The following is a 57,671-nucleotide window of genomic DNA, read 5'->3' as shown; positions in this document are numbered from 1 at the left end:
CCCGACGTCACAGCATCACTTGCATTGATTGCAGCAGCGGATGCCGTTATTGTGGCTTCTCCAGTCTATAAGGCGTCCTATTCAGGGCTATTGAAAATATTCCTGGATTTGGTTCCGCAGGAGGGGCTAAGAGGGAAACCAGTCTTGCCTTTATTTATCGGAGGTACACTGGCTCACCTGCTGGTCATTGACTATGCCTTGAAGCCGGTTATTAATGCACTGGGCGGAAGACATATTCTTGGCGGGGTGTATGCAGTGGATCAGTGGGTCGAACGTCTGCCAGATGGAGCATACGGGTTGTCGGAAGAATTGGTTGCACGGTTGGAACGTTCTGTTAAAGAACTAAATGAGCTATTAAAATTATAGATATTTTCAATATTTCCATTGACAGGTCGTTCAGTGAGTTTTATGATACAAAAAAACCAAGTTAACTTATTGGATAAATGTATATAAAACTTACTGGGGGACTTGCGTATGAATATCGAGAATATGGAAGCCTTTGTATACGTGAATCATTATGGGAGCTTTAATAAGGCTGCAGAAGCCTTGTTCTTGTCCCAGCCCTCTGTTACAGCCCGGATTCAGACGCTAGAGCGCGAGCTAGAATGCAAGTTGTTCGACCGCCAAAGCAAGCAAACGGTTCTGACGGAGGATGGACGAAAGTTTCTTCCTTATGCGGAGCAGATGCTTCAGGTGCTGCAAAAAGGGAAACAAAAGCTCCAACAGCGTAAGAAAGCCCCTCAGCAAATTCGAATTGGTTGCACGATATCGGTGTCGAACTACATCATTCCTGAAATATTAAAGCAGCTTCGTGCCCGTTATCCAGAGGTTAACTACAAAATTGTGACGGCTACGACGGATCAACTGGTACATAAACTGTTGAACCGTGAGGTAGACATTAGTTTTGTGCGTAAAGTGATGCATCCGGCTATCCGTACGCTTGCTTTTTATGAAGATCCGATTTCCCTGTATGTATACGACGGCCATCCGTTTATGAAGACAGGAAAGGCCAGTATACAGGATATTCAACGTGAAACACTGGTGTTTTTTGAATGCGGATCATTAGATTGGATGAGAATTCATCGCGCTTTTGAATCACTGGAGCAACCACCGGACATTGCTTTTCAGGTAGACAATGTGGTCACGGCCAAAAAGCTGGTATTGGAGAAAGCGGGTATTGCCTTTTTGCCAGATGTCTGTGTGAACCGTGAAGTAAAAGATCAGAAACTGTTCCGTATCCATGTTCCAGAGGTAGCTGGGGTGTCGATGCAGATTAGCATAATAGCGACCAAAGAAGACTGTGCAGTGACCTCGGATTTTGCAGATGCACTGATAGAAGGTTTCCGGGGTGCTGTTTTGTTATAGAAAAGTTCTATGGCTTGATGGATTGACGTATAGGTTTCCAGGTGTTAAATTAATCACATCCTAAAACCGATTAAACTTATAGGAATTATTAATTATTTGGATGTTGTAGCTACCATGTATGTCGCAAACTGCTGATATACAAAGAGATGAGGGGGATTCATATGAAAAAGTGGTTTGCAATATTGTCTGTTATGGCAATCATCCTGGTGTTGGCAGGCTGCGGTTCCTCGGATAACGCGTCTAGCGCGTCAGGTTCAAGCGGAGACGTGAAGAAAATTATCGTAGGCACAGGTACTCAATTCAAAAATGTATGCTTTATTGACGAAAACGGAAATTTAACAGGTTTTGATGTGGAGCTGATTAAGGAGCTGGACAAGCGCCTGCCTCAATACGAATTTGAATTCAAAACGATGGACTTTGGAAATTTACTGCTAAGTCTCGATGCCGGCAAGATTGATCTGGTATCGCATCAAATGGAAAAAAACCCGGAGCGCGAGGCCAAGTATCTGTTCAACAAAAATCCGTATAGCATTTTTCTGAACAGAGTCGCTGTAGCGAAGGATAACAATACCATTCATTCAATTGATGATTTGAAAGGGAAAAAGGTACTCACCAGCCCAACCAGTAATGCGGCGTATGTGCTGAAAGAGTATAACAAAACCCACGGAGATGCCCTGAATATCGTTTATACGAGTGGTGCAGCCAATGATACGGTACAGCAAATTACGAGCGGCCGTATAGATGCTACCGTTACGACAGACTTTGCGAACCGTTTTAACACCGATGAAAAAGGAGAAGTAGCTCTGAAAACCGTTGGTGATCCTTTGACTCAATCGGATGTACTGTATGTACTGAACAAAAATGAGCAAGGGTTGGCGGATGACATCGACAAAGCCATTCAGGAAGTGAAGGACGACGGTACGCTGTCGAAGCTGAGCATTAAATGGCTTGGAGAGGATTTCACTAAGTCTCTGGAAGATGTGAAAAAAGAAGGTAGCAGCAGTAAGAAGTAAGGATAGACGTGGACATTTCAGCGGTCAGGGTACTCTATGTATTCTGGCCGCTGATGTATAGAAAGGAGGCAGGCATATGAGCAGAGAGTTCAATATTGACTATGTTTTTAGCTTTATCCCGAAAATGCTGTCTTACTTACACATCACCTTGTTTATTGTGGCAAGCTCGCTTGTATTGGGGCTTATCATTGGTCTGTTGGTTGCGCTGCCTCGCATGTATAACATTCCATTTCTCAAACGTGTTTCTCAAGTGTATGTTTCCTTTTTTCGCGGAACACCTATTCTAATCCAATTGTTTCTGGTGTATTACGGCCTGCCAGAGCTACTAAAGCTGGTGGATATCAATTCCTCCAGATGGGATGTGCTGTGGTTTGCCGTAGCAACCTACGCACTCAATAGTGGAGCCTTTATTTCCGAAATTATCAGGTCAGGAGTAGAGGCTGTAGATCGGGGACAAATCGAGGCTGCACAGTCCGTCGGCATGTCAGGCTATCAGACCTTTACACGTATCATTATGCCGCAAGCGCTGGCTGTCGTGGTTCCGGTATTTTCTAATCTGGTGATTGGCAATCTGAAGGATACTTCGCTGGCATTTACGATCGGAGCGATGGAGATGACAGGGAAATCACAGACATTAGGGTCGGCTACCCAACATTTTGTTGAAACCTATATCGCGTTATCCCTTATCTATCTGGTGATCAGTCTGATTTTACAAAAATTGTTCAAGGTGCTGGAAAATACGCTTCTCCGGCATGAGCATCGGGATGCAGTGCAGAAAGAACCCGAAAAACGAAAAAGCTTTGTGGTGCGTTACCTGAGAAGTCCCCGTCTTAGTAAAGGAGGTAAAGGCATATGAGTCTGGATTTTGGCTTTATATATACTGCCTTTTTAGGGTTGTTCTCCGCGTTGCCCAACACCTTAATTATTACAGTGGTTTCCGTACTGGCAGGGTTGGTCATCGGTATTATAACGGCGCTGGCGCGAATCTATAAGGTTCCTGTGTTGTCCCAGATTTCTCACGGTTACGTTACCTTTATCCGTGGCACACCGATGCTGATGCATTTGCTGCTTATTTATTTCAGTTTGCCTTTGTTGATTGATGCGGGAGCGAAGCATTTCGGCTGGCCGCTGCAAACCAAAGATGTTCCTTATATGGTATTTGCACTCATTTCGTTTTCCATTACCAGTGGCGCGTATATGTCTGAGGTCGTCCGTTCTGGAATTCAATCGGTCAACAAGGGACAAATCGAGGCGGCTTATGCCGTCGGTATGACGACGTGGCAAGTGCTGAGACGGATTGTATTTCCGCAGGCGTTCGTGGTGAGTTTGCCAAACCTGACGAATTCCGTTATTGGGATGCTTCATGGCTCTACCTTGGCCTTCACGGTTTCGGTCACAGAAATCCAGGCACAGGCTGAAATTCTGGCATCTACCAACTGGAAATATTTAGAGGTATATATTGCAGCTGCACTGCTATTTTGGGGCTTGACGGTATTGATTGAACGAATATCCGGCTTGGTGGAGAAAAAAATCAATGTGTTTAATGGAGGTCGAGCATCATGATCCGTCTGCAAAATATTACGAAGTCGTTCGGCAAACATGAAGTGCTCAAAGGCATTGATTTGACCGTGAACAAAGGCGAGGTCGTCGTTATTTTAGGCCCGAGCGGTTCAGGAAAAACGACTCTGCTACGCTGCATTAATTATCTGGAAAAGCCGAATGATGGGGAAGTCAGCATTGGCGATTTTACAGTGAACTGCAAGCGACCTGCGAAGAAGGATGTTTTGGCTCTACGTCAAAAGACAGCTATGGTTTTCCAGCAATACAATTTGTTCAAGCATAAAACAGCACTGGAAAATGTCATGGAAGGACTTGTCGTTGTCCGCAAGGTCAAGCAGGAGGAAGCGAAAAAAATCAGCATTGAGGTGCTGGAAAAGGTCGGTCTGGGTGAAAAGCTGAATCATTATCCAAGCCAGCTGTCTGGCGGGCAGCAGCAGCGTGTCGGCATAGCGCGTGCTTTGGCGCTGAACCCGGAAGTGATTTTGTTCGATGAGCCGACTTCGGCGCTGGACCCTGAATTGGTGGGTGAGGTGCTGTCGGTGATCCGCAAGATTGCAAAGGAAGGTATTACGATGATTGTCGTTACACATGAAATGGGCTTTGCGCGCGATGTTTCAAATCATGTGGTATTTATGGATGGCGGTCATATTATCGAGGAAGGCACACCGGACGACATTTTTAACCACCCCAAAGAGGAACGTACCAAACAATTTCTGAAACGGATTACACCGGAGTATAACTATTCAATTTAGACGGGAGAGGGAGACATGAGTATTAAAATCGGAGTATTGGATCAAAGCCCTATACACGAGGGGGAAACGGCAGCGCAGGCCCTTCGTAATACGATTAAGCTAGCACAGTGTGTAGAGGAATTGGGATTTACGCGTTTCTGGGTATCAGAGCATCACGATTCCCAGCAGGTTGCGGGCTCTTCACCAGAGGTACTCATTTCCCATTTGCTGGCACGCACTGAGCGTATTAAAGTCGGTTCTGGTGGAGTGATGCTTCAGCATTACAGCCCTTATAAAGTAGCTGAAAACTTTAATGTGCTGTCCTCTCTTGCACCGGGTCGCGTAGATTTGGGAATCGGACGCGCACCGGGCGGGTTGCCGAAATCCACACAGGCGTTACAACGAAACATTCATGATGCGCCTTCTCTCGAAGAAAAAATTGATGAAGTAAGTCGCTATATTCATAATATTCCGTCTGAAGAAGGACCGTTAGCCGGGTTACAGGCGAATCCGATTCCAGAAATACCAGCGGATATTTACGTTTTGGGTACAAGTACAGACAGTGCTGGAATTGCTGCGCGTTTGGGGTTGCCCTACGTTTTTTCGCAATTTATCAATAGTAATGAGCAGGTTGCATTGGAATCATTCCGTACGTATCGGACGTCTTTCGATTATAGTTATGGACGTGAGCCGAAAGCTCTTTTTGCGCTTTCAGTCATCGTAGCGGACACTTCCGAGGAAGCTGCGGAGTTAGCAGGTGAGCACAAGCTGTACAAAATTCATCTGGCCAGTGGCAAGACGGCTACGGTGGGCACGCTGGAAAGTGCAGAAGAGTTTGGCAAGCAATCGGGTGAAGAATATACAATTGAAGCTACACAAGCGCAAATTAACAAAGGGAATAAAGACGAAATCTATGCTGTGCTGACGGAAATTCAAGCGAAGTATCAGGCCGATGAGCTGATCGTTACGACAGGAATAAGAGATATACACAAGCGCGTGCGCTCGTTCGAGTTGTTGCATGAAGCTTTTGCCGGATTGTCTGTGCAGTCCTAGATGTTGTTGGTCTGAGAGAGTTGTAACTATTTTGGGTTCACGAAGGAGGAATAGGGATGAGTGGATCAACCGGGACGAAGGAGCAGGTTTTGGAGCAGAAGCTGGTGGACATTCGCCGCCATCTGCATCGAAATCCCGAGCTATCTAACGAGGAGGTTGAAACTACCGCCTTTATCCGCCGTCTGCTGGAAGAACAGAACATAACCATTCTGGATGTGCCGCTACGTACCGGATTAGTTGCGGAAATCGGCGGACAGCAGGAAGGACCAACTGTCGCGCTTCGTGCAGACATTGATGCGTTGCCCATTCAGGAGGAGACGGGATTGCCTTATGCTTCAGTACATCCCGGCAAGATGCATGCCTGTGGGCATGACTTTCATACCGCATCCCTGTTAGGAGCAGCCATACTCTTGAAGCAGCGGGAGCAGGAGCTGAAAGGCACGGTTCGGCTGGTGTTCCAGCCAGCCGAGGAAAAGGCCAAAGGCGCTGGCCAAGTGCTGGACAGCGGTGCGTTGGCAGGGGTGCAGGCCATATTTGGCCTGCATAACAAGCCGGACCTACCCGTAGGCACGGTCGGCATCAAAGAAGGTCCGCTAATGGCAGCGGCAGATGGTTTTTACATCGAGGTGGAGGGTCTGAGCACACATGCGGCAGTGCCACATGCAGGGATTGACCCCATCGTGGTATCGTCACATATCATTACGGCGCTGCAATCCATTGTGAGTCGGAGCGTTAATCCGCTGGATAGCGCGGTCATTAGCGTCACGAAGCTGCACAGTGGCAACGCCTGGAACATCATTCCAGACCGCTCCCATTTGGACGGAACCATTCGCACATTTGACGAGAATGTGCGCGCCCAGGTGACTGAGCGCTTCGAGCAGGTCGTAAAAGGCGTTGCCGATGCTTTCGGCACGAAAGCAACCATTCGCTGGATCGAGGGTCCGCCGCCTGTGCTGAACGACGGTAAGTTGGCCGCCATCGCGGAGGAGGCGGCAGAAGCGGTCGGTCTCGACGTGGTTCGTCCCATACCATCCTCGGCCAGCGAGGATTTTGGGTTTTATCAGAAGAACATCCCCGGTGTATTTGTCTTTGTCGGCACTGCGGGAAGCCAGGAATGGCATCATCCTGCCTTTGATCTGGACGAACGCGCGTTGCCCGGAACAGCGAAGCTACTGGCTTCACTGGCAGATTCGGCATTGATATCCATAGAGTAGGAGTGCGAGCCTAGTCTATGGATACTTATCCCCTCCTTGTAGAGGGGATATTTTTGTTTGAAGCTATATCATTCTAATTATAGTATAATTTTGTAATTTTATTCAAAATCAAGAGTGGGTGTAATAAGAGAGTAGGCGTTGTCCTTTTAGATGTCTCGTAAAAATAAAAGGTAGCTCAACCAACCGTAAAAATTTGATTTTTGGTCAAATCTATGCGGGAAAAGGAACGCTAAATTATGTAGTGCGTTGGCAATCCTTTAAAAATATCATTCTTCAGCAGCGTAAAGATTGGCTTCCTGCTGAGTCGGCAAATCAATAATTGGAATAAGCAGTTGAAAGGGTATGATAAGGCGGAGCCAGCGGGGATTGTGGAATTGATTTAGTGAATAAACGGTTTTTTCATTTTATAAAATACTAGTTTTGTACATGCAAAGGGTATGTGTATATTCCAAGATACGATTAAAATGACTAATTTAAATCATTAAGGAAAATATTGACGATGCAATAATCCAGTGATAATATGATTTGTGATTATTTACAAAAAACGACAAGGAGGTTTGATAGTGTACTCTTGATCTCTTAGATTTGTTCGTAAATGCGAAAAGAGAGGTGATAGAGATCATCGTTTCAAGAAAACTACAGCAATAAGACAAATGGATATGGAGGTACATACATGCTGAACAGAAAAGGAATGGTGATGGCTTCTTTTTCAGTAGTCATTGCTAGTTCACTACTGATGGGAAACGCTAGTTTTGTATCAGCGGATTCTCATCTAAACGGGGATTCTGTAATTGCGGCAACGGGTGATTCGACATTGGCTGACATGCCAGCTTATCTCAAATCATCGGTGGAATGGGTTTGGAAGAATAGAATGTTGACCGAAGGCTCGACGGCGCGTAAAAATACGATTTTCGATCAAATTTTTGCGGGAAAAGGGACTCTTAATTATGTTATACGCTGGCAATCCTCTAAGCCCGTTACACTGAAGCAACGCCAGGATATTGCTAGAATGATAGATCGGCAGATGAACCATTGGACAGATCATCTTCAAGGATATGACGGCTGGCCCTATAAGAATATTAAAGTAAAAGTGGTAGGCTGGGCTGTTGCCGATCCTTCACTGCTCCTAGACAAGCAGCCTGACGAGGTCATTTATACGGATACCATTACAGATACACTAGCTTCTGAAAAACCGGAAATTCTTGCTGCGCTTCCCGTTGCACCTAATGAAATATCGCGATTTGAGCATTTTTCGGACCCGAACTATTCGTATCCGGGTGGATTGGATAAACGCTTTGATATGTATCTCTGGGCCACAGAAAATTTTGGCGGGGGAGCCGGCGGCGACTGGGGACAGCGTATGAATGATGAATACGTTCTGAGTACGGTGAATTCGGATGAGATTGAGATTACTGAACATGAAATTGGGCATGGATTTGGATTAAACGATTTTTATGAAGAACATGAGCGTCCACCAGGTGGATTCCCAACGAACACTATTATGTGGGCCGGTAATTCCGATCATATCACCGACTGGGATATCTGGATGCTGCGTTACACCTGGAGTCAACTCAAAAAAGATACTTCTCGTTTCCCAAGCGTGACTAACGGCGATGAGGGTCCCATCGATCCATCACCTGATGAAAACGTAAACATTGCGCCAGCTGCAACGGTCAGCACTTCTTATACTTCGCCTTGGGAAAATGTGAGCGCGCTTAATGATGGATTTGACCCAACCAGCTCTAATGATCGAAGTCATGCCGTGTATGGTAACTGGCCTGAGACGGGTACACAATGGGTCCAATATGATTTTGATCAAGAATATACGTTATCCCAAACGGATGTCTATTGGTTCCAAGATGGCGCGGGCGTTGATGTTCCTAAATCTTACAAGATTAAGTATTGGAATGGTTCCAGCTGGTCCAATGTCAAGCAGGCTAATGGATTGGGTACTTCGGCAGACCAGTATAATACAACTACTTTTACGCCTGTAAAAACAACGAAATTAAGAATTGAAATGGTATCCAAAGGTTCAGCATCCACAGGAATATTAGAGTGGAAAGTAACAGCTAACAAACTTTAAACATCATATTATTTATCTAAAGGTTGTCTCCTGCGATTATTTGTGGGAGACAACCTTTTCTAATTCATAGCTGAACAGTTAGAGTCTGATGAGATCAGGCTTTTTTTGCGCCTTGATTATGGTGCTTGTTTACGTTCATATTTGTATCTGTGTTTTGCTACATTCTCGTATGAATGGATCACTAAGAATGAACGGGTGTACGATAGTATGTATAATGGACATCAGATATGAAAGAAAAGAGGACAGAAAGCGATGAGTCACGACGTGAATGCTCCTTACGATGTACATGTAGCATATGGACCGGTGTTTGAGCTGCTCAGCAGCTTACACACCTTTATTTGCCGCAAGGCTTACAAGAAGACCGATTTATCAGCCGAGTGGGCGGAGCAAGTGCGTGGAACGCTGTCTCCAGGTTTGTCCGAATTGCTGGAGTCCTTGGAAATCAATGCAGATTGGAAGGTTATTTATGGACTCGTCTGTATGCTTTCTGATCAGGGGAACGTTGAAGAGGTCGTAGACCGTCTGGAGAACCGGACTGTACAGGAATTAAACGAACAGGCATCAGCCTATGGGATACCGCTGCCTGACGACATGGAGAAGCTTCGCAAACTTGCATTGCAGCTGCTATCCGGTTGGGATAAAGAGTATTTTCGTCATGTGGATACAAGGATTCTAAGCGGGCTGAAACAGGAAGCGGAACGTAGAAACCGGGAGAAGGGCGCATATAGCTCTATGGAGTGGGTGGATCGTACAACAAATGGCTTCCGATTCGAGCCTTCCGAAGGGCTGACGCAGGTGTTGCTGGTACCGCAATATCATTTTCAGCCGATAAATATTATTTATCGATTTGGGTCGCTCCTGTTGTGCCATTACTCGGCAGGAATTTATGTTCAGGAGGACGATTTTTTATCCCTACAGGAATATCGAATGATCCGAAGCTTGGGGGAGAAGAGCAGGCTCAAGATTTTAAAATATTTGTACCAAAGCCAGTCTCCACGCACCTTTATTGAGATTGTCCGTCATCTCAAGCTGTCCAAGGGAATCACGCACGACCATATTTTTAAGCTTCGTGCCTCTGGCTTCATCCATGCACATTTTGATGGTGAAACATTGCTCGGCTATAGCGCACGGCTTTCGGCTGTGGATGAAATGCATCGGAGCATTACTGGCTATATGGAGCGAAATTAGGCTGCACGCACCAGTTAGACTTTAACACTTTAAACAAATAGACGCCGACCATTTGGAATCCAGATGAGTGGACGTCTATTTTTTTACATAAAAATGGAGTTCTCTCTTTACAGAACCGGAATAGATTCCTATAATGAGATTTATCTTATTAATTACAACTTGTTCGATCGGAATTTACTAAATTAACTTGGGGGGATTATTTTGAAAAAGAGAATCATTCTACTCAGCAGTCTACTTCTGGCAAGTTCTACCTTATTAGCAGCTTGCTCTAGTGGTGGATCAGATAGCGCTAGCGATGCTGCTTCGCAAAATAGTGATGCCGCACAGACAGCCGCTACAGCGCAGCCATTAACAAGTCTGGTACAAGCTTCTGATTTATCCAAATTGCCGGAAGTGTCCCAAAAGAGAAGCGACACGATTATTGTTGGTCTGACTGACCCAGCTGGGGTGTTTACTCCGTATTTTAACCAAAGCGGCTATGACGGCAACGTGATTTCGCAGTTGTGGACTCCGCTGGTCACGGTAGACGAGAAGGGGCTTCCGCTGCCCAATCTGGCTAAGAGCTGGGATATTTCCAAGGATAATCTAACGTATAGGTTTCATCTGGTTCCCGGTACAAAATTCAGTGATGGCTCTCCTTTGACAGCTGAGGATGTCGCTTTTACCTGGACGTTGATCTATGACAAAGCCTATCCTGGTGACAGCCAAATCCGAAAGCTGAACATTAAAGGCGGCAAAGACTATACGGAAGGCAAGGCAAAACAAATTGCAGGAATCAAGGTGATTGATGAGCAGACCATTTCTGCGACGTTGGAAAAACCAAACGCGCTGGCTTTGCCGATTCTGGGTGAGTATGTACTGTCCAAAGCCTACTACGGCAAGGATTACAAGTTCGGAGAGCTGGATTATTTTAAAAATTTACATAGTAGTCCTCTGGGAAATGGGGCTTATAAGTTAGAAAAATTCATTCCGGGGCAAGAAGTTCGTCTGGAGGCGAATGATTACTTTTTCAAAGGCAAACCGAAAACACAGCATTTCATTTACAAAACAGCAGAAGGCGACGCTTGGCAATTCATAGAAACAGGCGATACCGATTTTGCATCCTTCACCGCAACGCAGGAGAATATCGACAAACTAAAAGGGCTTGGCTTTTTAAACATTTTGCCGTATACCCCTAGCACTTACGGATATTTGCAAGTCAATCTGGAAAATGAAAAGCTGAAGGATAAAAAGGTTCGTCAAGCATTGACCTATGGACTGGATCGGAAAAGCATTTATGTCGACGCAGCTCAGGGAGCAGGGGCAGTTGCAAACATTCCAGCTTCCCCAATATTCTGGTCTTACACGACCGATGGAATCAATCCATACAACTACGACCCGGAGCAAGCGAAAAAGCTGCTGGATGAAGCGGGTTGGGTAGAAGGTAGTGACGGTATCCGTGAGAAAAACGGACAGAAGCTGACCATTCACCTGCTGACCTCTAAACGTCCAGAAACAGACACCTTTATTGCGCTTGCGGCTGAAAATTACAAAGCGATTGGTGTTGACCTTCAACCGGAAATCTTTGCAGACTTTAATGCAATGGTCGCCAAAGTAGAAGGTAAAGATTATGATCTTGCCGCCTTCTCGACAGGCATGCTGACAGATCCATCAGATGGAATCGAGCAATTCGTCAATGGAGAAGTCAAGGGATATAACAATCCAAAGGTAAAAGAGCTATATGAAAAAGGCTTGTCTACAACGAATATGGAAGAACGGAAGAAAATATATCAAGAATTATATGTGCTGCTAAACGATGAACTGCCCGTTATTTTTACCAACTATAAGAAGACGGTGTATGCCTACAATGGTCGGATGGAACATGTAAAGGTCAGTCCGTTCATTGGCTTGTCTGGTAATCTGTTCGAATGGTCCCTTAAATAAGCCACATTTGCGGGCCCCTTGTGAAGAACATCAGGTTCGGATCAAGGGGCCTCCCAATTGGGGAAAACGTAATGAGTAGCCTGACCTTGAATTGAAAGGAGTCTGTCATGAGCTCGTTTTTAACGAAAAGACTGACATATATGGTTATTATTTTGTTGGCCGCTTCGATGATGATTTTTTTCCTGTATGCCATGACACCGGGAGATTTCATTAGCGGCAATCTGAAGCTGTCGCCAGAGAGAAAGGCGGAGCTGAGGGGAATTTACGGCCTGAATAAGCCTATTCTTGAACGCTATGGAAATTGGCTGGGCAATGCGTTGCATGGAAATTTTGGTTATTCGCTTGCCCAGCAGAAGCCGGTGCTGACCTTATTTAATGAGTATATCTGGAACTCGTTTTTGTTGGCCGTTGTATCGACCTTCCTGACCTGGTTTATCGCGGTCATTATCGGTGTGGTTGCTGCTTATAAGCAGTATTCATGGTTTGATACTTTGGTAATGGTGGTGATTTTCGCTGCCATGTCTGTGCCCTCCTTTTTTATCGGGTTGTATCTGATTAAAATTGCAGCGGTTGACCTGAAGTGGTTGCCACCCGGTGGCATGCTCAATACGGGCAGTAACGCTACAGGTATGGAATATGTGAAGGAGGTTCTCCAGCATATGACCTTGCCAGTGATCGTTATGACGCTGCTGGGACTGGGGTCGTTGACCCGCTACTTCCGTAGCAATATGATCGACGTGATCCAGCAGGATTATATACGCACAGCCCGTGCAAAGGGCTTAAAGGAAAGAAAGGTACTTTTTACGCACGCATTGAGAAATGCATTGCTGCCTGCCATTACGCTCGTTGGCTTCGAATTACCTGCGCTGTTTGGCGGGTCCCTGATTATTGAAAAGATTTTTAATTGGCCAGGAATCGGTCAGTTGTACATGCAATCCTTTTCGCTCCGGGATTATCCGCTACTTATGGGCTTTACGATGCTGATTGCCATATTGAGCGTTATCGGGACACTGTTGTCCGATATTTTGTATCGCATCGCGGACCCGCGTGTGAAAGTGTAAGAAGGGGGCTAAGGAATGTCATCCGTGAGCAGTAATTTGAGCAAGAGCAACGGCAGACTGCGAACAACTGTTAAATCTTCAATGTGGCAGCAAGCGCTCCGGCAGCTGTTCAGAAACAAGCTTGCTATGGTTGGTCTGCTCGTCGTGGTATTTATGTTTTTGCTCTGTTTTATCGGTCCGTTATGTTCTCCTTATTCCGATAACAAAACAAATATATTAATGATGAACAAGGCGCCCAATATCCATCACTGGTTAGGAACTGACAAGCTGGGGCGGGATGTGATGACACGCGTGATGCAAGCAGGTCAAATTTCTCTTACCGTGGGTTTAGCCTCAATGGTATTGTCAGTCTTTTTGGGGGCTACGCTGGGGGTCATATCCGCATATTTTCGCGGGATTGCGGATCAGATTATTATGCGTGTTGCTGATTTGCTGCTGACGATTCCCAGTTTGCCCCTGCTATTTATTATGGGCGCGCTGCTATCTGACTGGAAGGTTCCACCCGATCAGCGGATGTATATTGTCATGTTGATGCTTAGTCTAGTCAACTGGCCGGGGATTGCACGGATGGTGAGGGGCCAGATGCTTAGTTTGCGGGAACGTGAATTTATGCAAGCCGCGACGGTACTGGGACTCTCGAATCGTCGAAAGCTGTTCAAACATCTGCTGCCGAATATTTTACCGTTGTTGATCGTTATCGCTACATTGAATATTGGCGGAGCTATCTTGAGTGAATCTGTACTCAGCTTCTTTGGCCTTGGCGTGCTGCCCACGACACCGACTTGGGGCAATATGATTGATGCCGCTAACAATGTGCTGGATTTTCAGCAACGACCGTGGTTGTGGATACCGCCAGGACTGTCTATTTTTGCTACAGTCATCGCTATTAATATTTTTGGTGACGGGCTGCGGGATGTACTTGACCCGAAACATAAGAGGTAGGTGATCATACACCATGGACAATTTACTTTCTATTGAACATTTAAGCACTCATTTTTATACAGAAGAAGGAACGGTTAAAGCGGTGGATGATATCAGCTTCCGTGTGAAGCCGGGGGAAACGGTATGCATTGTCGGTGAATCGGGATGCGGCAAAAGTATTACCGCGATGTCCATCATGGGTCTGATCCAGAGTCCTGGTGGTAAAGTGGCAGGCGGAAGCATCCGCTTTGAGGAAACCGATCTGCTAGAGCTTAGCAGAAATGAGATGCGCACGATTCGCGGACATGAAATATCCATGATCTTTCAGGAGCCGATGTCTTCATTGAATCCAGTCATGACCATTGGTGAACAGCTATCCGAACCACTGATTGAGCATTTGAAAATGGGCCGTAAGGAAGCTCGTAAGCGAGCACTGGAGCTGATCGAACAGGTTGGTATATCCCGGCCGGAGCAGATTTTAAAAAGCTATCCGCATGAGCTGAGCGGGGGGATGCTGCAGCGAATTATGATTGCCATTGCTGTTTCTTGTGGTCCCAAGCTGCTTATCGCGGATGAGCCAACGACGGCGCTGGATGTAACGATTCAGGCGCAAATCCTGGATATGCTGCGTGAATTTAAAGCCCAATCCAATATGTCGCTCATGCTAATCACCCATGATCTGGGTGTTGTCGCCGAAATGGCTGATTACGTCATTGTGATGTATGCAGGCAAGATCGTCGAGGAAGGCGAAGTCGTACAGCTGTTTAATCATCCCAAGCATCCTTATACACAAGGGTTACTAAAATCCAAACCGGTGCTTAATCAGCGCCAAGAGGAACTGTATTCCATTCCCGGGCAGGTCCCTAATCCGCTGGAGCTGACGACTTCCTGTTATTTTCACGACCGCTGTGGGCATTGCATGGACATTTGTCGTGTAAAGGAGCCTACATTAAAGGAAGTTTCAGCTCAGCAGAAAGCATCCTGCTGGTTATATGAGGAGGCGGTTGTTCATGGCTGAGCCGTTGTTGGAAATAGACCGCTTAAAAACGTACTTTCCGGTGAAGTCCGGGTTTATGAACCGTACTTCAGGACATGTGCGGGCAGTAGACGATATCAGCTTTACGATCCGTCAGGGTGAAACTTTCGGATTGGTAGGGGAATCGGGGAGCGGTAAAAGCACGGTGGGCCGCACGATTGTTAGATTGACGGATAAAACGGACGGTACCGTAAAATACAAAGGGGTGGATCTGCACAGCTTGTCTGCCAAAGGGATGCAGGAACTTCGTCCCAAAATTCAGCTGATCTTTCAAGACCCATATAGCTCGCTGAATCCGCGTGTACGGATTGGTGATGCCATTGGTGAGGCGCTACTGGATCACGATATAGCAACGAAGGAGGAGGTCCGGCAGATTGTGCTGGACGTGCTCAAGCTATGTGGATTGTCAGAGTATCATATCGACCGTTTTCCCCATGAATTTTCGGGAGGTCAACGCCAACGGATCGGCATTGCCCGAGCGCTGGCGCTTCAGCCGGATCTAATTATCGCTGATGAGCCGGTATCAGCGCTGGATGTGTCCATACAGGCGCAGATTATTAACCTATTCGCCAAATTGCAGGCCGAACGGGGTCTGACATATTTGTTCATCTCGCATGATTTGAGCGTGGTGGAACATTTGTGTTCCCGTATTGGCGTGATGTATTTAGGCTCCATGGTCGAAACGGCATCGCGTGACGAGCTATTCGGGAATCCGTTGCATCCGTATACGAAGGCGTTGCTGTCGGCTGTACCTATTCCGGTGCCGAAGCTGAAGAGAGAACGTATTTTGCTCAAGGGGGATATTCCTAGTCCGGTTAATCCGCCTTCGGGCTGCAAGTTCCATACTCGCTGCCCCTTTGCAATCGATCGTTGCTCCAAAGAGATTCCACTCTATCGTGAGGCTCGTCCAGATCACTGGGTAGCTTGCCATTTGCCTGAATGAACAAAGCTAGTCAACAAATTTTAAAGCCGTTGAAACGGCAGACCGTTCACCACAATGAATCGGTTCTACTGTTTCAACGGCTTTTTAATGTTGTGATTCAAACCGCTTGGGTTGACAACCTACCTGGAGCACGTTATATTAAATAGTAATCGTAATGATTACTATTTAAGGTGTAAAATCATATCCATATCCGTGTTCATCCATCCCGCGGTAGTGATGGTGAACCTTCATGATTGGCATATATCACAAGGAGGAGCTTTACATGGCCAAGAAGTCAAAAGTCGTAAAAGAGAAGAAACGCCAGGAAATTGTAGCTAAATATGCGGATCTGAGACGTGAATTGAAAGCAAAAGGGGACTACGAAGCTTTGCAAAAGCTTCCGCGTGACTCATCTCCAACCCGCATGAAAAGCCGTTGCGAGCTGACAGGCAGACCTAGAGGATATTTGCGCAAATTCAAGCTGTCTCGAATCGCGTTCCGCGAGTTGGCACATAAAGGTCAAATTCCAGGAATTACGAAATCAAGCTGGTAAATAGGCACTTATGTCAATCGTCAGCGCATGGAGATTATCTGTGTTGTTAACCTGAGGGTATGTCTGATAGAAGGTTGTAACGGGAATGCTTCATGTCGTAGGGGACATGGGGCATTCCTTTTCCATGGAAAATATTATCGTTTGTATTGATTCTCCTCAGATGGTTAGGTAGAATATGGACGGGTTAAAAATAATACATAACAAACGATGATATATCACATTATGTATACCTCAGGAGGAGCTACAAGATGGAAGTGAAACAGAAAGAGGACTCCTTTTGGAGTATGGTCAAAAAAGGAAACAAATCCTCAGGCTCGGCGGCGTTAGGGAATACCGGCATTGCCTTGATTAAGGGGATTGCTTTTGCCTTGACAGGCAGCGGTTCTATGTTTGCTACGATGATGCATTCCATTGCGGATGCAGTGAATCAAATGTTTGTATTCGCGGGCAGTGTACTGGCAGAGAAAAAACCGACAAAACGCTTTCCTACCGGCTTTGGACGAGTGATTAACCTGTTCTGTATGGTTGCCGTTATTGTCGTAACGATTATGGCCTATGAAACCGCATTGGAAGGCATTCATTTGCTGCAGCATCCGGCTGAATCTACACATGGATTTTGGATTAATGTTATAGTACTGATTTTGTCACTGGTGGTGGACGGATTTGTATGGAGCAAAGCGATGAAAGAAGTGCTGCATGAATCCAGAGTAGAAGCGAAGGGGTTAGGCATTTTCACCTCTGCGTTCCGCCATGTGGGGCGTGCTGCACCGCCAACCCGGCTGGTGTTTTATGAAGATTTGGTAGCAACAACGGGTGGAGTACTCGCTTTGCTAGCAGTGGTGGTCACATCGCTGACAGATTTTAAACTGCTGGACGGCATTTCAAGTATTCTCATCGGTTGTCTGATGGTCGGTGTTGCTTTCCGGGTCGGTTACGACAACATGGTAGGTTTGATCGGTGTATCTGCTCCTCCTGATATCGAAGAACGTGTGGCTTCCATTATTCTCGCAGATACGCATGTTACGGATATTTATCAAATGCGTATTTTACAGGAGGGACGCTATTATCACGTGGAAGGGTTGATTGAGCTTACGCCGGGCATGACGCTGGCAGATGCTGACGATATTAAATTTAGAGTCGAGGACGCTTTGCTGCGTGATCCTAATATCTCAGATGCAGCACTGGGTATTCTGGAGGATGACGGGATTAGAAAGTGGAAACAAGAGAACCCCACAGTTTAGAAAACATGATCAAAGCGAATCTGGACGGAGATTGGCACTAGTGTAAAACAAGAACTTCCATGACCACGGCAACGGGGCATAGAGGTTCTTTTATTTTTTCTCAATTGTTTTGCTACCCCTTTGAATTTACAATGATTGTTAGATACAATGAAAGCGTTAACAAAAAAGAAGGTGAAACAAATGCTTCTCATGAGGAGGAAATGCAGATGAGTCTTCTGAGGGAGGCTTGGCCTGCTTCGCGGCTCGTTAAGGCGCTGGCTGGCGGCATGCAGGATTCAGCAAGGCAACGGTTAAGGAGTAATTGGACAAAAAGGCTACGGACGACTGTCTCTGAGCCGATATACGCCGAGCTTTGGATGGATATTGAGCGTGTCTGTAAAGATAATCGGGAAGCATCATGGCATGAACTGCCGTTGTCTCTGTTTCGGCAATTTGCTAATACAGGAGAGCGCAAGCCGTATGAGGATGTGTACTTTGAACGGCGTGGACGACTGGTTGCTATAGTGCTGGAAGCTGTTGTCAAGCCGGAGCCTCGAAAGATGAAAGAGGTGGAAAGCGGTCTGCTGGACATATGCAGTGAGTACACATGGGCGCTTCCTGCACATGTCAATGAAGAGGACACCGTAACACCGCCTTGGCAGCAGGTGGATTTATTCGCGTCCGAAACAGCACAAACGCTGGTTGAAATTTTATTGCTGCTAGGAGAACAACTGGCTAGCCATGTGGTCGCTCAGGTGCACGAAGAGATCGAACGTCGTGTACTGGAACCTGTTTTTTGGAAGCCTCGTCATTTTGGATGGGAAACCGCAGATCATAACTGGTCGGCAGTATGTGCTTCCGGTTGCGGAATTGTAGCACTGCTGCTGGTAGAAGATGACTCTTCCAGAGCGGTAGCCATCGAGAGTATGCTGGGCGCGCTGGATTGTTTTTTGGCAGGCTATAGTGAGGACGGGGGATGCCCCGAAGGCGTAGGATACTGGGTGTACGGCTTTGGTTATTTCATTTATTTTGCCGATATGCTGCGTGAGTTTACCGAGGGAGCTGTGGATATTCTGAACTCGGAAAAGGTTAGGCAAATCGCAGCCTTTGCAGAGCGGGTTCATCTGTCGAATGGAATTTTCGCTAATTATTCGGACAGTAGTGAAACGGAACGATTGCCTTCCGGACTCATCTCTCAGTTGAATTCATTGCAAGAACGACCATCTACACTCCCTTTCCGCGTACCTGGTCTGTTGGAAGACCCCTGTCGCCGCTGGGCTCATGTATTGCGTAACCTGGTTTGGACGAATTCTTTGGCATTTGGGAGCGGTGAGACCGTTGCCAATTATTTGCCGCAACTCGGTTGGCTGATGTGCCGCAGCCGCAGTTCCAGCCATAGTGGACCCAGAAGCCAAAAGGGTGAACCAGGTGTCATGCTTGCTTTTTCAGCGAAGGCTGGGCATAACAATGAACCGCACAATCATAACGATCTTGGACATTTTATCCTTCATGGCGGTGGCGAAAATCTATTGTGTGATCTGGGAGCAGGCTTGTACACGAAAGCCTATTTTTCATCGGGACGAGAGTCAATTATTAATATCTCCTCTGGTGGTCATTCCGTGCCTGTCATCAATGGGACTTTACAGCAATCGGGCGCAAAGGCAAAGGCGGTTGTGCTGGATATTGCTTTGGATGAGCAGGAGGAGGTACAGACGGGCACAAGGCTTAAGCTTGACTTGACATCTGCTTATCCCGTAGAAGAATTGGCGGTCTTCACCCGCTCCTTTATATGGAATGTGCTGGAGGGAAACGAGGGGGCAAGGCTTACCGTCACCGATCATTTTGAGTTTGAAACGTCTGGCGTGAGCATGAAGTCATGGGATGTGGAGGAGTTTTTCATCAGTTGTATTCAGCCTAATCTGGGAACAGGCTTCGTAGAATGGAAGGGAGCGAACGCAGTCGTCAGGCTAGATTATGATGCCGGCGTGCTGCGGGCGGGGTTGGAGGCTGTGAAGCACATAGATCATGACGGAGCTCCCTTTGTGTTTTATAAAACATCGCTGCAACTAGACTCCAATTACTGGAGCGATTCTGCAAGCGTAGATTGCAATCTGTTTTTTACCATACATTAATTTTCATTTTGAATGGGAGGCAGACAGGATGAATAAGCTGCAGACAGGCAGCGTGTACCCTTGGCAGACGGAACTGGAGAGATTTATAGAACAGGTGGAAAGCGCGCCAAATCGAGTGAATGACGGATGGACTCACCAACGTAAGCTGGCCGTGCTGGAAAAGCTGGTTCGCGCATATGCCCTGCATCAGGATGATACCGGAGCTATCATTGACCCCCATTCTGAAAGTGAACGGTACTACTCCACCCCGTCCTATGCGTTGGCAGCGGCGGTGTTGGTTAAAGAAGGCCGGCATGATTTACTGGAATCTGCTGCTGCGGCCTTGACGCATAGCATAGCTTGTGTAGTGGAGGAAAAAGCTCCAGATCACCACCCAGACTTTTTTCCAATTATGATGATGGGCGCGTATCGGCTCCTTAAAAATTTGCTGCCAGAGCAAGCCACGGCTTGGAAACAGCAACTGAGCAGGATTCAGCCGGAGCAGACCTACATTTTTACGATGAGCAAAATGAAAAATCCGAACCGGATGATCAACTGGAATGCGATTATGATTTCCGGCGAGTTTTTGCGTGCAGCGGAAGGAATTGCAGCCGATTCGGAATGGATGGAGACGTATATCCGCAGCTACCACCTGCCTCGTTTTACCGGCTTGGGCCTGTACCAGGATGGACCGCTGGATCGGCCCAATAGTCCATTTGCCTACGATATCGTTACACGTTTTCATTTGGGCGTAATGCTGCAGAACGGATATGATGGCAGCTGCGCACTCGAACTGCGTGACCACCTTCGCAGGGGAGCGCTCAGCACATTGCTGGCGCTATCCCCGCACGGGGAAATTCCGCCGCGTGGAAGAAGCGCGCAGCATCAGTGGAACGAAGCGGCGGCGGCCTTTGTCTTTACAACACATGCTCAGCAGGCTTTTACAGCAGGAGAGCATGGGCTCGCAGGTGCGTTCCGACGGGCAGCAGATCTATGCTGGCAAGCGATTAGCCGCTGGCAGACCGATGACGGCAAGCTGCATATCGTCCGCAACCATTATTCGTCCGAGGCACGGCATGGCTTTGAGGTGTACTCGAATCATACCTGCTACAGTCTGTGGACGGCGGCTGTGCTGGCCCACACCCTTCTACATGGTGAGGAGATGGATCGCATTTCCCCAACCTTCATCCCGGCGGAGATCGGCAGCCGGGTGTTGGCAACGGACGGTTGGTTCCAGACTGTCATTGCAGCCGTAGAGGGGCAGCAAATGCTTGTGCAAACATCGGTCAACGATCCGTACAATGTTCCGGGCATCGTGCGTATTCAGCAGTCTGCGCTGCCGTCGCTGATCGGTCCGTCCTCAGCAGGTCATGCAGACCGCGGCTTTACAGGCTTCGCGGACGGAGATATTTTCCCGCTAAGCTATACCCCGGCCTGGCAAACGGAGGACGGAAAGTGGCACAGCTTGTCGGAAGGTATTCCCGGTACGCTGGAGTTCGACCGGGATGGAGGGATTGACCCGCAGGATGGTGGAGGAACCGTACAGATGGAACAAAGCTCAGCGTCTGACGGAGCAACGGATTTTACACTCCTGTGGGAAGGCCCGTTCCCGGGAGTGAGGGAAATCCGAACGCATTATCGTCAGGTACCCGGCAAAATTGAAGTGGCGTATGAGCTTCAAGGCAATATTCAGAATGTAGGGGCGCTTATTCCCTTAATGTCGTATGACGGTCGGGAGCGCAGCGTTATTCATCATGTCATGTCAGCCGGGGAAGAAACGGAAAGCATTCGAGTAGAATACGCAGGTGCAAGCCTCGAAGTCATCCCGACGACGGAAGGAACGAACGTGGTATGGCCGGAAGAATTAGCTTCCGTGGCCTGTCGGAATGGGTTACTTAAGGGAGCGCGTATGGAATGTGAAGGCAACCGCATTTCCTTTATCATTCGGTTACCTGAATAAATAGAGCTAGAGCCATAAATATGATTTAATATGTGGAAAAAGGAGAGGAAAAAGAAATGACGAAAGCAGAAGCTTGGCTGGAGCAATCGTGGGAGCTGGCTTTGGATAAGACGCTTGCCTTGGCGGCAAGACTGGGAGACGCTTTTCCACATGTTGCTGAGGGTGGACGTTATGATAATCGTGAAGAAGCGTGGTGGACAGCAGGTTTTTATCCGGGGCTGCTGTGGCTGGTCAATCGGGCGCGTCCTGACAGTGTGGCTGCCGGGATTGCACAGCGGTGCGAGGGTCGTTTGGAAAAAATACTCTATAATAGCGAAGCTGTAGACCATGATCTTGGCTTTATTTGGCTGCTCAGCGGTGTGGCCGCCCATCGGATGACCGGAGATTCAGAGTCCAGAAGACGTGGGTTGTTGGCTGCCAATCTGCTGGCTGCCCGTTTTAACGTGAATGGCCGTTTTATTCGCGCGTGGAACTTCCCCTCGAAGGACATGGATACACGGGGCGTTGCGATTATAGACAGTATGATGAATCTACCCTTGCTTTATTGGGCTTCGGAGGAAAGCGGAGATCCGCGTTTTGCCGCTCTCGCTGTGCAGCATGCAGATACCATAGCACGTGAATTTGTCCGTTCGGACGGCTCTATCGCACATGTAGTTGAATTCGATCCGGAGATTGGAAAAAAGGTCGCCGAGCATGGCGGACAGGGATTTGCTCCCGGTTCTGCCTGGGCACGCGGCACGGCTTGGGCTTTGTATGGTTTTACGCTTTCGTACGGGTACACGCGCGATTCGCGTTATTTGAAGGTGGCCGAGAACACGGCTGATTTTTTTCTATCCCAGCTGGGTGATGCTTGCCTGCCTGTGTGGGATTTTAGAGCAGAGGAAGAGCACCGCGGGGCATGGGATTCATCGGCTGCGGCAATTGCGGCCAGTGGTTTGCTGGAGCTGGCAAAATATTCGGCGCGTGCGGAACATTTTACAGAAGCAGCAGAATCTATCCTCGAGGGCTTGCATCATACGTGTACAGCGTGGGGCGAGGAGCATGAGGGATTGCTGTTGAACGGAACCGTACATTATCCTGAGCAAAAATACATCAACGTTCCCATTATCTATGGCGATTATTTCTTTGTCGAGGCATTGGCAAAGCTGCGCGGTGAAGAAGGTTTGTTTAGTGTTGAATGCAAAAAATATAGTGTATAAGCGTGCAAGAACGAACTTATTTTTAATCGTCCTATAATTTGTCAGATTTGCAGAATGAATTGTGAGACAGCGTGTGTGTAATTTCATTTACATATACGCTGTTTTTTATGCATGAAAAGGCTGGATTTATTTCGATGCCAAAGTACTACTTATGGGTAGTTAAAGATCATAGCTGCGCTTGTTTTGTACCCAATCAGAGAAAAATCATTGTATATAAGCTCTTAATTCCTATGAAAATTTTCATTTTGATGCATGGAAATAGGTCCTTTTACTTGTTTAAGAGCATTTGCTCGTAAATTGACAATATAGGTGGGTAACCGTATGATATCTTCTTGGATAAAGGGATAAACTGGATTTTAAATCTCATTTGCAAAAGGAGTCATACATATCATGACAGCAACAAGTGATAGTACAAAAAGAATATACGGAGGATTTTGGATAAGAACAGCAGCGTTTTTGATTGATCTGATCATCCTTACTGCCATAGTCCTTTTAGTAGGGGGCGCAATTTACATTATCCCAGATCTTCTGGGCATAAAGGAGACGGGTTTCATACAAGTACTGCTTATGTTGTGGCCGCTGATTCTTTGGCTCGTGCTACCATGGCTGTATTGTGGTTTATGGGAGTCATCGAAAGTTCAGGCTACACCGGGTAAGCTTGCGTTCTCTTTGGTTGTCGTGGACAAGGAAGGAAAACGCCTTGGATTTTTACACGCCTCAGGGCGTTATTGGATAAAGGCTATTTCTTTTGTAATTGCTCATATTATTTATATTGTGGTTGCTTTTACTGCTAAAAAACAGGGACTCCACGATCTTTGTACCAACACCTTTGTTGTACATAAAAAAGAATTGCAGCGATATGGGCAGCAATCGTCTTTTCTTTAAGTATTAGAGGAGATCACCAAAGCTTCTGTTTAATGCATATTCTTCAATTAACAAGAAACCAGCTAATGCTTGCAATACATTAGGTGGTTATTTGTTTTTTCATTTTGTTATGGTGTTTTACTTTTTTTGTCAGGAAAGCGAGACATTTTTCATTTATAAAATAACGATACTACGGTGGTGTGCAGCGTAGTGGAGGATTTGAATATGGAGAAGCGTAGCGTTCGCCTTTGCCATGGGATTCTTACCTTTTAAAGGTTTATGAAAATCTGAGAATCCTGGGGCAACAGCGATCGTAGGATCAAATGCTACACGTAGCGTCTCACTCAGACAAAAGTATGTCCCTTTATTTTAAAGGGATTCTTATAGCGAAATAAAAAATGTAAGCTGTTCTTACAGTTTTCATGTTCTTTTTAGCTTGTTTTGCGTTATAATGAAAGGATGCACATTATGAACGAATTGGAGGCACAGCCCGATTGACTACTTACCCTTTTGCCTTTGATCCGTCCAAGCCGTTTATTGAGCAGGCAAGTGACTGGATTGCGGATGTATTTTATGAAGTTTTGCCTGAAGTCGGCTTTGAGGTTCGGGATGAACAAATTTATATGGCATTCCAGCTAGAACGTGCCTATAAGGAAAAAAAGACCATTTTTGCAGAAGCGGGTGTGGGCACTGGTAAAACGCTCGTATACCTGCTGTACGCTATTGCATATGCTCGATACATGAGAAAACCGGCGATTATCGCCTGTGCGGACGAATCGTTAATTGAACAATTGGTAAAGCCGGAAGGGGATATTGCCAAGCTGGCACAGCATTTGAATCTGACGATTGATGCCAGATTGGGGAAGTCGCCGGATCAGTATATTTGTCTGAATAAGCTGGATGAGGTACGAGGCGGACTGGATGAGGACGCAGATGTTTTCCGTGATATTTATCTGGAACTGCCGGATTTTGTTCATTTTCCAGATACGTTACAATCCTTTACTCCTTACGGGAACCGAAAGGAATATCCCGAGCTAACAGATGGACAGTGGAGCAGACTCGGATGGGATGTATTTCAAGACTGTCTCGTTTGCCATCAGCGGCATCGTTGCGGTCAGACGTTGTCTCGTGATCATTACCGTAAAGCGGCAGATCTGGTCATCTGCTCTCATGACTTTTATATGGAGCATGTATGGACCTACGAAGCGAGAAAGCGCGAGGGTCAGCTGCCGTTGCTGCCGGAGCACAGCTCTGTTGTCTTTGACGAAGGGCATTTGCTGGAGACAGCGGCACAAAATGCGCTTACCTACAAGCTTAAGCACGCTCAGTTTGAATCTATAATTACCCGATTGCTGGAGGGAGAAGTACGGGAATCTTTGGCAATGACGATCGAAGATGCGATCTCCCAAAGTGAGGCTTTGTTCGCTGCGCTTGATAAGAACAGTCAGCCTGTACAGGGTTCTAATCGCAAGGAGTTCATTCTGAATGAGTCACTGATTAGAGAGGTAAACCGCTTTGGTGAACTGATCGGCACGATCGAAGAAGAGCTTGTATTTGAAAGCGGACTATTCTCTTTGGATGAGTATCAAGTCAAAATTGTGGAAGAACATTTGGAAATGATTCAAACCGCGTTGGCTTTGTTTAAGCGTCCTGAACTTCTCATTTCGTGGGTGATGGAGGATCAGGATGGATTAACGCTTGTGGTTATGCCGAAGATGGTAAAAGAGATTCTCAAAGAACGAGTATTTGCGCAGCATATACCGATCGTATTCTCTTCAGCTACACTTTCCGTAGAGGGCTCATTTGACTATATGGCGCAGAGCCTTGGTATTGAAAATCCGTTAACGTTTTCTGTTGCTTCACCTTATGACTACAGCGATCAGATGCAAGCTGCACTGTACCCGTTGCAAGCGGGGGATGATCCAATCCCGAGAGCACTGGCACTGCTGGAGAAATCACAGGGAAGAGCGCTTATCCTGTTTCCTTCACAGGAAGAACTGGCTGCATTCCAGACGGGTCTCGTTGCCTACCCGGAGGCGTCTACCTATCGTTTTCTGTACGAAGGTTCGGCTGAAATCAGCCATCTGATCTCAGCTTTTCAGAATGATGAGGAAAGTGTGTTGTGCGCTGTTACATTATGGGAAGGATTGGATATTCCTGGACCTTCTCTGTCGCACGTGATTATCTGGTCACTGCCATTTCCTCCGAATGATCCGGTTTTTACGGCTCTGCGCAAGGATGCAGCAGATCCGTTTATTCAGATAGATATGCCTCACATGGCACTTAGACTCAGACAAGGCATAGGGCGTTTAATTCGCTCGCGTAATGATCGGGGCTGGATATCCATCATGGGCCAGGATTTGAGTCGTCAAGAAGTACGTACACAAGTTGAACAACTACTGCCTGCGGGCGTAGAATGCACCGTAATTGAAGGAAACCTGGGGGGAATAAAAACATGTTGAACTTTACAACGTACACAGTAGATCAGATTAAAGATGCTTTTGGTATTTTGACTGGACAGCGTTATGAATTTATCATTGATGTAGAGGTGGAGGAGGACGACGAGCTATACACTGAAAACGGACTGTATATCCGTTGTCTTTATTTAGTAGACGAAGAAAAGACGGGACTGCTAAAGTATGAATTAATTGAAAAAGTAACGAATCGTTACATTGATCTTGAACTTGAAGATGATGAGTTGCAAGCTGTTGAGACCTTCTGTAAAGAACATGTACAGGATGAAACAGTGAAGTAATAGTATAGAACACTTAGCTAGCAAAGCTGGTATATAGCTAACATATAATGAAGATATCAAGGAGTCCTGACATGATCAGGCTCCTTATTTTTATGGCATTGAAGAGAACTTATTTGCTTTAGCGCAGTCTATCCCACACATTCACCATAAACAGCATAGTTCCCCCGGCGAGTAACACCCATCCTATGACGATCCAAACTCCAGCCTCTGGAACCTTGTAATTTTCACCTATAATCGCCAATATCAACACGGGCAGACCGATATTATGCATCCAAAAATGGATATGTGCCAGAATAGTAACTGAAAGTGCAGGAAAGGTCACATAGATCAGACCTATAACTCCAAGTGCAATCCAACCCAGTAAATGGGTATGAGACTGAATATTGGATAGGCTGTGATCACCCGACAAGCCAATAATTACACTAAGCAGCACACTGAGGGCAAAATATACGGCAGCTATCTTCAGAAATTGCTTTCCCATATATGAACTCCTCCTTATGTTGCACAAGGATATTTTGTGACATCTTCTCTATCATATCGAGCAAGCAGGCAGGGGGTGTGGGTATTGTGGCTGGTCCATTTGACAAAAGCTTCAAATACACATAAAATCTTATTGCATCAATACTTACCGTATTACTGTGTTTTCTCGGAGATGATAGCGAACTTCTCCGACAATAGGCGTTAATTTTTGACCATTGGTTTATTTTGGATTCGCCATTAAAAGGAGCTTGAAATTATGAATGTATATCAAAATACCCTTGAACTCATCGGACGCACGCCATTAGTGGAGCTGAACAGCTATTCTCTACCGAGAGGAATTCGCCTGTTTGCAAAGCTGGAGTTTATGAATCCCGGCGGCAGTGTTAAGGATCGGGTGGGGAAGGCTCTAATTGAAAAAGCATTAAAAACAGGTCAGCTGAAGCCAGGGGGGACATTAATTGAAGCAACAGCAGGCAACGCAGGTATTGGTCTTGCGATGGCAGCGCTTCATTATAATATCTCGGTTATTTTTGCTGTGCCTGAGAAGTTCAGCCAAGAGAAGCAGGACCTGATGAAGGCATTGGGAGCACGCATTGTTCATACCCCGACAAGTGAGGGAATGAAAGGAGCCATCGAAAAAACAAAAGAATTGGCTGCTGAAATAAAAGATGCCTACTTGCCACGGCAATTCAGTAATCCGGATAATCCCGAGGCATATTATACGACAATGGGACCTGAAATATGGAACGATCTGGACGGCAAAGTGGACGTATTTGTGGCAGGTGCAGGCTCGGGGGGAACATTTATGGGAACCTCGCGTTATCTTAAGGAACAAAATGCAGCCCTTAAAACGGTCATCGTGGAGCCGGAAGGGTCCATTTTGAATGGCGGCGAGTCAGGCCCACATAAAACAGAAGGAATTGGCATGGAATTAATCCCTGAATTTGTGGATAAAGGATATTTTAATGCCATTCACACCATTAGCGATGTCGATGCTTTTGACCGTGTCAAGGAACTGGCTGCACGTGAAGGCCTTCTTGTTGGTAGTTCTTCAGGGTCTGCTTTACATGCCGCTTTACTGGAAGCAGAAAATGCACCGGATGGCGCACATATTGTTACCATTTTCCCGGATAGCAGCGAACGTTATCTGAGCAAAAAAATATATGAAGGCGGGATATAAAATGAAACGCAAAACAAAACTGATTCACGGCGGGCTTCCTACCGATCCCCATACAGGCGCGGTTAACGTTCCTATTTATCAGGTAAGCACTTATGAGCAAGAGGAAATTGGCGTCCATAAGGGATACGAATATTCGCGTACAGGCAATCCGACCCGGTTTGCTCTGGAGGAGCTGATCAAGGATCTGGAAGAAGGAAAGCGTGGTTTTGCTTTCGGTTCGGGTATGGCAGCCATTCATGCGGTATTTTCACTGTTTAACGCAGGGGATCATATTTTGCTGACCGATGATGTATACGGAGGCACCTACCGTATTGTAAGCAAAGTGCTCAGCCGTATCGGAATTGAATCCACATTTGTGGATACGACTGACCTGGAAGCCATCTCCAAAGCAATTCGTCCGAATACGAAGGCATTGTATGTCGAAACGCCAACGAACCCGCTTTTGAAGGTTACTGATATCCGCGCTGTTTCGGAGCTTGTAAAAAAACATGATCTTTTACTGATCGTCGACAACACATTTGCTACCCCTTATTGGCAGACGCCAATTACACTTGGGGCTGATATCGTCATTCACTCTGCTACCAAGTATTTGGGCGGCCACAGCGATGTTGTAGCCGGTCTGGCTGTTGTGAACAGCGACGAGCTGGGAGAGCAACTGCATTTTCTGCAAAACGCCATTGGTGCTATTCTGGGACCGCAGGATTCTTGGTTATTGATCCGCGGTATTAAAACATTGGGTCTGCGTATGGAAGCGATTGAGAAAAATGCGAAGGAAATTGCAGCCTTTTTGGAAAAACATCCGAAGGTTAGCAAAGTGTACTACCCTGGACTGGAAAGCCATGCACAACATGAACTGTCCAAAACCCAGGCTGAAGGCTTTGGCGGCATCATTTCCTTTGATGTAGGTAGTGACGCTAACGCGGTTGCACTTCTGAAAAAGGTAAAATATTTTACACTAGCTGAAAGCTTGGGAGCGGTTGAAAGTCTGATTAGCGTTCCGGCACGTATGACGCACGCCTCTATTCCGGTAGAACGTCGTGCAGAGTTAGGCATTACCGAAGGTTTGGTGCGGATTTCGGTTGGGATTGAAGATCTGGAAGATTTGATCGAAGACTTGCAGGCAGCATTGTAAGAAAATAATCGTAATGATCAAGAGAGGCAGCTGAGGCTGCCTCTTTTTTTGTTTTTTATCATAGCTACTTTTTTGAGAAGAACAGAGGAGTACGTAGAGGTAATAACGAATAGTTTTATATAGTTCAATTGAATGTTAAACGGGATATAACCGCGACTACGTCTCTGAGGAAACAAAAACCTGGAGGGGGAATGTTATGAGGTTCACACATCTGGAAAAAGCAACAACTGTGCTGTCGGATCATCCGGTACGTCTGAGGTCTGCTTATGCAGTCGGTCCGGTCATCCTCCCGGAAAATTGCGGTGTGGGCAGGGAATGGTCCAATTATTTTGCCCATGAGGATTGGAATTTGGAAAAGGCTTGTGGTGAAGAAGGAATAGAGCTTTCAGCCGGAGGAAAGGCAGCGTGCCGATTACTGACCGAGCTAGACCCTCGGACTGCGGAACTGAATCTAGGTGTTTTTCCGCCTTTGGCCGAACAAGAAAGGCTTTTGCTGGTTTCAAATCTTCGTTGTATGGTTGCACAGGAAGTGATTTTCAGACCCTTTGAAGGAACGGGACAAATTTGGATAGATGGCACACTGGTATATGCGGAATCCGGTCCTTTTCGCTTGTATCTGGAGGAAGGCGATCACACGGTAGTTATCATTGCTGCGTTTATTCCTGAGGAGGCCCGCTCTATTCGTATCAGTGGAAATCAGGTATGCAACGAACCAGATGTGGCAGAACTGCATCGTGAATTTGTAGACCGTAATATACGTTTTCATATGGCATGGCTAGAGGTTGAGAAAAGTGCTGGCAGGGAGGGTGAAGACAGCCCGATCTTATTTTATTTACTGCGTAAGGATCGGATAGATCTTCCCTTAGATCAAACGTTATGGGTCGAGGTAACGAATGATGAAGGCATAAAGCTGGATCGCTTTCCAGCACATTGGGAGCAGGAGCAAAGCTATGACTGGGATGAGGAAAAGGCCAGGAATACGGGAATGCTGCACTTCACCGTTACATATCGGGATCATGAGGCTGTGGAGCATCATTTAGTGTATTCGGCACTTGTGCGGCCTTTGTCAGTCGTCGTGGAGGGCTTGCAGGAAGAGTATGACCGGTACATTCAAGCCCGCGCTATAGATATTCTTCCTTCTGCGCAGAAAATACAAATAGAGGGCCTGCTTGAGGAATTAAAAAGGTTAACGGATTTGCCGGAAGATCCTTTTGAAATCTGGGATTACCGGATTGTGCGTGAATATATCAAGCTATTAAAACAGATCTTCACTAATGGACATACCGAACAGTCACAGCCCCCATCCTTACTTCAAGAAGAACACATTTTTTTGTCTAATGACGGAATTGGGGAAGGATTTTTTGTCTCCCGCTTGGACAATAGTTTGCAACGCTATACCATTCAGCTTCCCAGAAGCTACTCGACTGACCGACAGTATCCTCTGATCGTCCTGATGCCAGGCAAGCGATATGAGCTGGGTTTGCCGGATTTTCAGAATCGAGGTTTTGGGCAAGGCTGGGAAGAGGAAGCTATATTTGTTACTTTTTCATGCCGTGGTGTAACGTTGGGCAGTTATATTGGAGAAGCTGCTTTTTTGGAGGCGCTGGATGTCATACTGCAAGCATACCGAGTGGACGAAGAGCGGATCTATCTGACGGGTTATTCGAACGGAGCATATGCTGCCTGGGCGATGGCACAGGCTTATCCTTCTCGGTTTGCGGCTATTGCGGTTATCTCTGGAGCGCCACATCCTAAGCATCTGATAAATCTGTTGAATATGCCAATATTGAATGTATGCGGAGATCAGGATTACTTATTTGCACAAGCATACACAGCCCCTGTAACAGAGCTTCTATCTGATCATTTTAGAGGTGTTGTAGAGCGGCAGTCTAATCACTGGGATACGCATGAGCTGAGACTTCTGGACGGCGTACTGGGTTGGCTTATGCAATGGAGAAGAGATGTCGTACCTCAGCGTATTGCCTATCGGACGGAACGGGGGAGACATAACCGGGCTTACTGGCTGGAACTGACGCGAATGGATGAAAATGAGGAATATGCTGAGTTGTACGGTGAAATGAGTGCCACAGGTGAGTTGGATATCGAGGCGGTTCACGCCGAAGAATTTATCATTCATCTTTCTCAAGAGGTCATGCCCTTGGAGCTGGCCCAGGTTCGTATCGGAGCCCGTATTTTCGTGTTGGACTTGCGGGAATACAGCCGCTTTCGCTTTGTTAAAACACAGTCACATAAACGCCCCTCACCTGAATACCGTTTGATTGCCGAACGGGAGGAAGAAAGCAGTGGATGCTTTACAAAAGAATCGGATGCCAAAATGAAAACGGTGGGCTCGAAAAGCGTGGGAAGAAACGTTTTGAGCCACGGTATGGGTGTGCTTGACGTTTATATGGATCGTCTTCACATTGTCCTTCCATCCAGCTATGCTACACCGGAGGAAGAGCAGGCGGTGAGACGGACGGCGAACGCCTTGGCTAGCCCACGAACAGCAACTTGGAATCCGTATATCGGTGTTCATTATCCCGTGGTGTCTTCTAATGATATTACGGAGGAAGCACTGGCTGATAGCAACGTGATTTGTATCACTTCGGGCTTGTCCAGACATGAGCTGCTTCAAAAGCACCAGGCCGATCTGCAAATTACATGTACGGAGGAAGGGTATACATTGGGCGACGACTTTACGGCAGGCGAGTATTGTCTGTCATATATTCAACCTAGCCCATGGTCTGCAACCCAGCAAATGCTTGTTGTAGCGACCAATTCACCCCGTATACTGGGTAAAAACCTATTTATGCGCAGACTAATTATGCCTGGATATTTTAATGGTCTACACCCATATTTGAATAAAGAGATTATTGTGTATGATAGCAAGGGAGTGCGTGCTCTTAACTTTACTTCCATTCGACATGCGCAGCAGAAACTGCAAGGCCAATAAAAAAGACAGCTAATTAGACATGATAATCCTAAAATAAAAAAACGTCCGGAGTTGGGGAGGGGGACTGCCCCCTTAATGTGAGACAAATCAAAACTCCTTCAAGAGAGCTCAACCATGTCGAGATATGGAAGTAGCCTTGTGCGTCCACTTTATTGACAATGCTAAAAAATGTGAATATTATCAAAACGTTTTGAATCCTTCTTCTGTCCAGGGAAAGGCACATTAAGTGCACAGGAAAAGATTAATCTAGTCATGCAATCTATTAATATTATTATAAGATAATTTTTTTGATCTATTTAGAGAGCAAATGCTCTCTCCGAAGGAGGGAAAACATAATGGAAAGTTCATTTGAAAACAAGTCGGTTATTGTAACTGGTTCGAGTAAGGGGATTGGTAAAGGAATCGCCAAAGTCTTTGCTGAAAAGGGAGCTAAAGTAGCCATTATTTCTCGTAACCTAGATGAGGCCGAGATATGCGCTGCCGAAATCAGAGCATCCGGTGGATACGCGCAAGGCTTTAGAGGTGATGTCACAGATCGATCTTCTATGGAAATGATGGCACATTCAGTATCGGTGGCCTTTAGCGGCATTGATGTGTTGTGTGCTAACTCAGGTATTGCCCCTATGACTACAATTGAAGAAATGGTTGCTGAAGAATGGGATAGCGTGATGAATACTAATGTGCGTGGAGCTTTATTTTCTTTACAGGCTTGTCTGCCATTCTTAAAAAAAGCTGAATATGGAAGAGTGGTGTTAACATCTTCGATTACTGGGCCGGCGACAGGATTTGTAGGATGGTCGCATTACGGTGCCAGTAAGGCTGCCCAACTCGGTTTTATTCGCAGTGCAGCGCTTGAGTTAGCTCCGTTTGGTATTACAATCAATGCGATCATGCCCGGTAATACAATGACTGAAATGATACAAACCTTCCCAGAATACATTGAAACCATGCTTCCAGCTATTCCATTGAAACGGTTTGGAACCGTTGAAGAAATGGGACATGCAGCTGCATTTCTTGCCTCTAAGGAGGCTGGCTTCATCACGGGACAAACAATTATTATCGACGGAGGACAGAGCTTGCCTGAATCTTAATAAAAATAAGTTTGTACCAAGAGGAATAAAATGAATCCTTTGAGTGGTCATACCCCTGTCAAGTAGACGAATGAAAAAAGCTAAGCTGCAAGCGCGTGCCGATACTCGATCGGGCGCGCTTTTTGAGTTTATCCTGAAACCGCTGAGCTTCGCTCCGTCACCAGATTTGAATATCGCTTTTTAAGTAGTCCACCCCTGAGCTATCAAAGTAATCTCGTTCTTCTTTGATACAGGAAAAGGAGGTACGTGTACGCCCCTTCATCAGGCTGGATGAACCCTTGCGCCAATCGAGCGGTTCAGCATTTCGAACCTTCTTCACCCAAACTTTGAGTTGGTTAGCCATACGAAAATCCCCTCCAGGTTCACTCATACCCTCATGGTAACACACAAGGTTTTTTAAGAGTGTCTACTTGAAGGGGACGATACCACCCAGGTGATCCTGACGGTTTTTTGCTGCTTTATTGCAGTGGTTTGTCATGGTAATGACGTCATATATAGAAGGGCGTTAGGACAGATCAGTTTTTATACTGCTCCATCAGGTACATGATCTTTACTTCATCGGCCAAATCTCCAAAGGGTTCTAACGGATTCTCTTGAATGATATGATATAAACGCTGGACTCGTTCCTTTGGCAGTTTGCGTACATATCTGGAAATGAAAGCGGCATGGGTGACTACGTAGCGCTTTTTACGGACAGCTGCACTGGCTACGCGGACGAGAATATCTTCGCCCCCTGCCAATTCCAGAATACGGCGCTCATAAAAGACTACGTATCGGAATGTCCGGTCCTTGATCAGCTCACGATTGAGTCTGGCAATCTCTCCGATATATCTGACCATAAGCGGCTCGAAGCTCTTGATCAGGAGGGGATCGAGCGTTAATTCCATGTCTTTGCGGAGAACGAAAGATTGCAGCAGGGCGACCTGCTGGAGCCTTATCCGATCATTGTGAATGAGTACAGCCATCTCACGCAGCATTTCATAGGAGACACGCTCACTGAGTTGCCGCAGGGCAACCGCGTTTTTATGATTAATGTTTAGTCCTTCCTGGATCTGCTCTATACGACCTCTGAACAGACGTATAAGCTGCCTACGCTGTTCATAAGGATAAATACCCTGCTGTAGAAGCACTAAGGGCAGCAGAAGAAGCGCACCGACGATACCGCACAAAAGCATTTGTTGCGGTGAGTGGCCGAAAAAGACAGTAGCGGCCAGCAATATGACACTGACAGCAAGGTCTTTACGAAAATAACGTTTGGCTCTGAGTCTGGCATATTGCTCTACAGGAACTAGTGTATCCCGACCACATGATGTGCACTTTTCTTCCCAAAGGGCGGTAAATTGCCCACAACGCTTGCAGACTCTTAGCTTTTGGAAGGCGTGCTCTGTGCGGGTAAATGGGCGAAATTGTACAGCTTGTTTGGAACTATTCATTGCGTTCACTTCTCCGGTTCAGCAGTGCTAGAAGCTCGGTGTCGATTTGTGTAATCGACGGGGCCCGTTTTTTATGTATATAGTAAATTAGTGATTTGATGGCGACAAAAAGAAACATAATCGCCAGACATCCGTATGAGATCATAGTGTACTTCCTCTTTCTACTTGGACTTTTATTTCAATATTTTACATGGGCGGGTTTCGCTACTGTCATTTTTGTCGTATAAAGGAGAAGGCTGGTGCCCGATTGCCCTTGTTGGGGTATAATTATATCATTACTGCAGGATATTGGTAAAATCACGCGGTATAACAGGCTTTTTGGTTGGATTCAGACCATTCGGGCAGTATTTTCAGCTGGCGCTCATGTAAAACTCATTATAATTTAATAGTAGGGGAGTACAACTGTAATTTAGAATGAGAATTAACTGGCAAAGGGGTACAAGCGATGTTTAGTAGAGACAGAAAATGGTTTTTGGTCATCGGAATCATATGTACAATGATCATGACCTCGATTTTGGCATGGCAGCCACAGATGGCGAATGCCGCTTCACCCTCTGCTTCTAAGGTGGATGCGGTGCTGGTCGTCGATGTAAGTAATTCGATGAACACCAGTGATCCTGGGAAAATTGGCAATGAAGCCATGAAAATGTTCATTGATATGCTGTCGACCCAAAATGACAAAGTCGGGATTGTAGCATATACGGATGTCGTACAGCGCGAGAAAGCCTTGCTTAATATTACATCCGAAGCGGATAAGCAGGAACTGAAGACGTTTATTGACGGACTGAACCGGGGGGCGTATACTGACACCTCCGTGGGTGTCAAGGAAGCGATCCGCATTTTGCAAGATGGTAAAACAGCTGGACATGCGCCTATGATCGTCATGCTGGCCGACGGTAACAACGATTTTAATAAGACGACAGGCAGAACCGAAAGCCAATCCGATCAGGATATGGCACAGGCTGTAGCTGAGGCTAAGAATAGCGGCGTTCCAATCTACACCATCGGCTTGAATGCAGATGGAAAGCTGAATAAAAACAAGCTCGCCGACATAGCGCAGCAAACGGGCGGCAAATCTTTTATTACAAGCTCAGCGGATGACCTGCCGAAGATTTTGAGTGAAATTTTCGCCAGCAATTTGAAGTTGAAAGTGGTGCCTTTGCAGTCCATTACGGCAAACGGCGACTATCAGGATGTAACGGTAACCGTACCGAACGATAGTGTGCTGGAGGCTAACATTTCGATCATGTCCTCAAAACCGGTGGATGCGAGACTGATAGACCCGTCGGGCAACACCAAGCCAATTCCTTCGAGCGATGTGCTGCTGTCCAAGTCCAAAAGCTACTCGCTGATTAAACTGCTTAAGCCTGTGGCTGGTGACTGGAAGCTCCAAGTCAAGGGAGTCCAGCAGGATCAGATTGATATTAATCTGGTGTTTAACTATGATCTGGAGCTGAAAATGGACGCACCGTCAGCCAAATCATACAAAAAAGGCGATGCAGTTCAAATTCGTTCCTACCTGACAAGCAATAGCCAGCAGCTCCAGGATCAGGAATTATATGCGAATATGAATGCTGTTCTGAAGGTCAAGGATCTGGATTCCGGTACAACGAATGAGGTGCCGTTAACCAATGCAGGGGATTCTTTTACCGGTTCCTATACGATTCCAGATGAGCATGACTACGAACTAACCGTTAGAGCAGAGGAGAAGAGCTTTTACCGTGAAACACAGCCTGTAACCATCAGTGCTAAAGCAGGGGCGACGAGCGGTACGAATACGGGCACGACGCAGCCAACAACACCTGCTGAAAAGTCCAAGTTAATGCCACTCATTCTTTTAGGGCTGGGACTGCTCGTTCTGCTGGTTGCCGCGTATTTCATCTGGAAGGCTGTCAAAAAGGCCAACCGTGGCTTTGTCGGTCAAATCGTACTGGAAATCCGGGATGAGAACACCGGCGAAAAAACGTATCCGCAATACAAGAAGCTGAACACCTTCCGGGGCAAATTTAATCTGCACCAGTTGCTGCAACTGGCACCGGAATTTGCTGGAACCGACAAGGTCGTGTTCACACCAGCCAATCAGGATCGTATCATTGTGCGCAGTACCCCCGAGATTACGATTGAAAAATCCGGACGGGCTGTTGACTCAGGCAACGGTCTTGAACTCAAAAACGGTGATCGTCTGACGATTCCGTTAGCCAGTGTGGACAAAACCATTTTACTGGAGTTTATTTCAGTAAACAGCTAAACGAACCCTTAGGAGGTCATATCTATGAAACCAGTAGTTAGAGAGCATATCCAACAATTAGACGTATCACTCGGCGGAGGGATCGTAAGCGATAAGATCAGAGTTGATACTATTGATAATCCTATTTTAATTATCGGACTCGGAGGAACGGGGATTGATGCCCTTCTCCGCTTGAAATATCAAATTAACCGTAGATTCAAGCTTCCAGCAGATCCGATTTCCAAGAAAAAGAGCGATAAACCGGACAATGTGGAATTTCTCGCTTTTGAAACGAATGAACAAGACCGCAACAAAAAATACAAGGGGATTGGTTTGGACCCTATCAATGAGTTTGTACTGCTATCCAATGCAGAAATCGGTGGATTGCTGCAAAACCGCAGCATTCTTGAGCCGTACATTACCGATTGGCTGTCTCCCGAACTAAGCATTACCGATGGTATGAATGGTGCGGCAGGGGTGCGGCAGGCAGGACGATTGCTGCTGTTCACCAAAATCAATCAGGTCGTACAAAGCATTGACAAAAAAATCAAAACCCTGTCTGAAGGCACCAACAAGAAGCTTATGGTGTTCCTGCTGTCCGGTTTGTCCGGCGGTACAGGAAGCGGTACCTTCCTCGATATCTCATATATCGTCCGAGGAATTATTGAGCGTGACTATGGCTCTGCAGGTGTAGACCGTGTAAATACATTAGGTTATCTGTTTACACCAGATATTAATTTGGCGAACAAAAGCCTGAGCGAGCATACCCGTGAATATATTAAAAAGAACGGCTATGCTGCACTGAAAGAACTGGACTATTGGATGAATGTAGACAGCCGTGGTGAACGTTTTAAGCAGCAGTACGGCAACATTTTGACCGTGAACTCGCCGCTTCCGCCGTTTAATCTGTGCCACCTCATTTCGGCCACGAATACGGAAGGCAAGCTGTTGGAAAATGCTTATGATTACTGCATGAATGTCACCGCTGAGAACATCACTAACTTTATGGCGAGTGAGGAAAAACAGTCGGGCGAAGAGTTTGCCATTCATGACTATATCAGCAATATCCGTACCAACATCGCACAAATGAATAAGGCGTATCCGGCAAACTACGATTACAATATTATCGGGGCTTCCTCGGCGGTACTGCCAATGGAGGAAATGACGACATATCTGGCCTATCGAATGTTTGGAAAAATGTCCAAAATGTTCGAGCAATCGCCAAATCAAGAGGATGTAGAGAAGTTTGCCCGCAAGCTGGGCGTGGATCTCGATAGCATGATCAAAAACTTTGAATCCCGTGTACCTGAGCCGCTTCCGGGCTTTGAAAACAGTGAACGGTTAAGTTATAGCAATGTCGTTAAAATGCAAGTGGTCAATATGGACACCGAGCTGGAGCAAACGTTCTTGACGCGTGCCCGCGAAGAGTATATCAAAGCGAAGAAGCAGCTTCCTGGTGAAATTACAGGACAGTTTACGGATCAAATTCGCCGGATGTTTTTGCATCCTGAGCAGGGGCCGTTTTATGTATCCCGCATGATTTATACTGAAAAAGGATTTAGCTTGCTGAAAATGCTGCTTTCATATGTTGAAACGTTGCGTGAATCATTGCACCGTATTCCAACGGACATTGAATGGGCGCGTGAGCAGGCGAACGAAAAGCTGGGCGATGCCAAGAGCGCGTTTGTGTCTAAGGATAAAAAGAAAAATGCGTACATTGAAGCGAAAATTAATGAATATTGGCTGCGGGCTGATGTGGAACGTACAGAGCAGCTCATTGAATTTTATGAAGACCTGTATGACTTGTTGAACAAGGAAAATAGCCGCATTTATAATGTATTTACTGAAATTTTGAACGCGCTGAGCGCAATTTTCGAGAAGAATGGCGATCTGCTGATTAACGGCGAGGAACAGTCCGATCACAAAGGTAACAAAACGTACTATTGGAATCTGGTAAGTGTACCGGATATTTCTGAAGTTGTGACCAAGCTGCTTGATAACCGAAACGGTGATGATTTGATTCGTGATTTTGCCCAAGAATTGCTCGAAAATTCAGATCAATGGGTGAAGGATCAGGATATGGACATCATCAGCTCAATCTCCAATTTCTTGACTGATAAGTTCGGTGATCTCATTACCCGTTCCATGGAAGATTTCCTCGTCATGAAATACGGGCAAGATGAAGCCATTGAAAAATTTGTGGAGCGCTACATTGCGAGCAAACTGGATGAGGAAGCTGTACCTGTGTTTCATCTGAGCAATAGCTCTGGCAACTTGTACTTCCCATCATGGGGATTCGTTTCAGTACCTGTACAGTCACCTAATATCCTGAAAGGCGTTCGCAATTATCAAAATAATGCAATTGGCAAATCACACTTTACTATTAAAGAGAGTGAAGTTCGTAACCGGATTTTCTGGCTCAATACGCGTAATGGTGTTCCTCTGTTTGTATATACGCCGCTCAAAGTGTATGAAGAAAGCTATGAAAAAACGATTCTTGACCGCGAAGGTATTGGCCGCCATCTGGTACAAACAGGTCAGAACAACTGGACTAATCTGCCGTCGCCGATTCCTGAAAAGTCATGGGGCGAAACTTACGTCAATTCGCGTGTGCAAGCTTACAATGCCCGCATTCGTAATGATTTTGACCGTGCCAAGTCACTTGGCGTGATTCGGGAAAAGGATGTCGATCAGAATACGAGCAGCCGCTTCACTGTAATCCGTTCACATGCGCTAGATCTGAATGCGATGCTGGCAGGCTACGATATGCGCTTGCAGGAATCCAAGCCGAATTTGGGTGAGGTGAAAAGAGCATGGTCTGAGTTGAAACGTCTGCTGGCTGAAGGGTTGGAGCAGGCCGGAAGCAAGGACATCTTTGGCAGCATCAATGAAGAGATGGCGAAGGAAAACCTGATCCGTTCACCAGAGTTAACACAGGTGGTTCGTGAAGAACTGGCGAAATATACACAAATTGAAGCGAAAGCAGCTGAACTGGAAGCTTTGCTGGGCAAATACCAGGATGAAGAAAAATGGCTGGATCAGTTCATTCAGGCTCTCTATACAGACACGATTACGAAAAAAGGCGCTTTGTACGTCTATGATCGTGACGAAGAGGAAGAGGCTTGGGAGCCGTTTGCGAACGTCATGAAGAGCCGCAATTATGTGGAGTTTGAAGTGTTTACAAACTTCCGTGGTTTGGAAGAAAAGAAATTTGCTACTCTAATGCGCAAGGCGGATCGCCGTGATGCTGTATTGACTTCATCGGAGGATATTACACCACTGCTGTCGAAGCTGGATGAACTGGCTGCAACTTACACAGAGGCCCGCAATCAATTGGAATATGAAAAGGTGGAGCTGGCTAACGGAGCAGAACTATATGCATTTTATGCTCAAATGGCTGGGAAATTAAACGACATCCGCAGAAAGTTGAAATAAAGTATGAGAGAGCAGCTGTTACGTTATGCGGCTGACTATGCAGCCGCAGAGGACCAATTAATCGGAAGTGGGGATGGACGCAGCAGCATCCATTTCCCGTCCGTGTTTCTTTTTATCGGTGATCGCATGAACCCGGTGATGAACACCATTGCAGATATCAACCGGACCAAGTGGGATAACAGCACGGGAGTAACGTATATTCAGATCCGCTCGCAGGAAGAACATGCAGCTGTAGATCGTTCGGTGGATGCTATTGTTCATACGATAGCGGTACCGGAGGAAAGTGGCCACCAAACGATACGCCGTGACTTGCACCAGGCTTTTTATACACATGAATCGCAGCTAATTGAGCTTAACACCGCGTTGCGCCGGGCTAGTGGACATCTGGCAGATTACGGTCGGTTGTATTCTTCGTTCGAGCGTGTCCATTTGTCGATTTTGACGACAGCGGATGACCCCATGAACGTGTTAATCCCTGAAATTACGCTGTTGGCGGAGTATATTTTTGCACAGTCTTTTAAATCGGTACAAATGGATCTGTATGTGTTGGTGAATGAAAGCGATCAGGCTGTCCAATTCGGCTACAGTAGTGCAACGTCCGTTGCTTTCATGCGGGAGTTGGACTATATCCAGAGTCCAGACTATACGTTTACGGCACCGCTTCATATGACTGAGGACAAATTGACCATTCCAGTAACCCATGCTCCATCACCGTTGTTCGACCTCGTCTATGTGCTGTCCGACAAGAACGAACGCGGCGTAACGGTGCCGAATAGCCTGCGAGAAAGCTGTGACATCATTTGCCATATTCAGCTTCTTAAAAACCGCTATCAGGCAGGAGATTCCTATCGGTCACAGGATGGGGGATACAACAATACATCGTTTAAAAACAACATCATGACGGAATCCGGGCGGCAGGGTTATGTGTCGGCTGGATTTTCCCGAGTCAACCGCCCTAACCAGTCAATCGCACTGACGGTGCTGTATCACTTTTATGTGAAGCTGTTAGAGCGTATGAGAACAGAGCAAGAGTGGGACATACGCGATAAGCTGAATTATTTTGGGTTAGATGCTGCTGAGCGCGGTCGCACGCGAAATGATCTCGTTCCTGGTAATGAAGCGATCACGGACATGAGCGCACTGATGACCAGCGGAGCCAGCTACGGCTCGGTAAAGCGAATGACATTACGTGAGGCGGAGGAAGCCTTGTTTGGTCAGGGCTGCGAAGCCTTTTTCCGTGATAACTGTGAACGGATTGTGCACAAACGGTTGGGAGATTTTCAGGCGGAATCAGGTCTACAGTCGGCTGTGAATGCAGCTGCCAAGGAATATCCCGAAATCGGCTTATTTGAGTTGACAGACTGGACGGATGAAAATAAAACAGGGAATGTGCTTACAGCCATTCGTGGACTGATTCGGGATACGTCCAATGACTTGCAGATTAGTGCCGCTGAACTGGACACCCTGTATAGCGGGCGAGTGGAGGACCAACCTTTTCAACGATTGCCACTCATGGATAAGCATAATGTTCGAAGCTTGATTCGTTACCTGACCGAGACGGTTTACGGGCACAAACTGCACATGTTGCGAATCCAAGCCGATTTGGAGCTGCTTCGCCGCTATGAACTGGCACTAGAAAAATGGCATGCACAGGCGAAGCATATTACAGTACAGCTTTCCAGCCTGGAGCGTGAACTGCATCAAGCTGCAACGGACAGTATCCGACAGGCCGATAGTTACACAGGTCAAAACCTGTTCGAGTATTACGAGCGTGTGACGGAGGATGTCATGCGTGAACTGGAAAGCAAGCGGGGGAAATCTATATTTTTTGATACCCGGCATATGGGGCCTGTATCCGGATTGCTGGACGGGGGTCTGTCCTCATTGGTGGATCGACTTACACAGACCTGTCGCACCTTGATTCTCAGTTCACAGCCGTTTAATCAGACCTTCGAAGAAGAATTATTGCGGCGTGCCAATGTGGCTGCTGCATATGAAAATCGGCTGGTTGTTCCGAAGGATGAGCTGTTTAAAAAACTGTATCAAACGTTAGAGGAACATGGCGGAATTAACGTACGTTTGCTCGACTATACCCATGAGCATCGGTATGAAGAAAAGTACTTCTTTGGTGACTACGAAGGCGAATTTCTTCCTTATGCGATGGATGTGGACATTACTTCGCGTATTTACAAGCTGGGTTTTGTACATGAGCGTCGCAGCAGCGGGGTAGAAAAGCTGCATTTGATGGGCGGCTTCCATCTGGAGGATCTGATGGTTTACCGCAACGGCAAAACGTATTATGAGACATATACTGCGAATGGTTTCGTGTTTCACGGAATCGACGTGGACCGGTTGCCGGAATTGCGGTAACCACATATTCATCCTACTTTATGATGGAAGGAAGCAACGATTCTTATGAAGCAGCGTAAATTTAACGTTCTCCTATTGCTGTTCGGCTTGCTGGGCGCTGTAGTAGGCTTCATCTTGGGAGAGCTTATTCTTCACAAATTGATAGGGCACTGGCCGCATATCGTCGTGATCGGGCTGTATTTTGGCATCATGGCACTGTGTATTGGCCTAGGTTGTCTGATCGGCGAACTAATTTCGCCACAGTTAAATGGACATTCATGGCGGCAGCGCTACTCCGGGTTATCCTGGAAGTTACTGGTGCCTGCTACGCTGGTGATGTTGTTCGTGGCAGGTCTGCTATTGGAGTTGGGCTACCAGGTTAATCCTGAAGGGCGCAAGAGCGTACAGGACCTTGTGCTTGTGATTGATAATTCCGGGAGTATGCAGCAAACAGATCCAGATAATGAACGCCTAACGGCTGCTAAGAGTCTAATTGGCCAAATGGATGGAGACAAGCGGGTAGCCATTGTTTCATTTGATTCTACTGCGCAGTTGGTTCAGCCGTTTACTCCCATTCGCACAGATGCAGAGAAGCAAGCGGTTTATTCCAAAATTGATAGTATGCAGACTATAATGTCAGGCGGTACAGAGATCGGACTTGCTTTGGATGAGACGATCAAGGAGATTGAAACCCAAGGCAATGCAGAAAAAGGTTCTCTCGTTATTATGCTCTCTGACGGCTTTAGCGAGCTGGATACCCAGACAGCATTGGCTCCTTATATCGCCCGCCAGATTCCGATTAATACGATCGGGCTGAAACTGGCAGAGTCGGATGGTATAGCCTTATTGCAAAATATTGCTGACCTGACAGGCGGAACTTATTCTAATGTAGCCAATGCCCAAGGACTTACTCAGGCGTTTGGTAAAATATACAACAAAATCGGTGATCGCACACTGGTAACGGAGCGGACAGGTGAGTATGCCGACAGTCTGTATTTTGCCATTTATCGCGTAACGGCTCTGGTCATTATCGGCGCTCTATTGGGATTAGCTCTTGGGCTGATGTTTGATAACCGTTTTCTCGCGCGGAATTTTGCAATTGGAGGAGTCCCGGCCGGCTTGCTCGCTGGCTTTATTTTGGAAAAGGGATTATCTGGCTCGCCTATAGGCGACCTGATGATTCGTTTGGTGGCAGCGCTCGTACTGGCGGCCCTTATTGCTGTCTTTTCGCTTGTTCTGCCAATTGCGGAAAATACTCGCCGATCTTCCGGTGGAGGAAGTCAGGGTGCGCCGTCAGGACGCCGGAGAGGGGCACCGGAAGCCTCGACGCGCAATCGACGCAGCAGTGGATTTTAGAACGGGAGGCTGGAACTTATGCAGTATAGGGAAGCACAGCCCGGTGATCCTGTTATTTCGGAGCTGAGCCACAAAATTGACGACAACCGGGTTGTGTTGCGCTGGCAGTGGCCTGAAGGCGCAGCCGTGGTATATATTGCGAAACAATCAGCCGATGCAGGTGTGAATGGGCAAAATGAGGGTGAAGTTTTACCGCCTTTTTCAAGCCTAAAACTGTTTACACGCGAGGAGTATAAGGCTGCTGGCAGCTATCGTGACCGAATTGAAGGCATTGGACGCGTACGGTATACCGTGTATCCGGCTGTTCTGGAGGATGGAGATACTTACGTGATCCGTCAGCAAGATGGAGCCAACCAACTGGAGTTGAGTACGGGAAGGGCTAAAATCAGATATGCAGTTCACCATAAAAAAAGCTGGTTTCGCAGCCGCAAAACCGTCCAGATTCAGGTGACAGCCGAAGTTCCTGTCCCGCAGGAGGCGCTTTGCTACGTGAAGAAGCGCGGGGGCTATCCCGCAGACCGGGACGATGGAACCTTGTATCCATTCACGGCACCCTTTGCCGCGGGACGGAATGTTTTACCCGCTGTTGAAGTGGGGGGAGATGAATATGTGCGGCTGTTTTTTACAGACGGCCAGAAATATGGCACGGTATATGAATTAGTTCCTGAATGAAAGGAGGCCGCAACCGATGAGTTTTCTTAGCAATTTATTCAGAAGAAAGCCACAGGCAGCGCCAAGGCCGTTATTTTATGATATTGTGTGCCCTTATTGCTTTAGTAAATTTTCCCCGGAGGACGTGGTATTCCGTGCTTCTCATCACCGTGAAGATGACGAGGACTACGCTTTGGGTGAAGATGAGCTGTTGAACAAATATCGGGAGCGTTTTGGCTTGGACAGTGTGCATGATATGGAGGCGATTTTGCACCCCCATGATGTCCCTGAGGAACATCGATTGTATTCTGATCATGTACTGACAGGACTGACGGACCGTTATGGCGAGCTGACGCGCCACCGGCTGTGCCCGCACTGCCATAACGTGCTGCCCGTGACCGCGGGTAAGGTGCCTAGCAATATCATTTCGATTATTGGAGCTTCGCAGGCGGGGAAATCTGTCTATATGACCTCCCTGATTCACACGTTGCAGCATGTTACGGCCGATCATTTTGACGCGGCTTGCATGCCGCTCAATGCAGAAATCAGCCGAAAGTTCCGCACTATGTATGAGGAACCCCTATTTGAACGAGGCGATCTGCTTACATCGACACAAAAAGAAAAGATGCAGGAGCCTTTTATCTTCCAGTTTGTATTTAAGGATGAGGAAAAGCCGCCACTGACGCTGGTATTTTTTGATGTCGCCGGTGAGGGAATGGTAGATCAGGACTATCTGGGACTGCATGGACAGCATATTAAGAATTCAGCAGGTATTCTTTTTATGGTCGATCCACTGCAAATCCGCTCTATTCGGGAGCGTATTAAGATTAATCTTGGCGATAAGCCGGGTGAATGGGTCTCGCAATATGATGAACCGCGTGATGTCGTACTTACGATGTTCGGTGATTTTATCGCTTATCAGGAAAAAGGGAAAACGGACATTCCGACCGCTGTCGTCCTGACCAAAAGTGATATGCTTACTGCATTGGCAGATGAAGAAGGCACATACATCAAGACGAATAGCAATATTTTTAATCCGATGGAGCATCGCAAATATATGGATTTGGATGAGTTCGCGAACATTGATGGCGAAGTTCGACGCTTCATCGAAAAGGTGGATAAGCCGTTCAAGGGCACGATGGATGTATATTTTACGGATACGGCCTATTTCGCGGTTTCCGCGCTGGGTAGCAATCCGGTGGAGCAAAAGCTGCAAGGATTGGTTAGTCCGATCCGTGTGGATGAGCCATTCATTTGGCTGCTTTACAAGTTGAAGTACATTGAGGGGAGAGAATCACAGTGAGTTATTCTACCTCTCATTTGATACAACAGCAGATGTACACACGGGAACGGCGTGGAATTTTCCGTTCTACGGAAGGCTTCGATACAGTGGCTAATTCCAAAGGATTGGATGCTTCTTTTATTAAAAAGGTGCTGCATCCCTTATGTGTATATGATGCGCCTGCTGCCTTGACGGCACGTGGCGAGAAGCAGGAAAGCGTCTATCCGGAAGCCATGCATCTGGTACGGACGGAGTCCGGGGATGTAGTGCTTGGCCGCAGTATTTATAAGGCTGCGGATTTTACTGGGCTGCGGAGCGCCTTTTTCACGCACAACTATGTGATTCCAGCCGGACATGGTGAATCTCCGTCTGACTATAAGCAGTGGCTGAACACATCATTTGTTGATACCTATGATATTGAGCAGGGAACGGATTTACCGGAATTGGAGCGTCTACCGGGTGGAAGTGTATTTCCGGCTGTTGACCCGTCTACAGTGCTGGCTCAATTGCAGCTGAGCGAAGAAGTGTTCAAACAGCTTTTATACGCAGTCATGATGTCCGCAGCGGGTCGCAAAAAGGTATATGTAGCATTGAATGTTCCTGTAGAAGCGGTCGGATCTTCAGCCAAGCAGCTGCTGGGTGTGCTGTATGCGGCACTGCCTTATGCATTTCGGAACAGACTCGGATTTCTTACATATGCACAGGAACCGAACAGCAGAAAAGGCATTCACTTGATGTTCGTTGAGCCTTTTAGTTTGCGTCCCGGTGATCGGAATGTGGAAAAGGACTTTGTATTTGACCTGTCTAACCATAGTCGAATACTTAATGTGGATGCAGAGCAGGTGAGACAGCCGTATTTTGACTGGATTGTCCGCACGTTGCTGAATGGTGAGACGCCGGATGATTTCTTCAAATTTGCCGAGCAAATGCTGACAGGTATGGAGGCAGGGCGTGATTTGACGCCATCCAGCTATCATGAGCTCATTACGTTGTACAGAATTGAGCAGGGAGAGCGGGCATTATACAACGAACAACGAATCGCTGTATTACGAAGCTTGACTGATTATTTATCGCCACCCGATTCGCTGCCACGTAAAATGAGGCTGAATGATCTGTTTCTATCGTTTTTTGATCATGAATTTGATCGGGTGAAGGATGGATATATTCCAGATGTAGGTCTAGTCGATAGTTTCAAGGACTATTATAAAGTTCATGCACGCAGCAGCGAAAATCGGTTGGTGGAATATTTAATCCGTTCGCTAAACAATGCTTATACTGCCAGAAATACGGAAGCAGTCACGTATATTTACCATACGATTGAGGAGAATCCGTCATTAGGCAAGGCATATTTTACGAAAGTGCTGGGTAATCCGGCGCTTACAAAAATGCTGTTCATTCCCTACATGGACAGTCAGATGAAAAGAACACCGGATGCCAAGGGGCTGCTGGCCGTTGTGCATGAATGGGGCAGTCGGTATATCGAAGTGTCGGCGAATGCCGATTTTCAGCTTTTGGCAGAATCTGCACTGATGGGTAGACTGCGTGCCGAAAGAAAACCAGTAGAGGCTGTGGCTGCCATTCACCAACGCTTGCGTCAATGGGACAGCAGCTCTGCCGTAGGCAAACTGTCCCCGCTGGAGCAATCTGGATTGACAGAGCGCCTGCAGGAAGCGTCGGATCGGTATTTACTTACCGAAGTAGAGCTAAAAGAAATATCACCCGATCAGGTCGTACAGATTCCATTTTTTACACGGCCCGATTTGGTGCAGTGGGTTGGAAAGCTGCCTGCTCCCCTCAAGGGACAAGCAGTGCGATTGATTGCGGCTTACGATTGGTTTAATACGGAGGAACCGGAACCGTCGGTGCTGGACGGCCTGGAGCCTGGCGAAGTAGAAAAGGTACAGGATTGGGCTTATGGCTGGCTGCCCCAGCAGCTTGCGGAAAGCCATTTTGCCCGTCTGTTGCCTGCATTCTATCGTTCTGACGGGCCGGGAGAAGGAATATTGGACTTCGCTCGTCTGGTCAGTTCGATCCGCAAATGGGCGAAGGATAACGATACGATGTACCGCTTTATCCGATGGTCGGAAGAACACCCCGAGTTTGCCACTCCACGTGGCGGTTTCGAACCGTCGTATCGACGTGCGCTACTTCTATTCTTCCAAAAGGAAGGACGAGAGGGACTGCATAAAAAAACGCTGTGGCGTCAATATTTTGAACCTGCAAAGCCTGCTTTTAAAAATTTCTATTTGGCAGCAAAGCGGGAGACGGACACGCAGTTGATCAAAACACTTCGTCGTTTTCGTAAAGGTGGGGTGATTTCCGGGATCGTGCTGATTGTCATTGCAGGTACGCTCGGCGGCCTGAAAGCAACCGGGGTGATCGGATCTGGTGACACACCTGCGCCTATTGCTGCTCCGAAGCCTGTACAACAGCCTGTAGAGCCTACAGTGCCCGTAAAAGAGGAGCCTACGGCGATAGTGACACATGTGCCTAATACCAAGTCCACTACGAAAATGGTCAAGCTGTTGTTTGCGTTTCAGACATCGACAGAGCAGGCAGAATTTAAGCCGAAGAAGCTCGTCATTGTCGGGGCGGACCAACAGGAGCACTTATATGAAAATTTTACGCTTGCTGAACAGAACGACAAGGAAGCTGCCAGTAATGCGAACAATGATCCATCCGGTGACGTAATCACTGGGAGCGCCACTACAAAAAGTACGACAGCAGATGGACAATCCACGGACAGTGGTTCCACAGCTCGTGGTAGTACATCCAGTGGAACAAGCGGCGATCAGTCTGGAGCAGTGACAGGCAACACGGACGGAGGCTCGACTTCGGAGATTTCTACTGAGGGTAGTGGTATAGCAGCCGATAAAACCATAGGCAGCACGTCCGGTGATGGTACAGAGACAAAGGAGTACGATCTGAAGAAGTATCCTTATCGTACGCTGTTGACCATTTGGCAAAGGCTGGAGCTGAACGATGCTAGCACGGTTACCGTTGATGGAGAAGAATACCCGCTGGTTCAAGTGAAGAGTGCAGACTAAGCAACTATAAAACAGAAATAAAGTAAAAGACGGGCTTCCTTCAAGGGCTCGTCTTTTGCTATACATAAATTTTCATATAGGATGACTTCGTAATTTGAAATTCACCTTATCTAGTAAAACATCATTTTACGAAAGTATTGACACCAAGTAGGCAGCTGATTAAAATTAGTTTGAATTCAAACTATTAAATTTAGATGGATATGGAGGTTCGTAGTGAGATGGGAAGTGAGGTGTATCCCGTTTGTCTTCCTTGGGAGGAAGAGAGCACGATGTATTTAATTAAATGGATTTTCACTACCGTCCGGCGCGAAATTGAAACGGCACTGCGCCCTTTGGGACTCACCTCCCCACAATCGCAGACGCTCTATATACTGGCGGTGTCGCCTGGAGTCACCAATACGGATTTGGAAAGGCTATTGCTTATTGATAAATCAAGCGTTACCAGCCTGGTTAACGGGATCGTTAAGAAAAACTGGGCAATACGCAAAAGTCACCCGGAAGATGCACGAATGAAGCAAATCTATTTGACTGAGGAAGGCTTAGAGATTCACAAAGTAGCTGAACGTACTATTGAGGCAATTAAAAGCTCGGTAGGTGAAACATTATCTGTAGGAGAATCGGAGACGCTACGCTGTCTGCTTAAAAAAATTCTCCGCGACTACCACCCTGCGGACACCCGCGTTTGAGCGGATATATAGAGAATTTGCCCGGGTAGGGGTATCAAAAACAGTGAAATATGATCTTAGATAAGAGGTTTATAGGAGAGGGAGACAACCAAATGATAAATGAACAAACTTATCCCAATGCGGATAAGCTTATGCGAGTGCTAGCTTTCACACTTGTTTTTTCAGTGATGAACGCTTTTATGTTTAATGTCGTTATGCCTGTGATTCGAGAGGAGTTTCATATTAGTGCTTCCGATGTAAGTTGGTTGCTGACTGGCTATATGATCGTGTATGCAGTTGGCTCGGTGACCTACGGCAAATTGGCAGATAAATATCGTCTTAAGGATTTGCTGACGTTTGGGATTCTCTTTTTTGCACTGGGTTCGCTTATTGGACTGTTGGCCAATCAATTTTGGATGCTCATTGTAGCTCGTTTGCTTCAGGCTGCAGGGGCTGCTGTTATTCCGGCAACTGCTATGATCGTCCCAGTCCGTTATTTCTCGGCTGAAAAAAGGGGACGTGCTTTGGGCGTCACAGCAATCGGCTTGGCGTTAGGTACTGCACTGGCTCCGATTATTTCCGGTTTGATCACAGGCTTTGCAAGCTGGCGTTTTTTGTTCGTCATTTCCATGCTGCCACTGATCGCATTGCCGTTCTTCCGCAAATATTTGGACGATCAGCGTGGAAAGGATCAGAAGTTCGATTTTCTGGGTGGATTATTGCTGGGTGGAACAGTAGCCTTCTTATTACTTTCGATTTCGCAAACCAATATGATGTTCTTTCTGGTCGGTGTGGTGTTATTCGCACTGTTTATATGGCGCATTAACACTGCGCATGATCCATTCATCCAGCCGAAGCTGTTCCGTAACAAGCAATATTCATACGGGCTCCTTATCGCTTTTTTAGGGACGGGGATTAGCTTTGGATTGCCGTACTTGGCACCGCAGTTTCTGAACAGTCTCAATCAGCTCACGCCGGCAATAATTGGACTGGTTATGTTTCCGGCTGCTATTGCTTCGGCTCTATTGGGTAAAAGAGGAGGGCGTTTGGCGGATAGCAAAGGAAATTCGTTTCTCGTCTATACAGCTGTATCGCTTTTGTTTATCTGTTTTATCAGCTTGTCTACATTTGTGGGTGCCTCTCCGTATCTGATTTTATTTTTGCTTATTTTCGGAAACGTAGGTCAGACCTTCATGCAAATTGCCATGTCCAACACGATTTCTCGTACCTTGTCGAAAGACCAGATTGGTGTTGGAATGGGGCTGCTATCTCTGCTGAATTTCATTGCCGGGGCGATCACGACAAGTATTTTGGGCAAAACGCTGGATAGTTCGTCGTCCTTTCATTTGAATCCTGTCGTATCTAATGTGCAGGTATTCAATTTTAGCAATATTTTTACGGTGCTTGCACTGATTGCGCTTGTGACGATGGGACTTTATGCGTTGCAATTCCGAAGGGGTTCACGCCGTAATACGCCTGCTGTTGAGCAAGGATAAACATTTGATGTAAACTCATGCCAAAACAAGGGTATAATATAGAAGGAAAAGTTCATCTATGGAAGGACGGAGTGTCCGGCATGACAAGAAACCTTCAATATGTACCCTATGGTTATGAGCCTCCGATCGAGACGCATAAAGGGACCATGGTCTACTATGATACGTTCGAGCAGATTACAGCCAGAGAGCTGGAGCTTTTTGCCGAAACGGGGGCTGCATTATCTTTTACAAAGCTGGTGTTGTATCCGCTACATGAAGAAACCGTCAGAAGAATGTGGAAGCAGCCGGTACGTTCGTATTACAAGCGGGTGGACGAGCTGGGAGAGTGGCAGCGGGAGCAAGCTTTGAGTGCTGTTGTGATTGAGAACTGGGAAGGTAAGCGTAAAAAGTATACGCCGATTGAAGCAGCCATCCGTTTTTTGGCGGAAAAGTATACGACCCCACTTTTTTTGTACATGAGTCCTGAAACTGCAAATTTGTGCGCTTCTTATGCATCATTTGGAGAATGGATTAGAAATGTCAGATTGGTGCTTTCGAGCGACCCCCAGGAACTTCATCCGAAGCTTGCACAGTACCGTAATCGATGGAATACGGTCGAAGAAGCGACAAACCGTGACTCTAAGGTTGACAAAGCGGAGCATGAATTATAGAATAGAACTAATCGTAAAAATTACTATTGTAATTGTATACCATGTATTCCAATTAAGGAGGAAGAGAAATGCGCGTAATTGTTACCTTGGCATGCACCGAATCCGGTGATCGCAACTATACAACAACCAAGAACAAAAGAAATCATCCGGAGCGTCTTGAAATGAAAAAATACTCTCCGCGTCTGAAAAAGTACACGATCCATCGTGAAACTAGATAATTTGAGGTTTGCTGCATAGCAACCTGAATGATTCTGCTTCCTGAGCGAAGCCTGTTAAGTTTGCAAAAGCCTGCGTTATGGAACCGGCGAAAACTTGAATTAGTCCAGTGGACAGAGCGTCCAAAGTTAAAGCTTGCACCTAAGAAAACGGCTTTTTTTCAAGGCTGTATGATAGATGCCGAGCTACATGGTACGCTTTGCCTTTTGAATCGAAAGCACGTGGCTACCGAGTTCTCCTGTGCTGGTGTCAGCATTTGGGACGAGCCGGAGGACCATTCACTATATGCTTATATAACGATGAAGGCTGACGAAAGATCCGGAGCGTTCGTGCAATGGGCGATGCGTATATGCGGCATCGTTTGCTTGTCGTTTACGAGCTTGAGCGCAACCGTTATGATCTGTCGTCTTTTTTCTGGGACATAACCGTTCCTTTTGCCAACTGATGGAGTATTGCGCCAGTACGTTTGAGTTTGAAACTAAAACTACATGAAAGATTAGGTGAAACTAATGAAAAAAGATATTCATCCAACATTGAACAAAGTTATCTTTTTGGACCCTAGCTGTGGATTTACTTTCCTGAGTGCTTCCACTAAATATTCGCAAGAAACGATGGAATGGGAAGATGGCAACACATACCCAGTTATCCGTGTAGATACTAGCTCCGCTTCCCACCCGTTCTTCACTGGTAAACAAAGAAACGTGGATATCGGTGGCCGTGTGGATCGCTTTAACAAAAAATATAACCTTAAGTAAGACTCGTCGAGAGCTAGGTTTACGGATTATGCCAATAATTCGTAAACCTAGCTTTTTTATTTTTTACGGATAGTTACATCCGAAACAACGCGAATAACAAATGTATTTTCAAGTCTCGAATTTAACACTCTTCTGGAACAGTCCATGAAGCTGCTGCTTTTTTTAATGCTAAATGAAGCTGAACAATAGTCGACGAGGGCTATGATGAAAAAAAGATACGAATATAACGTTTTAAGATATTCAGTAGCGGCATTGCTAATCTTGGCAACTAATCATTTTAAAACGTAATTCTATACTTCGCATAGGCTGTCTTAATTTAAAAATAATCGCAGGTATCTAGCCTGCGATTATTTTTTTTTAGCACAAGAGTTGCGATTAAGGGAGGGTTCCGATAAATCATTTGCGGAAATAAGTTATTTGAAGGATATAGTTAGAGACTTGATACAACTAGGCATCATTATAGATAAGCTTTTGTTCAGAATTGGTTCAGTGGTTTCATGTATATTAATTGAAAACGACATAAATCACTTATTTTCGACAAATATATGAATAAAAGATTAATATAAACACATTTTTATCGGTAAATACAGTGAATAAGCTTTATTATCTTTGAATTATGTAGAAACATTTCGAAGATCGAATAGGGTCGTTTTACTCAAAAGTAAATTAGGAGGTAGAACCATTGAAAGTTTATTCACTTAAGTGGGCAGCCGCTCTTGTTGCTCTTCAGGCGGCGTTTGGTACTTCTGCTTACGCTGCAACGCCTACCAATAATTTGTTTTCAGATACATCCTATGTGACGAGTGATAAAATGGCGGCCATCCAAGAAGCTGTACGCCAAGGGCTTTTATCGGGGGATCCTCATGGAACTTTTCGCCCTGCAGCAACATTAACTCGTCAGGAACTCGCAGTATTATTGGTCAGAGCTTTAAAATTGGACCCTATTTCGAGTTCTTCTACTTTTAAAGATGTGCAAAGTAAACAATTTGCTGCCCCATATATAGAAGCCGCACAAAAAGCCGGGTTTCTATCTGGGGATGGATTAGGAAACTTCCGTCCGAACGATCCTGTTACACGTGAAGAGCTGGCAGCTGTGTTTGTTCGTGCAGTCGGAGGGGTTAATGCAGAGGGCGGATCAAGCATTTTACCCAAAGATCAGTCCTTGGTAAGCCAATGGGCGGCTGGATCGGTAGATACAGCACTTCGTCTGGGTTTAATTGACATTCATGACAGCAAGCTCAATCCCACGGGTGAAGTAAAAAGGGAGGATATTGCTCCTTTCCTGCTGGATATTTTCAAAACTCAAGAGCAAACAGCTACGATCAATAGCATTGATGGAGACATTGTAACGATCGATAATGTTCCCTATTTAATAGAGGGAAATTTGAAAGAGTTAATCGGAAACTCCAATAAAGATGCGTTAAAAGGAGCTAAATTAAAGTTTAATTCACGCAATCGTAATGTGGACGGGCTGCAACAATTACAAATCGTGCAAAAAGATGTTGTGTTAAACACCAATGGTCTACCGGAAAGCAGCCTGCTTCGAATTTTAGGTGATGGTGTTCAGATTAAAGGGGATATCAAAGGAGTAATCGAGCTTAATGACGGTGTTTCTAATATCCAGCTGAATGGAAACGTAAACCATCTTAATGTGAATTCCGGCAATGGTATTTCTATTAAAGGAACCGGAACAATCGGGGAGCTTCAAGTTGCCAACGCAAACGCTAAAGTGACATTGAACCCGAATTTTAAAGTTGAAATGATTCAGCTGCCTAAAGATGCATCCGTTTCACAAGTTATCCAAAATTACAGCGAAGTACAAAAGCAGATTGGACAAATTCAGTCCGCTGACGGAACGGTTCAAGAACCGACTACAGTTACGTCCAGCAGCGTGACATTTTCCTCCGGAGGTGGAACTTCAACAAAATCAGTGACTAACCATGCGCCAGGCGTTACTACCAGGTTTACTGATATTACGTTAAGTACAGCAGATGAGCCTAAAAAGATTAATCTGGCAAATAGTTTTACCGATGCTGATGGAGACACTCTGACCTACACAGCAGAAACTTCAGCCACAAACGTAGCGACGGTATCAGTGAATGGAAGTCAGTTGACTCTCACGCCGGTGAACGCCGGAACAGTTACGATCACGGTTACGGCGAACGACGGCAAGGGCGGGACCATAAACGACCAGTTTAACGTGACGATCACGCCGGTGATCCCAGAAGCCGTGAACCATGCGCCGACGGTGGAAACGTCGATCAGCAATGTAACGACAGGGGCCGCGGATGGAGTTAAGACGGTGAGTCTTGCGAGTGTGTTTGCAGATGAAGACAGCGACGCACTGACATACACGGCAATCTCGACAGATACGGGCGTGGCAACAGCAGCGGTAAACGGAAGCGATCTGAAAATTACGCCAGTGAACGCGGGTACGGTCACGATTACGGTAACGGCAGACGACGGCAAGGGCGGCACGGTGGATACGCAGTTCAACGTGACGATCACGCCGATGATCCCGGAAGCCGTGAACCATGCGCCGACGGTGGACACGTCGATCAGCAATGTGACAACAGGAGCCGCGGATGGAGTTAAGACGGTGAGCCTTGCGAGTGTGTTTGCAGATGAAGACAGCGACGCGCTGACATACACCGCAACCTCGACGGATACGGGCGTGGCAACAGCAGCGGTAAACGGAAGCGATCTGAAAATTACACCAGTGAACGCGGGTACGGTCACGATTACGGTTACAGCAGATGACGGCAAGGGCGGCACGGTGGATACGCAGTTCAACGTGACGATCACACCGTTTATTCCAGAAGCCGTGAACCATGCGCCGACGGTGGACACGTCGATCAGCAATGTGACGATAGGAGCCGCGGATGGAGTTAAGACGGTGAGCTTTGCGAGTGTATTTGCAGATGAAGACAGCGACGCACTGACATACACCGCAACCTCGACGGATACGGGCGTGGCAACAGTAGCGGTAAACGGAAGCGACCTGAAAATTACGCCAGTGAACGCGGGTACAGTCACGATTACGGTAACGGCAGATGACGGAAACGGGGGTACAGTGGATACGAATTTCACTCTAACGGTGACCCCTCCACCTGCTGCTAATCACGCTCCTGTTGTTCAAAGCACGATTAATGATGTTTCTACAGAAGCAGGTGCTGTGGACACAACTATTGGACTTGCTTCAACTTTTGCAGATGAAGATTTGGACTTACTGACGTATTCCGCTGATTCATCGGACCCTAGCGTAGCAACGGTTTCCGTTACAGGCGACCAACTGAGTATTACTCCGCTTGCAGTGGGAAGTGCTACAGTCACAGTTACCGCAGATGATGGGAAGGGGGGAACCGTTCAAACGATCTTCCAAGTCACTGCTGGAGAAAAGAAGGGACTTTTCTTCTCCGAGTTGGCATGGGGGGAGAGCGACTCTATGATGCAGATTATTGAGCTTTATAATGCGGGTTCTGAGGAATTGGATGCTTCAAAAATTAGAATTGAACGCAGTGATAGTGGAAATTCGATCGAAATAAGTCAAGACGCTGGTGCTTTTATTCCAGGTGGAGCTACTTTCGTGATAGGAGATACCATGTATTTTGGTGATGCGCATGCAGATTACTTCACGGACATGGGATTTTATAACGATGATTCAGCACCTGTTACTTTATCGCTTTATTACGATAATCAGTTGATTGATACGGCAGTGTTTCAGCCTCATACCACTTTAGCTAGACAATCCGATGTTACCCATGGAAATGCAGACTACGAGGCAAGTGAATGGTTTGATGAAGGAACCGATTATACGGATAATATCGGCATCTTTAGTAGTGAGGCACCATAATGAATAAAAAGAATAGAGGGAACATCATGAGTTCTAAACCTAATAAATGGCTGATTACATTAGCTTTGGCTGCACTTGTTGCTCCAACGGCTTTGCAGACGATTGCATCTGCTGCCAGCGGTGCATCAAACGGAGCAGCTCTGGCCAGTCTGCCTTTTAAAGACATCAATAATATTGCTTCAGAGCAAAAGACAAACATCCTGCGAGCCATTGAAGCTGGACTTCTGCATGGCGACCCATCTGGATCCTATCGGCCAACGGATTTGTTGACCCGTCAAGAAATGGCGGTTCTATTAACTCAAGCTCTGCAACTCTCTATTTCTAAAGCAGCAAGCAGCAGTTTCTCGGATGTAGACCCGAAAAGTTGGTCGAGTCCCTATATTGAGGCTGTACATCGTGCAGGACTCATGAATGGAGACGACGGCTCCAAATTCAGACCCAAAGCGGCAGTTACCAGAGAGGAGGCTGCGGTTCTGCTTATGCGGGCCGCCGGGCTTCCTATTACAGCTGACGCCACGGAGTCTGCTAAACTTACTGATTGGAATCGGGTCAGTCCGTGGGCACGGCCATACGTTAATACGGCTTTACAATCGGGCTCCATGAAGACGGATCAGTCCGGTTTCAAACCTAAATCGTCCGTTCAGCGCCAAGATATAGCCCAGTATATGATGTCTACCTTTTTCCCTAA

General features: G+C 46.5%; 44 protein-coding genes and 1 pseudogene (2 of these 45 cut by a window edge). 42 read left to right on the top strand and 3 right to left on the bottom strand.

The window, feature by feature from the left end; genetic code table 11:
* The 24 genes and pseudogenes from ssuE to ACUYLD_RS21135 all read left to right on the top strand — a co-directional run.
* Positions 1–366, top strand: the 3' portion of a protein-coding gene (gene ssuE, locus ACUYLD_RS21250) for an NADPH-dependent FMN reductase (RefSeq protein WP_029519116.1). 165 nt of this gene lie to the left of the window's left edge; only the last 366 of its 531 coding nucleotides appear in the window; its start codon lies beyond the left edge, outside the window; it ends in the stop codon at positions 364–366.
* A 108-nt stretch (positions 367–474) separates the two neighbouring features.
* On the top strand, positions 475–1,365 hold the full coding sequence (locus ACUYLD_RS21245) for a LysR family transcriptional regulator (RefSeq protein WP_446675939.1): 891 nt from the start codon (positions 475–477) through the stop codon (positions 1,363–1,365).
* A gap of 161 nt (positions 1,366–1,526) precedes the next feature.
* Positions 1,527–2,378 carry a transporter substrate-binding domain-containing protein gene (locus ACUYLD_RS21240; RefSeq protein WP_446675938.1) on the top strand — a complete coding sequence of 284 codons (852 nt, stop codon included), beginning with the start codon at positions 1,527–1,529 and terminating at the stop codon, positions 2,376–2,378.
* A gap of 76 nt (positions 2,379–2,454) precedes the next feature.
* Positions 2,455–3,234 (top strand): amino acid ABC transporter permease, encoded by a 780-nt coding sequence (locus ACUYLD_RS21235; RefSeq protein WP_023988355.1) that lies wholly within the window; start codon positions 2,455–2,457, stop codon positions 3,232–3,234.
* Positions 3,231–3,941, top strand: coding sequence for an amino acid ABC transporter permease (locus ACUYLD_RS21230; RefSeq protein WP_446675937.1), 711 nt, complete (start codon positions 3,231–3,233; stop codon positions 3,939–3,941). Before ACUYLD_RS21235 ends, ACUYLD_RS21230 begins: the two co-directional genes overlap by 4 nt.
* The gene (locus tag ACUYLD_RS21225) at positions 3,938–4,690 is read left to right on the top strand and encodes an amino acid ABC transporter ATP-binding protein (RefSeq protein ID WP_025722945.1); all 753 of its coding nucleotides are present in this window, start codon (positions 3,938–3,940) and stop codon (positions 4,688–4,690) included. The genes ACUYLD_RS21230 and ACUYLD_RS21225 overlap by 4 nt, the downstream gene beginning before the upstream one ends.
* A 15-nt stretch (positions 4,691–4,705) precedes the next feature.
* On the top strand, positions 4,706–5,722 hold the full coding sequence (locus ACUYLD_RS21220) for an LLM class flavin-dependent oxidoreductase (protein ID WP_446675936.1): 1,017 nt from the start codon (positions 4,706–4,708) through the stop codon (positions 5,720–5,722).
* A 56-nt stretch (positions 5,723–5,778) separates the two neighbouring features.
* A complete protein-coding gene (locus tag ACUYLD_RS21215; RefSeq protein ID WP_446675935.1) occupies positions 5,779–6,936 on the top strand; it encodes an amidohydrolase in 1,158 nt (385 codons plus the stop codon).
* A 163-nt stretch (positions 6,937–7,099) separates the two neighbouring features.
* Positions 7,100–7,283 (top strand): annotated as a pseudogene (locus tag ACUYLD_RS21210) (dockerin); the annotation flags it as partial.
* Between the two features lie 326 nt (positions 7,284–7,609).
* Positions 7,610–9,019 carry a discoidin domain-containing protein gene (locus ACUYLD_RS21205; protein ID WP_446675934.1) on the top strand — a complete coding sequence of 470 codons (1,410 nt, stop codon included), beginning with the start codon at positions 7,610–7,612 and terminating at the stop codon, positions 9,017–9,019.
* Positions 9,020–9,271: 252 nt separating this feature from the next.
* A complete protein-coding gene (locus ACUYLD_RS21200; RefSeq protein ID WP_446675933.1) occupies positions 9,272–10,207 on the top strand; it encodes an ArsR family transcriptional regulator in 936 nt (311 codons plus the stop codon).
* Positions 10,208–10,408: 201 nt separating this feature from the next.
* Positions 10,409–12,130, top strand: coding sequence for an ABC transporter substrate-binding protein (locus ACUYLD_RS21195; protein ID WP_446675932.1), 1,722 nt, complete (start codon positions 10,409–10,411; stop codon positions 12,128–12,130).
* 107 nt (positions 12,131–12,237) lie between these two features.
* Positions 12,238–13,191: an ABC transporter permease gene (locus tag ACUYLD_RS21190; protein WP_061831922.1), complete on the top strand. Its 954-nt coding sequence runs from the start codon at positions 12,238–12,240 to the stop codon at positions 13,189–13,191.
* Positions 13,192–13,206: 15 nt separating this feature from the next.
* On the top strand, positions 13,207–14,133 hold the full coding sequence (opp4C, locus tag ACUYLD_RS21185; RefSeq protein WP_446675931.1) for an oligopeptide ABC transporter permease: 927 nt from the start codon (positions 13,207–13,209) through the stop codon (positions 14,131–14,133).
* A 13-nt stretch (positions 14,134–14,146) separates the two neighbouring features.
* Complete coding sequence (locus tag ACUYLD_RS21180) at positions 14,147–15,130, top strand: ABC transporter ATP-binding protein (RefSeq protein ID WP_076160234.1); 984 nt, start codon at positions 14,147–14,149, stop codon at positions 15,128–15,130.
* Positions 15,123–16,091: an ABC transporter ATP-binding protein gene (locus ACUYLD_RS21175; protein WP_322171755.1), complete on the top strand. Its 969-nt coding sequence runs from the start codon at positions 15,123–15,125 to the stop codon at positions 16,089–16,091. The genes ACUYLD_RS21180 and ACUYLD_RS21175 overlap by 8 nt, the downstream gene beginning before the upstream one ends.
* Positions 16,092–16,353: 262 nt before the next feature.
* Complete coding sequence (gene rpsN, locus ACUYLD_RS21170) at positions 16,354–16,623, top strand: 30S ribosomal protein S14 (RefSeq protein WP_069291797.1); 270 nt, start codon at positions 16,354–16,356, stop codon at positions 16,621–16,623.
* Between the two features lie 248 nt (positions 16,624–16,871).
* Complete coding sequence (locus ACUYLD_RS21165; protein ID WP_446675930.1) at positions 16,872–17,864, top strand: cation diffusion facilitator family transporter; 993 nt, start codon at positions 16,872–16,874, stop codon at positions 17,862–17,864.
* Between the two features lie 206 nt (positions 17,865–18,070).
* The gene (locus ACUYLD_RS21160) at positions 18,071–19,975 is read left to right on the top strand and encodes a heparinase II/III domain-containing protein (protein WP_446675929.1); all 1,905 of its coding nucleotides are present in this window, start codon (positions 18,071–18,073) and stop codon (positions 19,973–19,975) included.
* A gap of 28 nt (positions 19,976–20,003) precedes the next feature.
* Positions 20,004–21,914 carry a glycosyl hydrolase gene (locus ACUYLD_RS21155; protein WP_322171758.1) on the top strand — a complete coding sequence of 637 codons (1,911 nt, stop codon included), beginning with the start codon at positions 20,004–20,006 and terminating at the stop codon, positions 21,912–21,914.
* A 56-nt stretch (positions 21,915–21,970) separates the two neighbouring features.
* The gene (locus ACUYLD_RS21150; protein WP_446675928.1) at positions 21,971–23,113 is read left to right on the top strand and encodes a glycoside hydrolase family 88 protein; all 1,143 of its coding nucleotides are present in this window, start codon (positions 21,971–21,973) and stop codon (positions 23,111–23,113) included.
* 390 nt (positions 23,114–23,503) lie between these two features.
* Positions 23,504–23,998 carry an RDD family protein gene (locus tag ACUYLD_RS21145; protein WP_061831929.1) on the top strand — a complete coding sequence of 165 codons (495 nt, stop codon included), beginning with the start codon at positions 23,504–23,506 and terminating at the stop codon, positions 23,996–23,998.
* A gap of 473 nt (positions 23,999–24,471) precedes the next feature.
* Positions 24,472–26,439: an ATP-dependent DNA helicase gene (locus ACUYLD_RS21140; protein ID WP_446675927.1), complete on the top strand. Its 1,968-nt coding sequence runs from the start codon at positions 24,472–24,474 to the stop codon at positions 26,437–26,439.
* On the top strand, positions 26,433–26,732 hold the full coding sequence (locus ACUYLD_RS21135; protein ID WP_061831931.1) for a DUF6509 family protein: 300 nt from the start codon (positions 26,433–26,435) through the stop codon (positions 26,730–26,732). Before ACUYLD_RS21140 ends, ACUYLD_RS21135 begins: the two co-directional genes overlap by 7 nt.
* A gap of 118 nt (positions 26,733–26,850) precedes the next feature.
* Here ACUYLD_RS21135 and ACUYLD_RS21130 read toward each other — a convergent pair whose 3' ends face one another.
* A complete protein-coding gene (locus ACUYLD_RS21130) occupies positions 26,851–27,213 on the bottom strand; it encodes a hypothetical protein (RefSeq protein WP_446675926.1) in 363 nt (120 codons plus the stop codon).
* A 255-nt stretch (positions 27,214–27,468) separates the two neighbouring features.
* On the opposite strand from ACUYLD_RS21130, the gene ACUYLD_RS21125 reads away from it, so the two are divergent.
* The 4 genes from ACUYLD_RS21125 to fabG all read left to right on the top strand — a co-directional run bounded on the left by ACUYLD_RS21125 (position 27,469) and on the right by fabG (position 33,568).
* On the top strand, positions 27,469–28,392 hold the full coding sequence (locus ACUYLD_RS21125; protein WP_023988377.1) for a PLP-dependent cysteine synthase family protein: 924 nt from the start codon (positions 27,469–27,471) through the stop codon (positions 28,390–28,392).
* Between the two features lies 1 nt (position 28,393).
* The gene (locus ACUYLD_RS21120) at positions 28,394–29,524 is read left to right on the top strand and encodes a bifunctional cystathionine gamma-lyase/homocysteine desulfhydrase (protein WP_061831934.1); all 1,131 of its coding nucleotides are present in this window, start codon (positions 28,394–28,396) and stop codon (positions 29,522–29,524) included.
* 196 nt (positions 29,525–29,720) lie between these two features.
* On the top strand, positions 29,721–32,477 hold the full coding sequence (locus tag ACUYLD_RS21115; protein ID WP_446675925.1) for a PHB depolymerase family esterase: 2,757 nt from the start codon (positions 29,721–29,723) through the stop codon (positions 32,475–32,477).
* Positions 32,478–32,812: 335 nt separating this feature from the next.
* Entirely contained in the window at positions 32,813–33,568 is a 756-nt protein-coding gene (gene fabG, locus ACUYLD_RS21110; protein WP_165175452.1) for a 3-oxoacyl-ACP reductase FabG, read from the top strand.
* A gap of 157 nt (positions 33,569–33,725) precedes the next feature.
* Here the strand turns inward: fabG and ACUYLD_RS21105 are convergent, their stop codons facing one another.
* Both ACUYLD_RS21105 and ACUYLD_RS21100 read right to left on the bottom strand, forming a co-directional pair.
* On the bottom strand, positions 33,726–33,911 hold the full coding sequence (locus ACUYLD_RS21105) for a hypothetical protein (protein WP_446675924.1): 186 nt from the start codon (positions 33,909–33,911) through the stop codon (positions 33,726–33,728).
* A 172-nt stretch (positions 33,912–34,083) separates the two neighbouring features.
* Positions 34,084–35,001, bottom strand: coding sequence for a hypothetical protein (locus ACUYLD_RS21100; RefSeq protein WP_254351321.1), 918 nt, complete (start codon positions 34,999–35,001; stop codon positions 34,084–34,086).
* Positions 35,002–35,446: 445 nt separating this feature from the next.
* On the opposite strand from ACUYLD_RS21100, the gene ACUYLD_RS21095 reads away from it, so the two are divergent.
* The 14 genes from ACUYLD_RS21095 to ACUYLD_RS21030 all read left to right on the top strand — a co-directional run.
* A complete protein-coding gene (locus ACUYLD_RS21095; RefSeq protein ID WP_336076799.1) occupies positions 35,447–37,249 on the top strand; it encodes a vWA domain-containing protein in 1,803 nt (600 codons plus the stop codon).
* A gap of 24 nt (positions 37,250–37,273) precedes the next feature.
* Positions 37,274–40,663: a tubulin-like doman-containing protein gene (locus ACUYLD_RS21090; RefSeq protein WP_250268186.1), complete on the top strand. Its 3,390-nt coding sequence runs from the start codon at positions 37,274–37,276 to the stop codon at positions 40,661–40,663.
* Between the two features lie 3 nt (positions 40,664–40,666).
* The gene (locus ACUYLD_RS21085) at positions 40,667–43,033 is read left to right on the top strand and encodes a transcription initiation factor TFIID (RefSeq protein WP_446675923.1); all 2,367 of its coding nucleotides are present in this window, start codon (positions 40,667–40,669) and stop codon (positions 43,031–43,033) included.
* Positions 43,034–43,078: 45 nt separating this feature from the next.
* Positions 43,079–44,368 (top strand): vWA domain-containing protein, encoded by a 1,290-nt coding sequence (locus ACUYLD_RS21080; RefSeq protein WP_446675922.1) that lies wholly within the window; start codon positions 43,079–43,081, stop codon positions 44,366–44,368.
* An 18-nt stretch (positions 44,369–44,386) separates the two neighbouring features.
* Positions 44,387–45,040 (top strand): beta-mannanase, encoded by a 654-nt coding sequence (locus ACUYLD_RS21075; RefSeq protein WP_446675921.1) that lies wholly within the window; start codon positions 44,387–44,389, stop codon positions 45,038–45,040.
* Positions 45,041–45,056: 16 nt separating this feature from the next.
* Positions 45,057–46,322, top strand: coding sequence for a TRAFAC clade GTPase domain-containing protein (locus tag ACUYLD_RS21070; protein WP_446675920.1), 1,266 nt, complete (start codon positions 45,057–45,059; stop codon positions 46,320–46,322).
* Positions 46,319–49,348, top strand: a complete 3,030-nt coding sequence (locus tag ACUYLD_RS21065) for a GAP1-N2 domain-containing protein (RefSeq protein WP_446675919.1) — start codon at positions 46,319–46,321, stop codon at positions 49,346–49,348. The genes ACUYLD_RS21070 and ACUYLD_RS21065 overlap by 4 nt, the downstream gene beginning before the upstream one ends.
* A 218-nt stretch (positions 49,349–49,566) precedes the next feature.
* A complete protein-coding gene (locus ACUYLD_RS21060; protein ID WP_250261509.1) occupies positions 49,567–50,034 on the top strand; it encodes a MarR family winged helix-turn-helix transcriptional regulator in 468 nt (155 codons plus the stop codon).
* Between the two features lie 92 nt (positions 50,035–50,126).
* Complete coding sequence (locus ACUYLD_RS21055; RefSeq protein ID WP_446675918.1) at positions 50,127–51,509, top strand: MFS transporter; 1,383 nt, start codon at positions 50,127–50,129, stop codon at positions 51,507–51,509.
* A gap of 80 nt (positions 51,510–51,589) precedes the next feature.
* Complete coding sequence (locus ACUYLD_RS21050; protein WP_069291810.1) at positions 51,590–52,159, top strand: hypothetical protein; 570 nt, start codon at positions 51,590–51,592, stop codon at positions 52,157–52,159.
* Positions 52,160–52,227: 68 nt separating this feature from the next.
* Positions 52,228–52,377 (top strand): 50S ribosomal protein L33, encoded by a 150-nt coding sequence (rpmG, locus tag ACUYLD_RS21045; RefSeq protein ID WP_007430271.1) that lies wholly within the window; start codon positions 52,228–52,230, stop codon positions 52,375–52,377.
* A 507-nt stretch (positions 52,378–52,884) separates the two neighbouring features.
* On the top strand, positions 52,885–53,130 hold the full coding sequence (locus tag ACUYLD_RS21040) for a type B 50S ribosomal protein L31 (RefSeq protein ID WP_013310118.1): 246 nt from the start codon (positions 52,885–52,887) through the stop codon (positions 53,128–53,130).
* A 682-nt stretch (positions 53,131–53,812) separates the two neighbouring features.
* Positions 53,813–56,983 carry an Ig-like domain-containing protein gene (locus ACUYLD_RS21035; protein ID WP_446675917.1) on the top strand — a complete coding sequence of 1,057 codons (3,171 nt, stop codon included), beginning with the start codon at positions 53,813–53,815 and terminating at the stop codon, positions 56,981–56,983.
* Positions 56,984–57,009: 26 nt separating this feature from the next.
* Positions 57,010–57,671: the start of an S-layer homology domain-containing protein gene (locus ACUYLD_RS21030; RefSeq protein ID WP_446675916.1), read on the top strand. 3,910 nt of this gene lie beyond the right edge of the window; the window shows 662 of its 4,572 coding nt (coding positions 1–662); it begins with the start codon at positions 57,010–57,012; its stop codon lies off the right edge, out of view.

It is taken from the genome of Paenibacillus sp. SER-28 (genome assembly GCF_052906305.1).
Note: the sequence above shows the minus strand (reverse complement) of the source record. Positions and strands in the feature narration are given on the sequence as shown.

Coding starts and splice junctions, on each gene's coding strand:
- ACUYLD_RS21105 (WP_446675924.1), bottom strand. CDS start 33,911: ATGGCTAACCAACTCAAAGTTTGGGTGAAGAAGGTTCGAAATGCTGAA.
- ACUYLD_RS21040 (WP_013310118.1), top strand. CDS start 52,885: ATGAAAAAAGATATTCATCCAACATTGAACAAAGTTATCTTTTTGGAC.
- ACUYLD_RS21115 (WP_446675925.1), top strand. CDS start 29,721: ATGAGGTTCACACATCTGGAAAAAGCAACAACTGTGCTGTCGGATCAT.
- ACUYLD_RS21180 (WP_076160234.1), top strand. CDS start 14,147: ATGGACAATTTACTTTCTATTGAACATTTAAGCACTCATTTTTATACA.
- ACUYLD_RS21240 (WP_446675938.1), top strand. CDS start 1,527: ATGAAAAAGTGGTTTGCAATATTGTCTGTTATGGCAATCATCCTGGTG.
- ACUYLD_RS21095 (WP_336076799.1), top strand. CDS start 35,447: ATGTTTAGTAGAGACAGAAAATGGTTTTTGGTCATCGGAATCATATGT.
- ACUYLD_RS21200 (WP_446675933.1), top strand. CDS start 9,272: ATGAGTCACGACGTGAATGCTCCTTACGATGTACATGTAGCATATGGA.
- fabG (WP_165175452.1), top strand. CDS start 32,813: ATGGAAAGTTCATTTGAAAACAAGTCGGTTATTGTAACTGGTTCGAGT.
- ACUYLD_RS21120 (WP_061831934.1), top strand. CDS start 28,394: ATGAAACGCAAAACAAAACTGATTCACGGCGGGCTTCCTACCGATCCC.
- ACUYLD_RS21075 (WP_446675921.1), top strand. CDS start 44,387: ATGCAGTATAGGGAAGCACAGCCCGGTGATCCTGTTATTTCGGAGCTG.
- ACUYLD_RS21085 (WP_446675923.1), top strand. CDS start 40,667: ATGAGAGAGCAGCTGTTACGTTATGCGGCTGACTATGCAGCCGCAGAG.
- ACUYLD_RS21190 (WP_061831922.1), top strand. CDS start 12,238: ATGAGCTCGTTTTTAACGAAAAGACTGACATATATGGTTATTATTTTG.
- ACUYLD_RS21205 (WP_446675934.1), top strand. CDS start 7,610: ATGCTGAACAGAAAAGGAATGGTGATGGCTTCTTTTTCAGTAGTCATT.
- ACUYLD_RS21145 (WP_061831929.1), top strand. CDS start 23,504: ATGACAGCAACAAGTGATAGTACAAAAAGAATATACGGAGGATTTTGG.
- ACUYLD_RS21135 (WP_061831931.1), top strand. CDS start 26,433: ATGTTGAACTTTACAACGTACACAGTAGATCAGATTAAAGATGCTTTT.
- ACUYLD_RS21050 (WP_069291810.1), top strand. CDS start 51,590: ATGACAAGAAACCTTCAATATGTACCCTATGGTTATGAGCCTCCGATC.
- rpmG (WP_007430271.1), top strand. CDS start 52,228: ATGCGCGTAATTGTTACCTTGGCATGCACCGAATCCGGTGATCGCAAC.
- ACUYLD_RS21060 (WP_250261509.1), top strand. CDS start 49,567: ATGGGAAGTGAGGTGTATCCCGTTTGTCTTCCTTGGGAGGAAGAGAGC.
- ACUYLD_RS21070 (WP_446675920.1), top strand. CDS start 45,057: ATGAGTTTTCTTAGCAATTTATTCAGAAGAAAGCCACAGGCAGCGCCA.
- ACUYLD_RS21165 (WP_446675930.1), top strand. CDS start 16,872: ATGGAAGTGAAACAGAAAGAGGACTCCTTTTGGAGTATGGTCAAAAAA.
- ACUYLD_RS21100 (WP_254351321.1), bottom strand. CDS start 35,001: ATGAATAGTTCCAAACAAGCTGTACAATTTCGCCCATTTACCCGCACA.
- ACUYLD_RS21125 (WP_023988377.1), top strand. CDS start 27,469: ATGAATGTATATCAAAATACCCTTGAACTCATCGGACGCACGCCATTA.
- ACUYLD_RS21150 (WP_446675928.1), top strand. CDS start 21,971: ATGACGAAAGCAGAAGCTTGGCTGGAGCAATCGTGGGAGCTGGCTTTG.
- ACUYLD_RS21230 (WP_446675937.1), top strand. CDS start 3,231: ATGAGTCTGGATTTTGGCTTTATATATACTGCCTTTTTAGGGTTGTTC.
- ACUYLD_RS21055 (WP_446675918.1), top strand. CDS start 50,127: ATGATAAATGAACAAACTTATCCCAATGCGGATAAGCTTATGCGAGTG.
- ACUYLD_RS21160 (WP_446675929.1), top strand. CDS start 18,071: ATGAGTCTTCTGAGGGAGGCTTGGCCTGCTTCGCGGCTCGTTAAGGCG.
- ACUYLD_RS21245 (WP_446675939.1), top strand. CDS start 475: ATGAATATCGAGAATATGGAAGCCTTTGTATACGTGAATCATTATGGG.
- ACUYLD_RS21155 (WP_322171758.1), top strand. CDS start 20,004: ATGAATAAGCTGCAGACAGGCAGCGTGTACCCTTGGCAGACGGAACTG.
- ACUYLD_RS21080 (WP_446675922.1), top strand. CDS start 43,079: ATGAAGCAGCGTAAATTTAACGTTCTCCTATTGCTGTTCGGCTTGCTG.
- ACUYLD_RS21235 (WP_023988355.1), top strand. CDS start 2,455: ATGAGCAGAGAGTTCAATATTGACTATGTTTTTAGCTTTATCCCGAAA.
- ACUYLD_RS21130 (WP_446675926.1), bottom strand. CDS start 27,213: ATGGGAAAGCAATTTCTGAAGATAGCTGCCGTATATTTTGCCCTCAGT.
- ACUYLD_RS21225 (WP_025722945.1), top strand. CDS start 3,938: ATGATCCGTCTGCAAAATATTACGAAGTCGTTCGGCAAACATGAAGTG.
- ACUYLD_RS21175 (WP_322171755.1), top strand. CDS start 15,123: ATGGCTGAGCCGTTGTTGGAAATAGACCGCTTAAAAACGTACTTTCCG.
- rpsN (WP_069291797.1), top strand. CDS start 16,354: ATGGCCAAGAAGTCAAAAGTCGTAAAAGAGAAGAAACGCCAGGAAATT.
- ACUYLD_RS21215 (WP_446675935.1), top strand. CDS start 5,779: ATGAGTGGATCAACCGGGACGAAGGAGCAGGTTTTGGAGCAGAAGCTG.
- ACUYLD_RS21220 (WP_446675936.1), top strand. CDS start 4,706: ATGAGTATTAAAATCGGAGTATTGGATCAAAGCCCTATACACGAGGGG.
- ACUYLD_RS21090 (WP_250268186.1), top strand. CDS start 37,274: ATGAAACCAGTAGTTAGAGAGCATATCCAACAATTAGACGTATCACTC.
- opp4C (WP_446675931.1), top strand. CDS start 13,207: ATGTCATCCGTGAGCAGTAATTTGAGCAAGAGCAACGGCAGACTGCGA.